57 protein-coding genes, 1 tRNA gene and 1 other RNA gene (1 of these 59 running past the window's edge) are annotated in these 57,671 nt (G+C 34.8%); 11 read left to right on the top strand and 48 right to left on the bottom strand.

What is annotated here, in order from left to right; translation table 11 throughout:
• The 7 genes from fabF to H8718_RS11150 all read right to left on the bottom strand — a co-directional run.
• Positions 1-680 carry the 5' portion of a beta-ketoacyl-ACP synthase II gene (fabF, locus tag H8718_RS11180; protein ID WP_177672046.1) on the bottom strand. Its footprint begins 565 nt before the window's first position, so 680 of the gene's 1,245 nt are visible here — the first part of the coding sequence; the start codon lies at positions 678-680; its stop codon lies beyond the left edge, outside the window.
• 20 nt (positions 681-700) lie between these two features.
• Complete coding sequence (fabG, locus tag H8718_RS11175) at positions 701-1,444, bottom strand: 3-oxoacyl-[acyl-carrier-protein] reductase (protein WP_177672045.1); 744 nt, start codon at positions 1,442-1,444, stop codon at positions 701-703.
• Positions 1,438-2,379 carry an ACP S-malonyltransferase gene (gene fabD, locus H8718_RS11170; RefSeq protein ID WP_249332957.1) on the bottom strand — a complete coding sequence of 314 codons (942 nt, stop codon included), beginning with the start codon at positions 2,377-2,379 and terminating at the stop codon, positions 1,438-1,440. Before fabD ends, fabG begins: the two co-directional genes overlap by 7 nt.
• Before the next feature lie 59 nt (positions 2,380-2,438).
• On the bottom strand, positions 2,439-3,365 hold the full coding sequence (gene fabK, locus H8718_RS11165; RefSeq protein ID WP_249332956.1) for an enoyl-[acyl-carrier-protein] reductase FabK: 927 nt from the start codon (positions 3,363-3,365) through the stop codon (positions 2,439-2,441).
• Between the two features lie 36 nt (positions 3,366-3,401).
• Positions 3,402-3,629, bottom strand: a complete 228-nt coding sequence (acpP, locus tag H8718_RS11160) for an acyl carrier protein (RefSeq protein WP_283246203.1) — start codon at positions 3,627-3,629, stop codon at positions 3,402-3,404.
• 69 nt (positions 3,630-3,698) lie between these two features.
• A complete protein-coding gene (locus H8718_RS11155; protein WP_249332955.1) occupies positions 3,699-4,664 on the bottom strand; it encodes a beta-ketoacyl-ACP synthase III in 966 nt (321 codons plus the stop codon).
• A 17-nt stretch (positions 4,665-4,681) separates the two neighbouring features.
• Positions 4,682-5,134, bottom strand: a complete 453-nt coding sequence (locus H8718_RS11150) for a MarR family winged helix-turn-helix transcriptional regulator (RefSeq protein WP_177672040.1) — start codon at positions 5,132-5,134, stop codon at positions 4,682-4,684.
• A gap of 152 nt (positions 5,135-5,286) precedes the next feature.
• Between H8718_RS11150 and H8718_RS11145 the strand changes: the two genes are divergently transcribed.
• Positions 5,287-5,649 carry a DUF5658 family protein gene (locus H8718_RS11145; RefSeq protein WP_249332954.1) on the top strand — a complete coding sequence of 121 codons (363 nt, stop codon included), beginning with the start codon at positions 5,287-5,289 and terminating at the stop codon, positions 5,647-5,649.
• A gap of 67 nt (positions 5,650-5,716) precedes the next feature.
• Positions 5,717-7,273, top strand: coding sequence for an ABC-F family ATP-binding cassette domain-containing protein (locus H8718_RS11140; protein ID WP_249332953.1), 1,557 nt, complete (start codon positions 5,717-5,719; stop codon positions 7,271-7,273).
• A 49-nt stretch (positions 7,274-7,322) separates the two neighbouring features.
• Here the strand turns inward: H8718_RS11140 and H8718_RS11135 are convergent, their stop codons facing one another.
• The 4 genes from H8718_RS11135 to H8718_RS11120 form a co-directional block, all read right to left on the bottom strand.
• Complete coding sequence (locus H8718_RS11135; protein WP_249332952.1) at positions 7,323-10,010, bottom strand: EAL domain-containing protein; 2,688 nt, start codon at positions 10,008-10,010, stop codon at positions 7,323-7,325.
• A 108-nt stretch (positions 10,011-10,118) separates the two neighbouring features.
• A complete protein-coding gene (locus H8718_RS11130) occupies positions 10,119-11,732 on the bottom strand; it encodes a CTP synthase (protein ID WP_249332951.1) in 1,614 nt (537 codons plus the stop codon).
• Positions 11,733-11,846: 114 nt separating this feature from the next.
• Entirely contained in the window at positions 11,847-12,905 is a 1,059-nt protein-coding gene (locus H8718_RS11125) for an undecaprenyldiphospho-muramoylpentapeptide beta-N-acetylglucosaminyltransferase (protein WP_249332950.1), read from the bottom strand.
• 4 nt (positions 12,906-12,909) lie between these two features.
• A complete protein-coding gene (locus H8718_RS11120; RefSeq protein ID WP_249332949.1) occupies positions 12,910-14,073 on the bottom strand; it encodes an NAD(P)-dependent malic enzyme in 1,164 nt (387 codons plus the stop codon).
• A 243-nt stretch (positions 14,074-14,316) separates the two neighbouring features.
• Here H8718_RS11120 and asnB point away from each other — a divergent pair, with 243 nt between their 5' ends.
• Positions 14,317-16,152: an asparagine synthase (glutamine-hydrolyzing) gene (gene asnB, locus H8718_RS11115; RefSeq protein WP_249332948.1), complete on the top strand. Its 1,836-nt coding sequence runs from the start codon at positions 14,317-14,319 to the stop codon at positions 16,150-16,152.
• A gap of 106 nt (positions 16,153-16,258) precedes the next feature.
• On the opposite strand, the gene H8718_RS11110 is transcribed toward asnB, so the two are convergent.
• The 7 genes from H8718_RS11110 to H8718_RS11080 all read right to left on the bottom strand — a co-directional run bounded on the left by H8718_RS11110 (position 16,259) and on the right by H8718_RS11080 (position 21,580).
• A complete protein-coding gene (locus H8718_RS11110) occupies positions 16,259-16,684 on the bottom strand; it encodes an HIT family protein (RefSeq protein ID WP_177672073.1) in 426 nt (141 codons plus the stop codon).
• Positions 16,685-16,713: 29 nt separating this feature from the next.
• Positions 16,714-17,133 (bottom strand): hypothetical protein, encoded by a 420-nt coding sequence (locus tag H8718_RS11105; protein WP_249332947.1) that lies wholly within the window; start codon positions 17,131-17,133, stop codon positions 16,714-16,716.
• A gap of 246 nt (positions 17,134-17,379) precedes the next feature.
• Positions 17,380-18,069 carry a hypothetical protein gene (locus H8718_RS11100; RefSeq protein WP_177672031.1) on the bottom strand — a complete coding sequence of 230 codons (690 nt, stop codon included), beginning with the start codon at positions 18,067-18,069 and terminating at the stop codon, positions 17,380-17,382.
• 484 nt (positions 18,070-18,553) lie between these two features.
• A complete protein-coding gene (locus tag H8718_RS11095; protein WP_177672030.1) occupies positions 18,554-19,483 on the bottom strand; it encodes a thiamine pyrophosphate-dependent enzyme in 930 nt (309 codons plus the stop codon).
• A gap of 13 nt (positions 19,484-19,496) precedes the next feature.
• Positions 19,497-20,687, bottom strand: coding sequence for a pyruvate ferredoxin oxidoreductase (porA, locus tag H8718_RS11090; protein WP_177672029.1), 1,191 nt, complete (start codon positions 20,685-20,687; stop codon positions 19,497-19,499).
• Between the two features lie 15 nt (positions 20,688-20,702).
• The gene (locus H8718_RS11085) at positions 20,703-21,005 is read right to left on the bottom strand and encodes a 4Fe-4S binding protein (protein WP_177672028.1); all 303 of its coding nucleotides are present in this window, start codon (positions 21,003-21,005) and stop codon (positions 20,703-20,705) included.
• Positions 21,005-21,580: a 2-oxoacid:acceptor oxidoreductase family protein gene (locus H8718_RS11080; RefSeq protein ID WP_177672027.1), complete on the bottom strand. Its 576-nt coding sequence runs from the start codon at positions 21,578-21,580 to the stop codon at positions 21,005-21,007. Before H8718_RS11080 ends, H8718_RS11085 begins: the two co-directional genes overlap by 1 nt.
• Positions 21,581-21,905: 325 nt before the next feature.
• Between H8718_RS11080 and H8718_RS11075 the strand changes: the two genes are divergently transcribed.
• The gene (locus H8718_RS11075) at positions 21,906-22,514 is read left to right on the top strand and encodes a hypothetical protein (protein ID WP_249332946.1); all 609 of its coding nucleotides are present in this window, start codon (positions 21,906-21,908) and stop codon (positions 22,512-22,514) included.
• A 38-nt stretch (positions 22,515-22,552) separates the two neighbouring features.
• Here H8718_RS11075 and H8718_RS11070 read toward each other — a convergent pair whose 3' ends face one another.
• Positions 22,553-22,807, bottom strand: coding sequence for a pro-sigmaK processing inhibitor BofA family protein (locus H8718_RS11070; protein WP_249332945.1), 255 nt, complete (start codon positions 22,805-22,807; stop codon positions 22,553-22,555).
• Positions 22,808-22,872: 65 nt separating this feature from the next.
• Entirely contained in the window at positions 22,873-23,118 is a 246-nt protein-coding gene (locus H8718_RS11065; protein WP_177672024.1) for a DUF2508 family protein, read from the bottom strand.
• A 269-nt stretch (positions 23,119-23,387) separates the two neighbouring features.
• Here H8718_RS11065 and H8718_RS11060 point away from each other — a divergent pair, with 269 nt between their 5' ends.
• On the top strand, positions 23,388-24,677 hold the full coding sequence (locus H8718_RS11060; RefSeq protein ID WP_177672023.1) for an HlyC/CorC family transporter: 1,290 nt from the start codon (positions 23,388-23,390) through the stop codon (positions 24,675-24,677).
• A 58-nt stretch (positions 24,678-24,735) separates the two neighbouring features.
• On the opposite strand, the gene H8718_RS11055 is transcribed toward H8718_RS11060, so the two are convergent.
• From H8718_RS11055 to H8718_RS11045, 3 genes are all read right to left on the bottom strand, one after another.
• Positions 24,736-24,879, bottom strand: coding sequence for a DUF3892 domain-containing protein (locus tag H8718_RS11055; RefSeq protein WP_330597660.1), 144 nt, complete (start codon positions 24,877-24,879; stop codon positions 24,736-24,738).
• Between the two features lie 9 nt (positions 24,880-24,888).
• The gene (locus tag H8718_RS11050) at positions 24,889-25,140 is read right to left on the bottom strand and encodes a hypothetical protein (RefSeq protein ID WP_249332943.1); all 252 of its coding nucleotides are present in this window, start codon (positions 25,138-25,140) and stop codon (positions 24,889-24,891) included.
• A 62-nt stretch (positions 25,141-25,202) separates the two neighbouring features.
• Complete coding sequence (locus tag H8718_RS11045; protein WP_249332942.1) at positions 25,203-26,498, bottom strand: Na+/H+ antiporter NhaC family protein; 1,296 nt, start codon at positions 26,496-26,498, stop codon at positions 25,203-25,205.
• A gap of 530 nt (positions 26,499-27,028) precedes the next feature.
• Between H8718_RS11045 and ahpC the strand changes: the two genes are divergently transcribed.
• The 3 genes from ahpC (at position 27,029) to mprF (ending at position 31,872) form a co-directional block, all read left to right on the top strand.
• On the top strand, positions 27,029-27,592 hold the full coding sequence (gene ahpC / locus H8718_RS11040) for an alkyl hydroperoxide reductase subunit C (protein WP_249332941.1): 564 nt from the start codon (positions 27,029-27,031) through the stop codon (positions 27,590-27,592).
• A 106-nt stretch (positions 27,593-27,698) separates the two neighbouring features.
• Positions 27,699-29,378: an FAD-dependent oxidoreductase gene (locus H8718_RS11035; protein WP_249332940.1), complete on the top strand. Its 1,680-nt coding sequence runs from the start codon at positions 27,699-27,701 to the stop codon at positions 29,376-29,378.
• 121 nt (positions 29,379-29,499) lie between these two features.
• Positions 29,500-31,872, top strand: a complete 2,373-nt coding sequence (gene mprF / locus H8718_RS11030) for a bifunctional lysylphosphatidylglycerol flippase/synthetase MprF (RefSeq protein ID WP_249332939.1) — start codon at positions 29,500-29,502, stop codon at positions 31,870-31,872.
• 66 nt (positions 31,873-31,938) lie between these two features.
• Here the strand turns inward: mprF and H8718_RS11025 are convergent, their stop codons facing one another.
• The 10 genes from H8718_RS11025 to H8718_RS10980 form a co-directional block, all read right to left on the bottom strand.
• A complete protein-coding gene (locus tag H8718_RS11025; protein WP_249332938.1) occupies positions 31,939-32,421 on the bottom strand; it encodes a gamma carbonic anhydrase family protein in 483 nt (160 codons plus the stop codon).
• An 11-nt stretch (positions 32,422-32,432) separates the two neighbouring features.
• Positions 32,433-33,131, bottom strand: a complete 699-nt coding sequence (locus H8718_RS11020) for a response regulator transcription factor (RefSeq protein WP_249332937.1) — start codon at positions 33,129-33,131, stop codon at positions 32,433-32,435.
• Between the two features lie 13 nt (positions 33,132-33,144).
• Positions 33,145-34,974 carry a sensor histidine kinase gene (locus H8718_RS11015; protein ID WP_249332936.1) on the bottom strand — a complete coding sequence of 610 codons (1,830 nt, stop codon included), beginning with the start codon at positions 34,972-34,974 and terminating at the stop codon, positions 33,145-33,147.
• Between the two features lie 16 nt (positions 34,975-34,990).
• A complete protein-coding gene (locus tag H8718_RS11010; protein WP_249332935.1) occupies positions 34,991-36,166 on the bottom strand; it encodes a DUF4097 domain-containing protein in 1,176 nt (391 codons plus the stop codon).
• A 3-nt stretch (positions 36,167-36,169) separates the two neighbouring features.
• Positions 36,170-36,841, bottom strand: coding sequence for a hypothetical protein (locus H8718_RS11005; RefSeq protein WP_249332934.1), 672 nt, complete (start codon positions 36,839-36,841; stop codon positions 36,170-36,172).
• Positions 36,842-37,002: 161 nt separating this feature from the next.
• Positions 37,003-38,796: a MutS-related protein gene (locus tag H8718_RS11000; RefSeq protein ID WP_249332933.1), complete on the bottom strand. Its 1,794-nt coding sequence runs from the start codon at positions 38,794-38,796 to the stop codon at positions 37,003-37,005.
• A 168-nt stretch (positions 38,797-38,964) separates the two neighbouring features.
• Positions 38,965-39,543, bottom strand: coding sequence for a recombination mediator RecR (recR, locus tag H8718_RS10995; RefSeq protein WP_249332982.1), 579 nt, complete (start codon positions 39,541-39,543; stop codon positions 38,965-38,967).
• A 23-nt stretch (positions 39,544-39,566) separates the two neighbouring features.
• Positions 39,567-39,902 carry a YbaB/EbfC family nucleoid-associated protein gene (locus H8718_RS10990; protein WP_177672011.1) on the bottom strand — a complete coding sequence of 112 codons (336 nt, stop codon included), beginning with the start codon at positions 39,900-39,902 and terminating at the stop codon, positions 39,567-39,569.
• A 13-nt stretch (positions 39,903-39,915) separates the two neighbouring features.
• Complete coding sequence (dnaX, locus tag H8718_RS10985) at positions 39,916-41,523, bottom strand: DNA polymerase III subunit gamma/tau (protein ID WP_249332932.1); 1,608 nt, start codon at positions 41,521-41,523, stop codon at positions 39,916-39,918.
• 63 nt (positions 41,524-41,586) lie between these two features.
• On the bottom strand, positions 41,587-41,940 hold the full coding sequence (locus H8718_RS10980; protein ID WP_249332931.1) for an arsenate reductase family protein: 354 nt from the start codon (positions 41,938-41,940) through the stop codon (positions 41,587-41,589).
• A gap of 106 nt (positions 41,941-42,046) precedes the next feature.
• On the opposite strand from H8718_RS10980, the gene H8718_RS10975 reads away from it, so the two are divergent.
• The gene (locus H8718_RS10975) at positions 42,047-42,337 is read left to right on the top strand and encodes a hypothetical protein (protein WP_177672008.1); all 291 of its coding nucleotides are present in this window, start codon (positions 42,047-42,049) and stop codon (positions 42,335-42,337) included.
• 82 nt (positions 42,338-42,419) lie between these two features.
• Here the strand turns inward: H8718_RS10975 and ffs are convergent.
• From ffs to H8718_RS10960, 3 genes are all read right to left on the bottom strand, one after another.
• Positions 42,420-42,684, bottom strand: an RNA gene (ffs, locus tag H8718_RS10970) — signal recognition particle sRNA large type.
• Between the two features lie 69 nt (positions 42,685-42,753).
• A complete protein-coding gene (locus tag H8718_RS10965) occupies positions 42,754-43,191 on the bottom strand; it encodes a hypothetical protein (protein ID WP_249332930.1) in 438 nt (145 codons plus the stop codon).
• A gap of 69 nt (positions 43,192-43,260) precedes the next feature.
• On the bottom strand, positions 43,261-43,698 hold the full coding sequence (locus tag H8718_RS10960; RefSeq protein WP_177672071.1) for a deaminase: 438 nt from the start codon (positions 43,696-43,698) through the stop codon (positions 43,261-43,263).
• A 386-nt stretch (positions 43,699-44,084) separates the two neighbouring features.
• Between H8718_RS10960 and H8718_RS10955 the strand changes: the two genes are divergently transcribed.
• Together H8718_RS10955 and H8718_RS10950 are read left to right on the top strand one after the other, a co-directional pair.
• The gene (locus H8718_RS10955; RefSeq protein ID WP_249332928.1) at positions 44,085-45,512 is read left to right on the top strand and encodes a spore germination protein; all 1,428 of its coding nucleotides are present in this window, start codon (positions 44,085-44,087) and stop codon (positions 45,510-45,512) included.
• 86 nt (positions 45,513-45,598) lie between these two features.
• On the top strand, positions 45,599-46,393 hold the full coding sequence (locus tag H8718_RS10950; protein ID WP_177672004.1) for a protease inhibitor I42 family protein: 795 nt from the start codon (positions 45,599-45,601) through the stop codon (positions 46,391-46,393).
• Positions 46,394-46,465: 72 nt separating this feature from the next.
• Here H8718_RS10950 and H8718_RS10945 read toward each other — a convergent pair whose 3' ends face one another.
• The 12 genes from H8718_RS10945 to H8718_RS21075 all read right to left on the bottom strand — a co-directional run bounded on the left by H8718_RS10945 (position 46,466) and on the right by H8718_RS21075 (position 57,671).
• Positions 46,466-46,858, bottom strand: coding sequence for a hypothetical protein (locus H8718_RS10945; protein WP_249332927.1), 393 nt, complete (start codon positions 46,856-46,858; stop codon positions 46,466-46,468).
• Positions 46,859-46,932: 74 nt separating this feature from the next.
• Complete coding sequence (locus H8718_RS10940; RefSeq protein WP_249332926.1) at positions 46,933-47,511, bottom strand: restriction endonuclease; 579 nt, start codon at positions 47,509-47,511, stop codon at positions 46,933-46,935.
• A gap of 177 nt (positions 47,512-47,688) precedes the next feature.
• Positions 47,689-47,762: transfer RNA gene (locus H8718_RS10935), tRNA-Arg, on the bottom strand.
• A gap of 111 nt (positions 47,763-47,873) precedes the next feature.
• A complete protein-coding gene (locus H8718_RS10930) occupies positions 47,874-48,764 on the bottom strand; it encodes a DUF3881 family protein (RefSeq protein ID WP_177672001.1) in 891 nt (296 codons plus the stop codon).
• A gap of 170 nt (positions 48,765-48,934) precedes the next feature.
• Positions 48,935-49,129 (bottom strand): hypothetical protein, encoded by a 195-nt coding sequence (locus H8718_RS10925; protein ID WP_177672000.1) that lies wholly within the window; start codon positions 49,127-49,129, stop codon positions 48,935-48,937.
• 259 nt (positions 49,130-49,388) lie between these two features.
• The gene (locus H8718_RS10920) at positions 49,389-50,312 is read right to left on the bottom strand and encodes a polysaccharide deacetylase family protein (RefSeq protein ID WP_177671999.1); all 924 of its coding nucleotides are present in this window, start codon (positions 50,310-50,312) and stop codon (positions 49,389-49,391) included.
• 33 nt (positions 50,313-50,345) lie between these two features.
• Positions 50,346-50,648, bottom strand: coding sequence for a hypothetical protein (locus H8718_RS10915; RefSeq protein ID WP_177671998.1), 303 nt, complete (start codon positions 50,646-50,648; stop codon positions 50,346-50,348).
• Positions 50,649-51,574: 926 nt separating this feature from the next.
• On the bottom strand, positions 51,575-51,979 hold the full coding sequence (locus H8718_RS10910) for a ribosomal maturation YjgA family protein (protein WP_177671997.1): 405 nt from the start codon (positions 51,977-51,979) through the stop codon (positions 51,575-51,577).
• 129 nt (positions 51,980-52,108) lie between these two features.
• Positions 52,109-53,896, bottom strand: coding sequence for an ABC transporter ATP-binding protein (locus tag H8718_RS10905; RefSeq protein WP_249332925.1), 1,788 nt, complete (start codon positions 53,894-53,896; stop codon positions 52,109-52,111).
• 2 nt (positions 53,897-53,898) lie between these two features.
• Positions 53,899-55,701, bottom strand: a complete 1,803-nt coding sequence (locus tag H8718_RS10900; RefSeq protein ID WP_249332924.1) for an ABC transporter ATP-binding protein — start codon at positions 55,699-55,701, stop codon at positions 53,899-53,901.
• Between the two features lie 40 nt (positions 55,702-55,741).
• Positions 55,742-57,355, bottom strand: coding sequence for an RNA polymerase sigma factor (locus tag H8718_RS10895; protein ID WP_249332923.1), 1,614 nt, complete (start codon positions 57,353-57,355; stop codon positions 55,742-55,744).
• 238 nt (positions 57,356-57,593) lie between these two features.
• Entirely contained in the window at positions 57,594-57,671 is a 78-nt protein-coding gene (locus H8718_RS21075; RefSeq protein WP_408646572.1) for an IS3 family transposase, read from the bottom strand.

Here is a 57,671-nt window from a genome sequence, read left to right as displayed (position 1 = left end):
TTTCTTTCTTTATCAAATGGGATAGAGGCACGTTTCGGATCCTCTGACTTAGATAATGCAGTAAGTGATTGGAAGGATGCGATACCCATAGGTGTAATAGATGCTTCAGCACCACCTGCTAAAATGACATTATTGGTTCCTTTTTGAAGCGCACGGTATGCTTCCCCAATACAATGGGTACCTGTAGCACATGCTGTCACCATACTTGTGCAAATACCTTTTGCTCCTGTATAAATAGCTACATTACCGGCTCCCATATTAGAAATAACCATAGGAATAAATAACGGAGAAACACGTTTTGGTCCTCTTTCCAAAAGTGTCTTCATTCCTGATTCAATAGTGCCAAGACCACCAATACCTGAACCTACGATAACGCCTACCTTTGTAGCATCTTCTTCTGCCATATCAATGCCTGCATCTTGCAGAGCTTCTTTTGCTGCATAAATAGCATATTGAGAGAAAAGATCTAATCTACGTACTTCTCTTTTTTCTATATATTTACTTGCATCAAAGTCTTTTACCTCAGCCGCAAGTGTAACATCATAACCTTCTGTTAATTCAAATTTGCTAATACGATTAATACCGCATACACCTTCTTTAAGGTTGTTCCAAAACTCCTCTTTTGTGTTACCTAGCGGTGATACAACTCCAATACCTGTAATAACAACTCTATTTTGCATGGTTTTCCTCCTCATTAAAATTACATAGCCATGCCGCCATCAACTTTGATGACTTCGCCTGTTACATAACTTGATAAATCACTTGCTAAGAATAATGCTACATTTGCTACTTCTTGGACATTTCCAAAGCGATTAAGCGGTATACCTTTAAGTGTATTTTCTTTAATTGCTTCTGGAAGTTTATCTGTCATATTAGATACAATGAATCCTGGTGCGATAGCATTTACACGTAGGCTTTTAGACGCAAATTCTTTTGCCGCTGATTTTGTCATACCTACTACACCTGCTTTAGATGCTGAGTAATTACATTGACCAATGTTACCATGAAGTCCTACTACAGAAGACATATTGATAATGCTTCCGCCTTTTTTCATCATGATACGTGTTGCATGTTTCATGCAGTTAAATACACCTTTTAAGTTGATATTGATAACGTTATCAAATTCCTCTTCTGTCATTCTTAGAAGAAGCATATCTCTTGTAATCCCCGCATTGTTTACAAGAATATCTAACGCCCCAAATGTATCTACTGCTATTTTCATAAGCTCTTTTGCTTGTTCAAAGTTTGAAACGTCTGCCATAACAGCTATCGCCTCACCACCATTTGATTTGATTTCTTCTACTACAGCTTCTGCCTCAGCAGCTGATCTTTCAAATGGATAGTTTACTACAACTTTGGCACCATTCTTTGCAAATGTATGTGCAATTTCTTTACCAATCCCGCTACTACTACCTGTAATAACTGCTACTTTATCTTTTAACATTGCTTGCCTCCTAAAAATTCCAATACATTTTGTAATGATGCTTCATCTTCTATATTAAGCACTTTAACATCCGATGAAATTTTGCTTACAAAATTACAAAGTGTTTTCTTAACACCAATCTCAATAAAAGTATCAAACCCTTCTTCAATAAGTTTTTCAATACTTTCTCTAAAACGTACACCTTTTACGATTTGAAGTGGAATATTTTCAATCACTTCATCTTTATTCATATAAGAAGCTGTAACATTACTGATAATAGGTGTTGTAACTTCATTAAAGTTAAAGTGTATAAGTTCTTCTTTTAAGTTCTTTGCTGCTTCCTCCATAAGTGGACTATGGAACGCTCCACTTACATTAAGCGGCATGATGCGCCTTGCACCTCTTTCTTTTAAAAGTGGGGTAGCCTTTTCAATTGCTGTCTTTTCACCTGAGATAACTACTTGACCTGGGCAGTTATCATTTGCTACTACTAGTTCCAATCCTTCATTTTGAATACATTGACATACTTCATCAATCATTTCTTTTTGAAGTCCAATAACAGCTGCCATACCTCCATCTCTTTCTTTGGCACATTCATCCATATAAAAGGCTCTCTTATCTACAAGTTTAAGTGCTTGTTCAAAGTTCAACGCTCCGCTTGCTACTAAAGCGCTGTATTCTCCTAAGCTAAATCCTAGTACCGCTGAAGGCACAATACCTTGTGTCTTTGCAGCATTAAAGGCAGCAATACTTGTGGTAAAAAGTGCAGCTTGCGTATAACGTGTTTGATTAATAAGTGCGTTTTTGTCTTCAAAACATACTTCTTTAATATCCCAATCTAATATGTCTGAAGCACAGTCGAAAGCTTCTTTGCTCTCTGTATAATGTTCGTATAAATTTTTACCCATACCTGCGTACTGCACACCTTGACCTGAAAATAAGAATGCGATTTTCATTTTTACCACCCTACCTCTAGTTTGATTTTCAAAGTTTTAAATTCAAAGTATTTTTTCTATTAACCTATCTGCGCTAATACTCTGTTGCCTTCTGTCATGATTTCTTCAATCATTTCTTTTGCTGTTTGTTCTTGTTTAATCATACCAGCAATTTGACCTGACATAACAGTTCCGTTAATCACGTCACCTTCAACTACAGCAAGTCTTAATCCACCTGCACCTAATGCTTCAAGTTCTTCTACACTTGCACCTTCTTTTTCACGTTTAGCAAACTCTCTTGAAAGCTTGTTTCTAAGTGCTCTTACTGGATGTCCTGTACTTCTTCCTGTTACTACAGTATCAATATCACTTGCTTTAAGTACACGTTGTTTGTAGTTTTCATGTACTGTACATTCTTTAGCTACTAAGAATCTTGTTCCAATTTGAACAGCGTCTGCTCCAAGCATCATAGCTGCTGCAAACCCTCTATGATCTGCAATACCGCCTGCTGCAATAACTGGAATATTTACTGCATCTACAACTTGTGGTGTAAGTACCATAGTTGTAAGTTCACCAATATGCCCACCTGCTTCACAGCCTTCAACTACAACTGCATCTGCACCTTGTTTTTCCATTCTTCTTGCAAGGGCTACTGATGGCACAACTGGAATAACTTTAATACCTGCTTCTTTCCACATATTCATGTATTTACTAGGATCGCCTGCACCTGTAGTAACGATTGTTACACCTTCTTCTACTACAACTTTAGCAACATCTTCAGCATGTGGGCTAAGGAGCATAATATTTACTCCAAATGGTTTGCTTGTAATCTCTTTTAAAGCTCTAATCTCTGCTCTAAGCCAGTCAGCGGGTGCATTACCTGCTGCAATAATCCCTAATCCCCCTGCCTCTGATACAGCAGCTGCTATGGCATGGTCAGCGATCCATGCCATGGCACCTTGGAAAATAGGATATTGAATGTTTAACATATCGCATATCTTGTTCATACTTCAATCTCCTTATTTAATCTGCTTAACAACTCTTTATTGTCTTTCTGTGATGTAGTTAACAGCATCACCTACTGTTTTAATACCTTCAACATCTTCGTTTGAAATAGATACACCAAATTCATCTTCAAGAGCCATAACAACTTCAAATAAGTCTAATGAATCTGCTTCTAAATCTTCTTTGAAACGTGCTGTTTCAACTACTTCTGAAGCGTCTACTCCTAATTTGTCTGCTACGATTTCTTGTAATTTTTCTAATACCATTTTCAAATCCTCCTAAAGTTTAATGTTTAATAATTTATATATCCTTAAAGCCCTAAGGCCTAATAGGAACTAATCCCATGTAAGGAGCATACTGCCCCATGTAAGTCCACCACCAAACCCACTAAGCACAATGGCATCTCCTGAATTTAGCTGCTGTGCCGCATCATAAAGTGCCATTGGAATACTTGCAGATGAAGTATTACCATATTGATTTAAATTCTTAAAGAACTTGTCAGATGGTACACCTAATTTTTTAGCTACACTATCCATAATTCTAGAATTCGCTTGATGTAAAATAAAATAGCGGATATCTTCTAATGCATATGAGGTACCTTCTAATACTTTCTCTATACTTGTTGGTACAACAGTTGTTGCAAACTTATAAACTGCCCTACCATCCATGTACATATAAGGTGAGCGAGGTTCTTCTTGAACTACACAATTTTTAAGACTTGTCCCAGGTAAGGTCAGCACATGGCCGCCCGCACCATTACTCTCAGTATAGATATTAATTATGTGATTTTTATGATGTTTAGAAAAAATTGCAGCACCCGCTCCATCTCCAAACAACACACATGTTCCTCTATCTGTCCAGTCTACAGTCTTACTAAGCACTTCAGCTCCTATAACAAGCACATTAGTTGCTGAACCTGCCTTAATAGCATCTGTTCCAATTTTAGCTCCATATAAAAATCCGCTACACGCAGCTGCTATATCAAAAGCTGTAGCATGTCCAGCCCCTATAGCTGCCTGTACTCTACAAGCTACACTTGGCATAACATAATCAGGTGTAATAGTTGCTACTATAATAAGATCAATATCTGAAGCGTTTATATTGGCTCTTTCAAGAGCTTCTTTTGCTGCAGTGACTGCAAGATCAGTCGTACTTTCGCCCGTTGAAAGATATCTTTGGCTAATGCCTGTTCTAGATGTAATCCATTCATCTGACGTATCTACAACCTTTGACATATCCTCATTAGTCATACAATACTTAGGCACTGCCTTTCCCACTCCTAAAAGTTTTACTCCATACATGGCTGTATCACTCCTTTCTATTTTTTTACAAGGTGATACTTCTCTTTAAAGAAATTAGAAAGCCTTGTCAAAGAAGCGATGAGCACCTCATTATCTTCATTAGATAACCCATCTATCATGTTATTGACCATAACTTGATGGAAGTTCTCGTGTACTCTATATGCAAGCTTTCCTTTATGTGCTAAGGCAATCTCTACATATCTTCTATCATCTTCTGAACGCTGTCTTGTAACATATTCTTTCTTTACTAATCGGTTAATAGATGTAGTTAATGTACCTACTGTAATCCCTAATTGATCTGCAACATCCGTCATAGTTCTTGAGCCCATACCAATGGCCTCAATAACATGCATCTCTGTAATAGATAAGTCCTTAAATGGACTTTCTTGGAGTGCAGCTTTTTCAATGGTTAAAATTTCATTAAATAGTTCTACTAGCAATTCATTGACTACTTTTGCAGTATTCTGCAAATCTCTCGCCTCCACTCTTGTGAATTAATACTTTGTTAATCAAATTATTTTATATTCAAAGTATATGCAACAACATTTCTATTGTCAAGTATTGTTTTTTTGGATTAAAGATTATACCTTGTTGGCAATACTTCCCTTATAGGAGGTATACTATGATTAAACTACTAAAAGATCTATCCATAGATAAACTACGTGACAAGCTCACACTTCTTTATATTCTTAATGCAGTAGATATTGTATTTACCTTTGGGCTCCTTAAGACAGGCCTTTTCAAAGAGATTAATAGCATCATGGTAAGCGTGGTAGATGACCCCTTCCTAAGCATTATAATTAAGCTTATCATTCCTGCGCTCCTTATTATTTATATTCTTGCTAAACTTGAAGAGCTTCCCAATGGTAATCTTAAACTTTGCCATATCTGCGTTAATGTAGTCCTTATTGTTTATACACTTATCACTATAATGCATATAAGTTATTTCTGCTTATTTTTATACACGTTGTCTCTTCCCAATTAATTCATTTTACTTTTTATGACTTTTTTATTATCATAGAAAAGTAAAAATCATTAAAAGGAGACAATATATGAGTGTTTTAACAGTAAAAAATGTAACTCATGGCTTTGGTTCCCGTAGCATTTTAGAAAATGTATCTTTTCGTTTATTAAAAGGGGAACACGTTGCTCTAGTTGGTGCCAATGGTGAAGGAAAATCAACATTCTTAAATATTATTACTAGTAAGCTTATGCCAGATGAAGGTACTGTAGAATGGTCAAACCGTGTAACAGTTGGTTACCTTGATCAGCATTCTGCACTTACTCCTGGTACAACTATTCGTGATAACTTACGTTTAGCATTTGATAATTTATTCACACTTGAACAAGAGATGCTTGGCCATTATGAAAAAATGAGTGACTGCTCTGACGAAGAAATGACTAAACTTATGGAAGATGCAGCAGAAATCCAAAACATCTTAGATACAAGTGGTTTCTATATTATTGATTCAAAGATTGATGAAGTTGCAAGTGGCCTTGGCCTTGGGGAAATTGGTCTTGATAAAAAAGTAGACGAACTAAGTGGTGGTCAACGTACAAAAGTTCTTCTTACTAAACTTCTTCTTCAGAACCCTACTATCCTTATTCTGGATGAGCCTACTAACTACCTTGATGTTAACCATATTGAGTGGCTTAAGCGCTACCTTCAAAACTACGACAATGCCTTTATTCTTGTATCACATGATATTCCATTCCTTAATGATGTATGTAACCTCATCTACCATGTAGAGGATTGTGAACTTACACGTTATGTAGGTAACTATGATGAGTTTTTACGTTTATATGAACTCAAAAAACGTCAACAAGAAAAAGCTTATGAACGTCAACAAAAAGAAATTGATAAACTTGAAGACTTTATTGCACGTAATAAAGCACGTGTTGCTACAACAGGTATGGCAAAAAGCCGTATGAAACAGCTTGATAAAATGGAAATGATTGAAAAACCAAAAGAAAAAATCAAGCCTACTTTCAACTTTAAATTCTCTAAAGCACCTAGCCGTTTCCTTATTGAAGCTCGTGACCTTGTAATCGGTTATGATGAACCACTTACAAAACCACTTAATTTCAACATTGAACGTGGTAAAAAAATTGCTATCTGTGGTGTAAATGGTCTTGGTAAATCTACACTTCTTAAAACACTTCTTGGTATCCTTAAACCAATTAGTGGTGAAGTAGAATTTGGTGAAAATGTTGAGTACGGTTACTTTGCTCAAGAAGACTCTCGTGATAACAACAATACTGCACTTGATGAACTTTGGAATGAGTACCCATCTCTTACAAACCATGAAGCACGTTCTGAACTTGCTAAATGTGGCCTTACAACAGATCATATTACAAGCCCTATGAAAGTTTTATCAGGTGGAGAAAATGCTAAAGTGCGTCTTTGCAAAATTCTTCTTCAGGAACTTAATCTTCTTGTTCTAGACGAACCAACAAATCACTTAGATGTGGATGCTAAAGATGAGCTGGAAAAAGCACTTAAAGAATTTAAAGGTACAGTTGTTCTTGTATGTCATGAACCTTACTTTTATGAAAGCTTTGTAACAGATGTATGGAATGTAGAAGACTGGACAACTAAAATTATTTAATAAAAAAGCTAGAGGCTAAGCCTCTAGCTTTTTTATATATTTTTCCTTCTTAATTTATACTATAATACTCAAAACATTTGTAAAACAACATTTCTTCTACCGGTTGGCTAATATAATAACCTTGGATTTTATCACATTTTATTTCCTTCAATATATCTATGTGTTGACTTACTTCAACACCCTCACATATTACTTCTAGCCCTAATATATGAGCTAATCCTATAAGTGTCCCTATAATCGCTACATTTCTTTCATCTTTTTCTATTCTACTTACAAGTATCTGATCTATTTTCAATATATCTAATGGAAGTACTTTAATATGATTAAAAGAAGAGTACCCTATACCAAAATCATCTAAAGATATTTTTATCCCTAATGCTTTAATCTCATTTAGAACTTTTACAATATACTCTGGATAATCTAACACTTCATCTTCAGTTATCTCTAACCTAATAAACTCAGGATTAATATGATATTTATTGAGAATACCTTTAATAACCTCTACACAATTAGGTCTTTTAAGTGACCTATAAGACATATTCACATATATTTCAAAATCCGTGTATCCATTCATATGCCACTTCTGCCCAAATTCACAAGCCTTATCTAACATTAAATAATCAATCTCTACTATACACCCTATTCGCTTAGCAACTGGTATAAATACCTCTGGAAGCAGTACTTCCCCATTTCTAATCCACCTTGAAAGAACTTCTGCACCTACAATCTTATTCTTATGTATATCAAAAATAGGCTGATAGTATGGGACGATTTCTCCTCTTGCTATCACATCTTTTAAGCTTGCCTCTACTTCTAATTCTTCTGACATCTGATCTGTAAACACTTGGATACTATTGCCACCCTTTTTCTTGCTCTTATACATAGCAATATCACCATATTTAAGCAAGGTATTAATATCAGTCGTTTGATATGGATAAATACTGATCCCTATACTTGCCTTAATAGCAAAATTATAAGAAGCATACTCAAACTTCTTATTAACTCTATTTAAAAGATCCTGTCCAAATTGGGCTATTTCATTAGGTGCAAATTCTCCTTCTCTGATAACAATAAATTCATCTCCACCTAATCTTCCTACAGTTATATCATCATTAGCCAATTCCATGAGTTCCTTTGCAGTAGCACATAGTACCTTGTCTCCCTCAATATGGCCTACTGTATCATTTAAAGTCTTGAAATTATCAAGGTCTATAAAATAAATAACAAAAGATACATTCATTTTCTTCAGGTAATCTAAATGTTCATATAAGCTATGTCTATTCTTAAGGTTTGTTAAAGAATCATATTTGGCAAGATATTTCATCTCTTCTGAGTAATGCTTTAAGATTGTAATATCATTCATAATAATAGCAAAATACCCTTGCTGTATGCTATATAATGTAATAGATACCCACTTATCTCCTTTTAGAGCAACTTGACTTAAGGTATATGTTCTGTCTGTTCGCCATACTTGTCCTAAAATTTCTTGTATGTGCCTATCATCGATACCTGCTAGATGAGATAATTCGTGAATGGTATGATTGATTAATTTTTCTTTAGAAACTCCTAACAAATCACCTAGTGCATCATTGCATTCTTCACAAATAGCATCTTTATACTGTCCTAATTCATCTTTCTTTACCCTATAACATGCAAATCCATTTGTCATAGTGCTTAATACGCTACTATACTTCTTTTCATTTAATAAAATTTGTTCATTAGCTTGTTCTAAAGAAGCAAACATTCTATTGATATCTTCTTGCAATAGTCCTATTTCATCATTTACTTCATCTTTTTCTATACGTTTTGATAAATCCTGTGAGCTATGAATAGTGTTAATCTGTTTATTTATTTTTACAATACGTTTTACTACAAGCTTTTCTACCCAAATCCCCAAGATGCAACTTGTAATAATACATCCTATCATTGAAATACCTGTTAAGGCCTCTATATTCCGCTTCATACTCTGTTTTGCTACTAAAGGTTCTATTAACCTTATATAAAACTTTTCCTCTGCATTAGCAGTACCAACAGGTGTATAACTTTCAATAATAGACTTGTCATAAACAAGCTGAATAGGTAAGCCTATATAGCTTTCCTCTAGATTATGAGCTCTAGATGAATCTAACCTATTTGTTAAATCCACACGTCTTTTCAAATTATCTCCTATATTCTCTATCATCTCTTGGTCTATTGTCTCTACGGCCATAAAGTATCCCTTATGTTCTTTTTCTCCCCCATCTATAAGTGGATATATAGCTACAATATAAGGATGATTATTGGTAGAAATAACGCCTTCAAAACTTTGATCTGTATTATGAATAAGTCTTTTAGCCTCTTTAATAAGGGTATCTACTTCAGTTTTCTCTATTGCTTTTCCTTCTTTATCATAATATGTTTTATAAACTCTAAATTCTGGAGATAAAATGATCTTGCTCTGTATCCCATCATTTTCAAACCACTTATATATACTAAGTTCTTGCATAAAGTCAACATCATGCTCCTCATCTATTCTAATAATATGAGGTATCAATTCTTTATAGTCTTTTGCCCTACTAATAAGCTTATCTTTTTCCCCTTGCAGCCTACTCATAATATCTGATGTAATGCCAGTAATGCGTGTCACCTCCCCTTGATACAAATAGTCCACCATTACATTAGATAACATCAAGTGCAATATAATTGTTATTACAGTCATTGCTACAAAAATACTAGCGATTTTTACTGATAACTTCATAGCAGCCCCCTTTTTAATATACTTATATAAAACCTTTTATCTCTTTATTGACTTTATAATATACAGAAAACTCGAATTAGTAAACTGTTTTCATCCTTTTCACCTATTTTATGACATATTTTTTTCTACAGCTTTCTCTAAAAATTTCATGAATAAAGGATGTGGTCTATTAGGTCTAGATAAAAACTCTGGATGGAATTGTACACCTACGAACCAAGGATGATTGGGTACTTCTACTATTTCTACTAGATGTTCATCTGGAGAGGTTCCTGCTATCCTTAATCCTTGATCTACTAATAAGTCTCTATATTTATTATTAAATTCATAACGATGTCTATGTCTTTCTTCTATTAGACACTCCTTATATGCTTCATAGCTAAATGTATCTTTCTTAAGCACACAAGGATAAACCCCTAATCTCATAGTTCCTCCAAGATCTTCTATATCTTTCTGGTCTGCCATAATGTCAATCACTGGATAAGGTGTTTGTTGCATAATTTCAGAGCTGTTAGCCTCTTCAAGTCCTACTACATGTCTTGCGTACTCAATCACCGCACATTGCATACCTAGGCAAATACCTAGAAAAGGAATCATCTTTGTACGTGCATATTCTATGGCAAGTATTTTTCCTTCAATACCTCTATCCCCAAACCCTCCTGGAACAAGTATACCATCTACCTTTTTTAAGATTTGTTCTGCCTTAGACTTATTATTAATCTTTTCTGCATCTATCCACTCAATCTCTACTTCACTTTCAAGCTGTATACCTGCATGATAAAGAGATTCTACAATAGAAATATAAGCATCATGTAGCTCTACGTATTTTCCTACTAACGCTATTTTAACTTTACGTTTTTTAATTTTTTCTTTCTTTACTAATAGCTCCCATTCTTCAAGATTTAGTTCTTTCACTTCAATGCCTAGCTTCTCACATACAATTTGTGCTAACTGCTCTTTTTCAAACATAAGTGGAACTTCATAAAGAGTCTTTGCATCTAAATTTTGAATAACACACTTAGGATTTACATTACAAAAAAGAGCAATTTTATTTTTCATTTCTTGAGATATAACCTGTTCTGTTCGACATACAATAAGATCTGGTTGTATCCCAATAGAAAGTAATTCCTTTACAGAATGCTGAGTTGGTTTTGTCTTCATTTCACCTGACTTATCTAGGTAAGGAATAAGGGTTACATGAATATAAAGTACATTTTCATGCCCTACATCTGTTGCTACTTGCCTAATAGCCTCTAAGAAAGGTAAGCTTTCAATATCCCCAACTGTTCCCCCTATTTCGGTAATAACAACATCTCTTGCCTCACCTACTTTACCTACTCGATATACACATTCCTTAATCATATTTGTAATATGAGGAATAACTTGTACCGTTGCACCTAAGTAGTCTCCTTTACGCTCTTTGTTAAGTACAGACCAATAAATTTTTCCTGTTGTTACATTACTATACTTATTTAAATCCTCATCAATAAATCTTTCATAATGTCCTAAATCCAAATCTGTTTCAGCACCATCTCGTGTTACAAAAACTTCACCATGCTGATAAGGACTCATAGTCCCCGGATCTATATTGATATATGGGTCGAATTTCTGAATAGTTACTTTAAGTCCCCTCGCTTTTAAAAGTCTACCTAAACTTGCTGCTGTTATGCCTTTACCAAGACCTGATACAACGCCTCCTGTAACAAATATATACTTTGTCGCCATAAACTCACCTCATCTTTTACTTTTATACGTCTCTATTATGAGTCATGAGTGGTAAATTCATACATTTAAAACATATAAAAGCCTTGTTCAGTATTGCACTGAACAAGGCTTTTATTATTTGTATTTACGAATTTGTGTCATAACCTTTTCCGTACCACTTATATCCATAGCACTTCTCATAGCATTTTTATATACATCGCTATTCTCTCTAAGTTCATAGAGTTTCTTAATTAAAGTATCTTTTGTTAAATCCTCTTCTATTAATACAAGTGAATAACCACTTTTCTCCATAGATTTAGCATTTAAAATCTGGTCTCCACGACTTGCATTTTGTGAAAGAGGAATAAGTAGATTCGGAATTTTCAGCGCTGTAATTTCAGCTAATGCATTAGCCCCCGCTCTTGAAAGCATTAAGTCAGTCATAGCAAATAAGTGTGGAAGTTCTTCCCCTGCATATTCAAACTGACAGTACCCTTCTTTATTCCTTAGCGTTTCATCTACATTGCCTTTACCGCATATATGCACAATATTAAAGTCCTCTATTAAAGTGTCTAGGCCCTCCCTAAGGCATGTATTAATTTTCACTGAACCAAGGCTACCACCCATCATAAGAAGTACAGGTTTATGGTTTGTAAACTTACATAAGCTTCTCCCCTTATTAGCATCTCCCTTAAAGAGTTCCTCTCTAATAGGTGTACCTGTTAAAACGCCCTTGCTTCCTACATACTGAAGTGTTTCTGGAAAGTTAACACAAATTTCCTTTGCACCCTTTGATGCAATTTTGTTCGCTAGACCTGGAGTAATATCAGACTCATGAATAATAACCGGAATACCTAGTAATTTAGCTGCTAAAACAACTGGAACAGTTACATAACCACCTTTTGAAAATACAAGGTTGGGCTTAATCTTTCTAAGTAGGCTATACGCATCGAATAGCCCTTTTACTACTTTAAAAGGATCTTTTAGATTTTCAAGAGATACATATCTTCTTAACTTTCCTGACGAGATACCATGATAAGGAATATTCTCTTTTGTGATAAGGTCTTTTTCTATACCTGTTTTACTTCCTATATATTGTATACTCCATCCCTCTTTCTTTAGAAAAGGAATAAGTGCAATATTAGGTGTTACATGTCCTGCTGTTCCACCACCAGTTAATACAATCGTCTTCAAATTTCTATGCCTCCTTATTTGCTACACTTCTTACAGCTTCAGCAACATGGTCCGCCACGCCTTCGGCAAAGGCTGCTGGTAAAATATATTCTTCACTTAATTCACTCTCTGGCACCATTTGTGCAATTGCCTTAGCTGCTGCTAATTTCATGTCTTCTGTAATTTGAGATACTCTTGCTTGTAAAGCACCTTTAAAGATACCTGGGAATACTAGTACATTATTAACTTGGTTAGGGAAGTCTGATCTTCCTGTACCTACTACAAGTGCTCCTGCTGCTTTTGCTACATCCGGCATAATCTCTGGCGTTGGATTTGCCATAGCAAAGATGATAGCATTTTTATTCATGCTTTGTACCATTTCACTTGTTACAATATTTGGTGCTGATACACCAATAAATACATCTGCACCGACTAAAGCCTCTTTTAATGTCCCTATTTGACACTCTTTATTCGTTTCTTCAGCAAGCTCCCTCTGAGCCCAATTCATCCATTCTTGGCCCTTTGCAAGCATACCTAGCTTATCAACTACTATTATATTATTAAAACCTGCTTTTAATAACAGTTTTGTAATAGCAACCCCCGCTGAGCCAGCCCCATTTACAACAACTTTTACATTTTCAACTTGTTTCTTAGCCACCTTTAAGGCATTAAGTACTGCTGCAAGTACAACGATAGCTGTACCATGTTGATCATCATGGAATACCGGAATATTAAGTTCCTTTTTTAATCTCTCTTCAATTTCGAAACAACGTGGTGCTGCAATATCCTCAAGATTGATACCACCAAAAGTTGGTGCAATTTGCTTCACAAATTTAATAATTTCTTCTGTATCCTTTGTATCTATACAAATAGGTACTGCATTAATACCTGCAAATTCTTTAAAAAGAACGGCTTTCCCTTCCATCACAGGCATAGCTGCTTCAGGACCTATATCTCCAAGTCCAAGTACAGCGGTCCCATCTGAAATAACAGCTACAGTATTGCCTTTCATTGTATATTTGTAAACATCTTCTCTATTTTCTTTAATTTTTCTACAAGGTTCTGCTACCCCTGGTGTATAAGCAACGGCTAGGTCTTCTTTACTATTAACTTTTGCTTTTGATACAACCTCTAATTTACCCTGCCATTTTTCATGCATTTCTAATGCTTTTTCATTAATTGTAGTCATATTTTCTCCTCTATCCTAAGCACCCTATAATCGCCTATTTTTATATAATTCATATTTTTATCATACTCTTTTTTGCCATAACCCGTCAACTGATGTCCTTTATCAAATAGATTTTATATAATTTTATGATTTAGCCTGTTTATAATACGCTCTTAAGGCAATACTTTAGTAATGACTTCATTGCTTTTAACTACAATATATGATAAAGTTTTTATGTATATTTTATGAAAGGGGCCCTTACATATGTGTGGTTTTTGTGGCTTTGTAGATACAGAACTTGAAAATAAAAAACCGGTGCTATCCGCTATGATGGATAAGATTATACATCGTGGCCCAGATAGTGACGGGCAATTTATTGATGACTCTGCAGCTTTAGGATTTAGACGCTTAAGTATCATCGATTTAGAAGAAGGCTCTCAGCCTTTATACAATACAGATAAAACTTTAGTTCTTACTTTCAATGGTGAGATTTATAACTATCAGTCTATTCGTGATAACCTTATCCAAAAAGGTTATGTTTTTAAAACACATACTGACTCCGAAGTACTTGTTCATGGTTATGATGAATACGGTACAGACTTACTTTCACATCTTCGTGGTATGTTTGCTTTCGTTATTTGGGATCGTGAGAAACAAACTCTATTTGGAGCACGTGACTTCTTTGGTATTAAACCATTCTACTACTACCAAGATAACAAACGTTTTGTATATGGTTCAGAAATTAAATCTCTTCTTGAACATCCAAATGTACCTAGAGAATTAAATGAAGAAGCACTTGAACATTATTTAACTTTCCAATACTCACCTATGCAAGAAACTTTCTTTAAAGGTATTTTCAAACTGCCACCTGCGCATTTCTTCACCTATAAAGATGGTCAATTAGATATAAAAAGATATTGGGAACCTACATTTAATGAATCTGAAGGTTCACTTGAAGAATATGTAGATCTTATCGACCAAACTATGAAAGAATCTATCAAAACACACAAGATTAGTGATGTAGAAGTCGGTTGTTTCTTATCTAGTGGGGTTGACTCAAGCTATGTAGCAAGTTGCTTTAAAGGGGATAAAACTTTCACTGTAGGGTTTGACAATGAACAATACAACGAAATTAGCTACGCTAAGGAACTTTCAAAGGAAATTGGCATTGAGAACTTCCATAAGGTTATTACACCAGAGGAATACTGGTCCTCTCTTACAAAAGTTCAATACCATATGGATGAACCTCTAGCTGACCCTGCTGCGGTTGCACTTTACTTCGTAAGTCAGCTTGCAAGCGAGCACGTTAAAGTTGTCCTTTCAGGAGAAGGTGCCGATGAGTTATTTGGCGGTTATAATATCTATAAAGAGCCTGTTGATAATGAAAAATATCATAATTTGCCACAAGGCCTTCGCTCTTTCCTTGCTAAACTCGCCAAAGCTATACCATTTGGTTTCAAGGGTAAAAATTTCCTTATCCGCGGTGCTCAAACAATTGAAGAGCGTTTCATTGGAAATGCTTATATGTTCTCTGTTGATGAACGTAAAAAACTTCTTAAAGTTTCTACACCAGCAAAAGCTCCAATTGCGCTTACTAAACCTTTCTATGACAAGGTAAAAGATAAATCGGATGTAACAAAGATGCAGTACTTAGATATGCATATGTGGCTTGCTGGAGATATTCTTCTTAAAGCAGATAAAATGAGTATGGCACACTCTCTTGAACTTCGTGTACCATTCCTCGATAAAGAAGTCTGTCGTCTTGCAACTAAAATTCCACTTCGCTACCGCGTTAATAAAGAAAATACAAAATATGCTATGCGTCTTGCTGCTAAACGCAATATGCCAGCAGCTACTGCAAACAAGAAAAAACTTGGTTTCCCAGTACCTATCCGCGTATGGCTTAAAGAAGATAAATACTATAATATCGTTAAAGAAGCTTTCACTAGTCCAGTCGCTAAAAAGCACTTCAATGAAGATATGCTTATTAAACTTCTTGATGAACACAAAAACGGTCATAAAGATAACAGTCGTAAAATCTGGACTATATTCATGTTCCTAGTATGGTACCATGAATACTTTGATGAAAAAGTAGCTTAATTAAAATGAACGAGCCATGAGTTTTAATTCAAAACTCATGGCTCGTTATTCTTTCATTATTTAATTTTTTTCTCTTTCATATTACTTTTCTATATAACTTAACCTACTAAGCTTCTAACTGCTTTTTGATAAGTTCTGCTACTTCTTCTAAAGCTTCTAATGTTGTATCTGCGTGAGAAGTTTTATTAAGAACAATGCCATCCTCTTTAAATCTTGGTACAAGATGCATATGGAAATGGAATACAGACTGCCCTGCAGACTCTCCATTATTTTGAATAATATTCATGCCATCTGCACCTACAGCATCTTTAATAGCTATAGCTAATTTTCTTGCTAATGGGTAAAGCTTTGCACTTATTTCATCTGGTAATTCAAAAAGGTCTTGGTAGTGTTCCTTTGGCAAGATTAAGACATGTCCACGACTTGCTGGAAATCTATCTAAGATAACTTTAAAGCTCTCATCTTCATATACACAAAAAGATGGAATATCTCCTTTTAAAATCTTACAAAAAATACAACTTTCTTTCATTATAATACCTTCTTTCTTTAGTATGGATTGACTTACTTTTCAGTAAGCATTTTTACAAGTCTAGTCTGATAAATGTATTCATCACTCATCATACTATTAATCATTTTATAAAGTTTAAAATCCTCTATAGGCTGACTAATGTGTGCCATTAATTGAATATTACTTGCTACGCCTTCTAATCTATTGCCTAATTCTTGTACAATAGAATAGTTAGGTATAGTATTATGCTCTATTGCATCTATTTTAATCTCTTCATTTAAATACATATTAGCTATCTCTTGAATCATTCTCTCATGTTTATACTGATCTTGTACACGTTCATACATCCATTTCCGATGTATAGGTCTTGCCATTCCCTGAAATAACCGTTCTTCTATCATACGCTGCCTACGCTTAGTTATAATAAGTTCTTCAAATAAACCATACATTTGGCTATCACTTATTGGTTGCAAAATTATAGCCTCCCCTCTATTTTCCCTATGACATCTATATGAGGAGACTTGTCTATTTATACGTTACATCCGCTTAAAACTTAGTCATTTAATGAGCAGCTCTTATTAGAAGTACACACTATGTATATTAGCAATTGCAATAACTGTTGTATCTTCTTTATATGCTCTGTGCAATTGCCTTACCTTTAAAGCTTACATTTTATTTCTTCTCATTATTATACTCAATCTTAGGGTGAAGTAAAAGTATTAAAGATAACGAGCTGCCTTTTCTGTATAATAAACTTTGAACTGCTCTATTTCCCAATAAACAAAAAAAATCTTTCTTTTTAAAGTGACTTGTAGAATATCGTTTACTTTAAAATGATACATCCAATCTCTTCTCATAAGTACCCTGCAACATTTATGGTTACTTAACTTATTTAATACCAGGTAACCCTCGTCATTAATTTCTTCTATACAAAAAAGCCCCTGCTCATACATAGCCATAGTATCTTTGTGCTGTACCTTTTCCTTATAATCCTTATATCCCTGCAAATCAATAATTGTAGGTTTCATACTAATAACAGGGTCCCCTACCATTTTTCTTACAATTTCATTCACTCTATACAAGCGCATGTATTCTTCTCCATAGTACTCAAGAATAAGTGGCGTATTGTCTTCTCTATCATACTTCTTATGGATGAAAGTAAGTAAATCCTGAGAGGCATAAACAATATTAAAAGCTTCTTCTACTGTTAAGTACTTCTTATGTTTAGGGATCCAAACTGCTAGAAAGTAATCGATCATCTCTATATATCCTCTCTTAGGAGTAGGCCCATCTATCTGCTGCGTAATAAATTTATTTAAAAGATCTATGCCTTGTTTTTGCAAACTGTATATATAAGTGTTTTGTCTTACATAATCGGTATAATCTCTAATTTCATTCAGTAAATTCATGCCTTAACCTCCACATATAAAAGGAATCCCAAAAATGTTTTCTTTTAAGTTTATACATTTAGGACAAGATTTATACATGTTTAAAGGCAAAAAAAGGGCCACTAAAAGAGTGGCCAAAAGTCAGGATTGATTTAAGTGTGTTCGAATTATACACAGAGATGTGAACAATTAATCCACAACCCTATCCACACCTATTATAGCATTGCTCTTCTAAATATGTCAATATTTTCTTTCAATTTACTACATTTAGTATCTCTAATTATCATTTTTTACCCTATCCACAGATTTTGCTCTACTTATACACATTTTGTTGATAATTTTATTTTAGTTTATACACATCTTCCCCACATTATCCCACACCCTACTGCTCCCCCCTATGCAAACCCTTTCCCCTATTCAAGCATCTCAAAAGTTCATCAGGATAAGCAGTTTCACTCTGGAGATTTCCTTAAAAAGAGGCTGCCACAAGGCAGCCTCTCTCTATTTATTTTTCTCCACACATTGCAAGAAGCAAATCCCATCTTCTATCAACTTCTTGTTGGAGTTCCTCTACTTTTTCTGCATCCTTTGCCATATGGCGGAAGCGACCTTGTGCTTCAAGCCAATCTGAAATAGGACGTTTATTTTTTGGTTTATAAGTTAATTTATATACACCATTTTCAACTTCATAAAGTGGCCAGAAGCATGTATCTACTGCTAATTGTGCCATTTCAATAAGTTTTGGTGTATCATAACGCCATCCACGTGGACATGGTGCAAGTACATTAAGGAATGCTGGTCCTTCTGTATAGATTGCTTTCTCAGCTTTTTCATAGATATCTTTAAAGTTACCAATTGGAGCTGTTTGAGCAATATATGGAAGATTATGTGCTACCATAACAGCTGTAAGATCTTTTCTATATTGTTGTTTACCAGGTACAACTTTACCTGCTGGAGATGTGGTTGTATCTGCATATTTTGGTGTTGCAGATGAACGTTGAATACCTGTGTTCATATAAGCACCATTGTCATAACATACATAAACCATGTCATGACCTCTTTCCATAGCACCAGAAAGAGATTGGATACCAATATCATAAGTACCACCATCACCACCAAAAGCGATAAATTTATATGTATCATCTAATTGACCTGTTTTTTTCATGTTCACATAAGCAGCTTCTACTCCCGCACAAGTTACTGCTGAGTTTTCAAATGCTGAGTGAATGAATGAATCTTTCCATGCTGTATAAGGATAAATAAATGTAGAAACCTCTAAACATCCTGTAGCAGATGTAATAACTGCTTTATCCTCTGGTTTAAGTGCGCGAAGTACACTGCGTGCTACGACTGGTGCACCGCAACCAGCACACATACGATGTCCTCCAGTAAGTCTTTCTGGTTTAAGACTTGTCTCTTTTAAATTGTATGCCATCAGTTTCCCCTCCTTAACAATTTGCATCTACTACGCCTAAGTAACGATATGGGTCGTCTACTTTGCCGCTAGCCACAATTTCTGTAAGATCACTAAATACTTTTTCGATATCATCGACACGTACGTCACGTCCACCTAAACCGTAAATATAGTTTACAGCAAGTGGTTTTGTTTCATCGAAATAAAGTGCACTACATACTTCATTAAAAAGTGGCGCCCCTTTGCCGTTGAAGCCATCACATTTATCCATAATAGCAACAGCCTTGCAGTTTGCAAGCGCCTTAGCCACTTCTTCTGCTGGGAACGGACGGAATACCCTTACTTTGATAAGACCTACTTTTTCGCCTTTAGCACGAAGTTCATCTACTACAGCTTTAGCTGTGCCTGCTGTAGAACCGATTACAACTACTACTCTTTCAGCTTCATCCATTTTGTATTCTTCAAATAAGCCATAAGAACGTCCTGTAAGCTTCTCAAATTCTTTAGAAACCTCAAGAATGACGTCTTTAGCTTTTCTCATACCTTCTACTTGATTACGTTTATGTTCAAAGTAATAGTTTGGAAGATCAAGTGGTCCTACTGCAATAGGTTGATTTGGATTAAGCAAATAGTGCTCTGGTTTATAAGCACCTACAAAATTTTTCACTACATCATCTTCAAGTAATTCGATATTTTCAATAGCATGTGAGGTAATGAAACCATCATAGCAGTTCATAACGGGCAGCAGTACATCTTTATGTTCACTAATCTTAACTGCCATAATTTCATTATCATAAGCTTCTTGGTTATTTTCTCCGTAAATTTGAATCCATCCAGAATCTCTAGCACCCATAGAGTCTGCATGATCATTATGTATGTTAATAGGACCTGAAAGGGCACGGTTTACTGTAGCCATTACAATAGGAAGTCTACATGACGCTGCAATATAGAGCATCTCCCACATAAGTGCTAATCCATTTGCAGATGTAGCAGTCATAGCACGCACTCCTGCTGCACTTGCACCGATACAAGCTGACATTGCTGAGTGCTCTGACTCAACAGGTACAAACTCTGTATCCACTTGTCCATTGTTTACAAAACTTGAGAAGTATTGAGGTACTTCTGTTGAAGGTGTAATTGGAAATGCAGCTACAACTCCTGGATTAATTTGACGCATTGCAACGGCAACGGCTTCGTTACCAGATAATTTATCACGAATTGCCATAACTTGTTCTCCCCCTTACGCTTTAACCATGTTGATTGCATGGAATGGACATACATTTGCACATACACCGCAACCTTTACAGTGGTCGTAATCAATACCTATCATTTTTTTATCTTCTGTTAAAATAGAGCTATCAGGACAAACAGGGAAACACATTAAGCATTGTCTGCATTTTTCTGTATCCCACTCTGGTTTATCTGCTCTCCATCCACCTGTCTCATAGTAATGAGCATTTCCTGATGATGTAACAACACCACCTTTAGTAGTTTCTTGCCAAGGTGTAAATGGTTCAACAATACATTTATCTTTATCTGTCATTACCCTCTAACCTCCTCTAATGCTCTTTTTACTGCAGCCATATTAGGTTCAATAACCTGTGGCTTACTTGCAAATTTATGTTTAAATGATTTTTCCATAGATGTAATGAAAGTATTCTCATCCATAATCTTAGCAATTTTAATAATAGCGCCAAGCATTGGCGTGTTAGGGAAGTATTTGCCTAATGTCTCCATAGAGATTTTACGTGCATCAATAGTGCATACGCGGCCTTCATAACCTTTAAGTCTTGGTCTTAACTCTTCTGGTGTTTTTTCTGTATTAATTAAAATAGCACCTTCTTTTTTAAGTCCTGCTGTTACATCCACTACATCAATTAAAGTTTCATCCACTACAATAACATAGTCTGGATCATAGATATTTGAATGAACTGTCACTCTTTCATCACTAATACGGTTATAGGCTGTAATAGGTGCACCCATACGCTCTGGGCCGTATTCAGGGAACCCTTGAATATACTTTCCTGTATCAAATGCAGCTTCAGCTAATAATAAAGAAGCAGTTTTAGCTCCTTGACCGCCGCGACCATGCCAACGAATTTCAACCACGTTGTTCATGCCTTATTCCCTCCTCGCATTACTCTTTAAATTTTTATTAAATTTTAAAATATACAGATTAATTTTAACATTTACAAGTACTAATATCAAATATAATGCGCATTGTATACAATATAATTTAATTTTAGGATAATTTTATGGTGCTATTCACTTTATTTTTTTAGGCTATTTCGTCATTTTATCTGTTTTCTTCCATGATTCTTCTATTTAGCTTATTTTAGACTAGTTAATTTTTTATCGAGTTATTTTATTGCAACTCTAATGAAATGGGATATACTATATGTACTAGAATTTTAAATATGTTTTCACTTAAAGGAGTACAACTATGGCGAAACTCAAAAAATCCTCTTTAGATTTATCCACTTTAGAACTTTTACTAAGCTACAAATATATTGATAATAGCTATAAAATCTTTTGGTTTAAAGGAATTGTTAATAAAGCTATAAAAGGTGAAAAGAAAATCTCCATGCATGATCTTACTGTTGAAATGGTACTCGGTGCATGGGACCTTGTGGCACGCAAGCAAATTACCTTCGGTAGATTAGATAAATTACACCGTACAATTGAAGAAATAGAATCTCTTTACCATGTGTCTGAAGACATCTCAGAATCTGATTTAAGAAAACTTGTAGAAACTATTAACGATAAAGATATCTTAGATCTATATGAAGAACTTTACGAAGATACACCTTACCTCTTCCTTGAACCTATGTATGAACAGAAATTAAAAGGTAAGTCCCATAGTAAAAGAAAACCTATTATTGCAGACCTTGCTGCGGCTGACCCTATTGCACTCTATACAATCGAAGACAATACTATCATTCTTAATAATGATTGGGTAACTTATATCAAACGTAATCAAAAACAAATTGATGGCATTATACGTGATTGCCTTGCATTCTTCTTAGATAGACATGCTATGTCTAAACGTTAAAAAAATCCCCTTGAAGTACTTTAACTTCAAGGAGATTTTCATTTTATACAAATTGAAAACAAATATAAAATCACAATACCCGGTATACCTAATAATGCTGTAAAAAGAACTGTAAATAGACTTATTCCCACCTGCCATGTAATAGGCAAGAATAAGTCACATATATAAATACATACCGCTCCTATAAGAGCATTTTTAAGCCAGCGTAAGAAATACTGGTCAAAAATAACGGCTATGAGCAGAATAAGGCATACCATAAGACATTTTAATATGATAGGATGTACAACTAGCATTCGTATCTCCCCTCTATAGAATTAAGTTTTTTAAGAACTTCTTATTCTATAGATATGGACATCTTTTATATAACATGACTATTAGTTTCATCATAATAGATTTTCTTGAGTTGTCTCATCAAATAGCTATGTTTAAGCTGACTAGCCTTATAATAGTACGTATAGTATTCTAACAGTTCCGGCTCTACTGTATTAGAAAAATTCTGAAGCGTAGCTGCCATCTCTTCATGTAGTGCGTTAATTTCATCTGCTAATACACGCTTTTCTTCTTCTCTTTGCTCATTATATACTCTTTGATCTCTTTTATTCATGGCATGTCCTCCTTTTTTGAGGATTATGCCCTATCCCTAAAAAAACTATACATACAATTGATTTAAACAAGCATAAGAACCCCTATTTTTGTATATATTATTAGCAAACTGCTAAAGGGCGGCTTAGTTGCAAAATAAATTGATTTATTTTATAATGTGTCTAATTAATTTTGCTAATTTTTTATAAATAATTCATCTTAATCTTATATACTTAAGTTGTTAGCAGAATTATACATTATTTTTTATTCATTTAGGAGAGTGATTTTAAATTGGATTCGGTACTGTTGGTACAACTTGTAGTTCTTGTCATTTTACTGATGGGCTCAGCGTTCTTCTCAGCATCTGAGACTGCCCTTATGTCTATTAGTAAAATCGATGCTCGTCACATGGTCGATCAAAATATTAAGAATGCTAAAATTGTAAGCAAACTTGTAGAAGACCCTAATAAACTACTAGGGGCAATCCTAGTGGGAAATAACATTGTAAATATCGGTGCTTCTTCACTTGCAACTGTTGTTGCAACGGGCATTTTGGGAAGTGCTGGTGCTGGTATTGCTACAGGTGTTATGACTCTTTTAGTTCTTATCTTTGGTGAGATTACCCCAAAATCTTTATCTACACAGAAATCACAAGAAGTTGCGTGTTTCGTAGCACGACCTATTTCTCTTGTTGTATTAATCTTCACCCCTGTAGTTAAAGTGCTTATGTTCATCTCTAATCTAATGATTAGATTATTTGGTGGCAAAATCGATACAAGTAAACCATTCATCACTACAGACGAACTTAAAACAATTGTAACTGTCAGTCATGAAGAAGGTGTCCTCGAAGAGGAAGAAAAAGAAATGATTTACAACGTATTCGGTTTTGGTGATTCTTATACAAAGGACGTTATGATTCCCAGAACAGATATGATAGCAGTTGATGTAAATGCTACATATGATGAGATTATCGAACTCTATAAGCAAGAACAATTTTCACGTATGCCTGTTTATCAAGAGTCACATGATAATATCATAGGTGTTATCTATATGAAAGACCTTCTTTTAAAACAGTTTGACCCTAAGGATTTTGTTATCTCAGACTTTTTAAGAGATGTGTACTTTGTCCATGAATTTAAGCGTATTGATGAGCTCTTTAAAGAAATGCGTTCTAAAAAGATTGGTATGGCTATTGTAGTGGATGAATATGGTGGTACATCTGGTATTGTTACCTTGGAGGACCTTATTGAGGAAATCGTGGGAGACATTGATGATGAGTACGACATGACTGAAGATAGTTTTGTAAAAATAGCTGATCAAGAATACCTAGTAGATGGGTCATTTAGAATCAGTGATTTTAATGATGAATTAAACCTTGATATTTCATCTAATGAGTTTGATTCCATTGGTGGCTTTATTATCGGCCTTTTAGACCGTTTCCCTGATGAAGGTGAAGTGGTGGTCTATGATGATATTACCTTTAAAGTAGAAGAAACGATGAATAATCGTATTAATAAACTAAGAATACTTTTATCCGATGATATCAAAAAAGATTCAGAGGATGTTCTAAAAGAAGATTAGAGCCTAAAAAATCATCCCCCTAAGATATTATCTTAGGGGGATGATTTTTTATATATACTTAAATGTTATCTACTACTTCAGATGGAAGATTACTTAAGTTATTAGATTCATCTCCATCGGCTAAAGAACGAATGTAAGGTGTACCCGCCTTAGATGTAGATACACCTACATGTTGAAGTTCATTATTCATAGCCATTTGAATAGCAGCTTCCTATGATACACGAGAACCATCAGAAAGCTCATAACCTACTACTTCTCTACCTTGTTTAAGTAGTTTAGTAATACTCTTTGCACCAGGTCCACCTTCTGATACAACACGATTTGTATTTTCAGCAATAAAATTAGTAAATGATTCACTTTCAGCTTCTGCTGTATGTGGATGTCCTGCTACAACTTGCCCATTAATAATCTGTGTATCATGTTCCCTATTTTGTGAGTTATTATTTTGTGTATTGTAATCCATGCTTATCACCTCAGTGTTAGTATTTTATAACAATACAAAAATTATACTCATTTTATAAAACCCTAGTTTTCCTTAAACTTTGGAAACTCAAAAGCAATGGCTAAAAGTCCACATAGTCCCATAAGCATTGGGTAGAAAATAAATGGTAACAGTTCCATTGGTGATACAGCTGCAAGTCCTGCTGCGGATAAAATCTGTGCACCATATGGAATCATACCTTGCCAACAAGATGAGAAAATATCTAATAAACTTGCTGTACGTTTTGGGGCAATATTAAATTCTTCTGCAATATCCTTTGCAAGAGGTCCTGCCATAACAATGGCAATGGTATTATTAGCAGTACATAAATCTACTACACTGACAAGGGCGGCAATTCCAAACTCTGCACCTTTTTTAGTCTTAATTCTACTTTTGATACTGTTAAGTAAGAAGTCAATCCCACCATTATGTTTAATAAGGGCAAGTGTTCCTCCAATAACGATTGAAAGCATTGCTAAATCTTCCATTCCCATCATACCTTCTCCTGCAGCTTGCATAAAGCCAAAGAAGTCAAAGGAGCCATTCATCATACCAATAATACCTGCAAAAAGTGCTCCTCCACCTAATAATGCAAATACATTGACACCTGCTAACGCACCAATCAGTACTGCTAAATATGGAAGTACCTTTACAATACTATAAGCATAGTCACCTTCTAATGTAGTTTGGTAACCACTTGCAATAACCGTTAAAATAATAATTGTTAAAATAGCTGCTGGCAGTACAATCAGGAAGTTTGTTTTAAACTTATCTTTAAGCTCACACCCCTGTGTTCTAACAGCTGCAATAGTTGTATCAGAAATCATAGAAAGGTTGTCACCAAACATCCCTCCACCAATAATTGCACCAATAATAAGTGCTACAGGCATACCTGTTTTTTGTGCAATACCAATTCCAATTGGTGTAAGTGCTGTAATAGTCCCTACTGAAGTTCCCATTGAAACAGAGATAAAACACGCTATAATAAATAATCCTGCTACAAGTAGATTAGTAGGCAAGATAGATAAACTTAAGTTAACAGTTGATTCTACTGCTCCCATAGATTTAGCTACGTTACTAAATGCTCCTGCTAAAAGGAAAATGATACACATTAGAATAATATTATTCTCTCCTGCACCATTACAGAAAATCTCAAGTTTAGTAGCCATACTCTCTTTACGATTCGGCAAGAAAGCTACTGCTGCTGCAATAAGAAAAGCTACGAGTACTGGCATTCTATAGAAATCCTTTGTCGCTATCCCTGTACCTAAAAATAAAACTAAAAATACGCCTATTGGCAAAAGTGCCAGCGGGTTACCCTTTTTTGGTTCTTTTGTCATCTCTTATCTCCTTTAATGTAAAATAGACTCGCTTCTAATACCTTACTATAGAAGCGAGTCTATTTTCAATATATAATTTTCCTAGAAAATAGGCCAAGTCAAAATAAACATACCAAATACAATAGAAACCATAGCTATTAGCTCCAACCCTAATTTTTTCCCAATGCCTTTAACTTCCTTGTTACCTTCATCCATTTTCAAGATTTTACTCCCCTTGTAAAAGACAAATATTAAAGCTAAAACTGCACCTATGGGTGCTCATATCATTAAATTCATATACCTCTATCCCTCCTATGAATTTAAAACAATATGGATACTTTATTTTATACTTGAAATCTTGAATATATCTATATTTATCTATATTTACCTATATTGATTCTAAATTATCTGTAACTAATAATAATTATTTTTTACTAAATACTATTGACTTTTTATTTAATAAGAATTATTATCAATACATAAGAACGACTCAAATAAAAACTAATATAACTTATAAATAAAAAAATTTAAATTCATAGGAGGACAATTTTATGTCATTAATCGGAAAAAAAATTGAAGATTTTAAAGTTCAAGCTTACCATAACGGAAGTTTTAAAGAAATAACAGCAGCAGATACAAAAGGTCAATGGTCAGTATTCTTCTTCTACCCAGCAGACTTTACATTTGTATGCCCTACAGAACTTGGTGATTTAGCTGATCACTATGAATCATTCAAAGAAATTGGTTGTGAAATCTACTCAGTATCAACAGATACACATTTTGTACACAAAGCATGGGCTGATGCTTCAGAAACAATCGCAAAAATTAATTATCCAATGCTAGCTGACCCAACAGGTACACTTGCTAGATTATTCGAAGTTATGATTGAAGAAGAAGGTCTTGCTCTAAGAGGCACTTTCATTGTTAACCCAGAAGGTGAAATCAAAGCTTATGAAGTACATGACTTAGGTATTGGTAGAAATACTGAAGAGTTATTAAGAAAAGTTCAAGCTGCTCAATTCGTTGCTGAACACGGTGACCAAGTTTGCCCTGCAAAATGGACTCCAGGAGCTGAAACTTTGAGCCCAAGCCTTGACTTAGTAGGAAAACTTTAAGAATCTCCTAAGGTTATCGTAAAACCTCTACCTTAGATACGGTAGACCTCAGGCTTTTACGATAGCCTTTTTTAATTAAAAATACATTGAAAAGGAGGTATAAAAAATGAATAAAATTTATGACTTAATTATTATTGGTGGCGGTAGTGCTGGTCTTTCTGCAAGTATCTACGCAGGGCGTGCAAAACTTAACACCCTTATCATAGAAAAAGATAGTATGGGCGGTCAGATTAAAACAACTTCGGAAATTGTTAACTACCCTGCTATCCGTCATACAAGTGGCCCTGCCCTTATAGAAGAAATGAAACATCAGGCACTAGACTTTGGTGTACAATTTGCTACAGCAGAAGTACTTAGTGTAGACTTTAAAGATAATGTGAAAATACTTGAAACTTCTAATGGCACTTATCAAGCCTATGCAATCATCATTGCAACAGGGGCTTCACCACGTAAACTTGGCTTCCCTGGTGAAGCAGAATTTACTGGACGTGGTGTCGCTTACTGCTCTACTTGTGATGGAGAACTCTTTGAAGGCCTAGATGTATTCGTCATTGGAGCAGGCTTCGCCGCTGCAGAAGAAGCCATCTTCCTAACACGCTTTGCTAAAAATGTTACTGTCATTGCACGTGAGCCAGAATTTACGTGTGCTAAGACTATTGCAGATAAAGTACTTGCTCATCCTAAAATCAAAGTACACTTTAATACGGAAATTCTTGAGGCAAAAGGTCATAACAACCTTCAAGAGGCTCACTTTATTAATAATGTAACGGGTGAGACCTTTACCTATAAAGCAAATGAGAAAGATGGTACTTTTGGTATCTTTATTTTCGTAGGTTATGCCCCTGCAACTTCACTCTTTAAAGGTCATGTTGAAATGGATGCAGCTGGCTATATTCCTACAGATGAAAATATGCAAACTAATATCCCTGGTATCTATGCAGCTGGCGACCTTCGCCCTAAGGCACTTCGCCAAGTAGTTACAGCTGTGGCTGATGGTGCCATTGCTGCTACTGATGCAGAAAAATATATTGCTGCATTAAAAGATAAGCTAGGTATTGAAGTAGCCCCCCCTCTAGCTTCTACTAAGCCTTCTATCCCTAATGCTAATACACAAACTGAAACACCTTCTAACCCAGCTCCCGAGGAAGGTAAAAGCAAACTCTTAACACCTGAACTTAGAGTACAACTTAAACAAATTCTTGCTAAACTTGAAAGACCTGTTACCCTTGCCTCTGTTGTCGATCCGAACAATGGTAAATCTGTTGAACTTAGAGAGCTCATCTTAGATATTGCAGATTTAAGTGAGCATATCTCTACACTTATTACAAGACGTCATGAAAACAAAAACTTAGAAGAAAAAATCCATGCAGACAAATTCCCAGTTGTTGCATTCCTTGATGAACAAGGCAATTATACTGGTGTAAAATTCCATGGTGTCCCTGGTGGTCATGAGCTTAACTCGTTTATTCTTGCACTGTACAACTTAGCTGGCCCTGGACAACCTATTGATTCAAATATCGTAACTCAAATTAAAGCACTTACAAATCCTGTAAATATTAAAGTAGCTGTATCCCTCTCCTGCCACCTTTGTCCCGATGTGGTCGCCCTGGCTCAAAGAATTGCCCTCTTAAATCCAAATGTAGAAACTGAAATGCTCGATATTAGTCTCTTCAAAGAACTAAAAAATGATTTTAAAATTATGAGTGTACCCGCTCTAATCGTGAATGATGAAAATGTATACTTTGGGGCAAAAAAACTAGAAGAAATCCTAACCCTCCTCCCTTAAATAAAAAAGAGCTGCTATTAGCAGCTCTTTTTTATTTGTAAAAATCCTATGCATAAAGATAGAGCTTAGGTATAATGAGAAAGATTAGACTAGACTGATTCTATCTTTTGGAGGAATAAAAGTGTTAAAAAATAAATTTAACCTTACTAAATATATCATTTGGTTTTCTATATTGATGCTAGGACTTCTGGTTCTACATAGACCTATTGCCACACTAGATTTAGCTATGCTTATAGAGACCCTCAGAGATCAAAGTTTTAAGCATATGCTTATTCTTCTTATTAGCGGACTTATGGTAGTATCTCTTTCTACCCTATACGATTTTATCCTATGTAAAGCCTTTAAACTTAAAATAACTCCTAGTGACATCTTTAAAATTTCTTGGATTTCTGATATGGCTTTAAACTTTGCTGAAGATGCTGAGAAACGAAAAGGTAGCTTACGCTACCAGCTTTATAAAAGTGAAGGCGTAGACCCTAAAAAAGCTATGTTTATTGACGCTTTAAAAGATATGATTTTATTTGATGATGGTGGTCAACTACCTGTGACCTTTAAAATTAGCTTTTTAACTAGGCTAAAGCTTATCTTAAGTACTACAATTAAATGGCTTTTGACAAGTTTCTTATTTATGTATGTTTTTACTCTATATGATATTTCATTTAATAGGCTAGACGTACTACTTGTATTTGCCTTTTCTATGTTTATTGCTAATGTGAGCCTTATACCCTATGGCTTTGGCATTTTTGAAGTACTGGCTCTTATCTGCTTTACTTCATTAGGCTATGAGTTTAGCCAGATGCTTTTAGTACTTATTACTTTTAGAGTATTTTACTCTATTATTCCATGGCTACTGACTATGCTGATTTTAGCCTTAGGTCCATCTAAACATAAAAAAAGTAAACTTTCAGAGAGTCAAAGACACCTTGTAAACTGGATGAGCGTTAAATCCTTTGCTGCGCTTACTTTATTTGCCGGCCTTTTACTTATTTTATCTGCCTCCTTGCCCGAGGCATTAGAACGTACCCAGCTGCTTAATCATGTATTTTCCTTAAGCTTTATTAAATTTTCTAAGTTAAGTACTATGGGGATTGGTTTACTTCTAATTATCCTCTCCAAAGGGATATGGGATAAAGTGCAAAAAGCTTATTCTATTACCTTACTCATGTTGACATTGGGTAGTATACTGGCACTTCTTAAAGGGCTAAATATAGAGATAGCTTTTATACTCATTATGATTATGGTGATTTTAGCACCTGCTAAAGAAACCTTTTATCGTATTGGCTCTCCTATAGAGCGTAAGCGCTGTCTATACTACTTTATAATACTTGGCTTTATGAGTAGCCTATATATTAGTCTATATAACTACTTTACACAAGCTACCTTCCATCTTTTAGTTAAAGCAGATTTAACGCTGCAAAGTCTAGATATTATTATATTTATCTTCTTTGTAGCTTTAGGTAGTATACTTCTAAATGCTTTCTCTGTACAGCGTTCGGACTTTAAATACGCTACAGATGAAGACCTTGTAAATCTATCTTTATTTCTAAAGAAATACGAAGGTAACGCCATGACACACCTTCTATTCTTAAAAGACAAATGTTTCTTCTATGCAGTTAACAATACAGTACTTATTGCTTATAGACCTTATAAAGATAAGCTTATGGTATTAGGTGACCCTATTGGAGAAACCAAAAATTTTAAAGAAGCTATTAACGCCTTTAGACTTTTCGCAGACCAATATGATATGGTACCTATTTTCTATGAAATTAATGAATCTATGTTACCTATATACCATGAAAATGGCTTTAAGTTCCTTAAACTTGGCGAAGAAGCAGCTATTGACCTAAATACCTTTACTTTAGCTGGTAAAAAAGGCGCTCCACTTCGTACTATAAAGAACAAAATGAATCGGGGTGAGTTAACCTTTAAACTTCTAACACCTCCTTTTGACCAGGAACTTGTTGAAAGGCTTAAAAAAATTTCAGACTTATGGCTTGAAGGGCGCACTGAAAAATGTTTTTCTCTAGGTTCATTTGATGAATCCTATATAGAACGAGCACCTATAGGTATTATTAAGGTAGAAAATGAAGTAGTAGGTTTTGCAACCATTATGCCTCATTACAGTAAACATACTGTCTCCATTGACCTAATGCGTATTATACCAAACCCACCAAATGGAGCTATGGATGCGCTCTTTATCGGCCTTATTGAATGGGCTATCGAAGAAGGTTATGATTACTTTATCTTAGGAAAAGCCCCACTTTCTAATGTAGGGGTAAATCAATTCTCTACTACTAAAGAAAAAGTAGCTAAGTACATTTACAATTACGGCAACAAAATCTATAGCTTTAAAGGCTTACGTAAGTATAAAGAGAAGTTTTATCCTGAATGGCGAAGTGTCTATCTGGCCTATCCTAAAGGTACACATTTACCAAATGCTCTTATCCAGCTTACTAAGATGATAAGTGGCTCAGATAAAAACTCCATAGGATAGGGGGACATGAAAATAGGCTCCTGCATAATGCTTAAATTATGCAGGAGCCTATCTTTTAATTTTTTCCTAATTATTATTTTGTTTATAAGTTTTGCCCAACTCTACGTAATGGTTTGCTGAATCATATAAACTCTTTATTTGTTCTTCTGTGAGTGGCTTAATTGCTTTAGCTGGAGATCCCAGGACAAGCATACCATCTTCAATAACTGTCCCACCTGTTACTAGAGCACCTGCTCCAATGATGCAGTGCTTGCCTATCTTAGCCCCATCTAAAATAATACTGCCCATTCCTACTAAAGTATAGTCTCCAATTGTCGCACCATGAATAATAGCCCTATGCCCTACCGTTACACCTTTTCCAATAGTTACAGCATGTTCATAGCCTACATGTATCACACTACCATCTTGAATATTACTTTCTGGACCTAGATATACTGGAAGGCCTTCTGCACGGATGACTGCATTATACCAAATACTACAGTCTTCTCCTATAGTAATATCACCTACTATGCGGGCACCTTCTGCTATAAAGACTGTTTCATGTATCATATAAACACTCCTTAGTCTATACCAAATTTGTATCCTACACCCCATACCGTAAACACATACAGAGGGTCTCTAGGATTCTCTTCTATTTTCTCACGTAACTTTCTAATGTGTACCATAACAGTATTATTATTCTCAAAATAAGGCTGTCCCCATACACGCTCATAAATAGTTTCTGTTTTAAAGGTAATGCCTTTATTAACCCAAAGTAACTTGAGGATACCATACTCTGTAGGTGTAAGTGGAATCTCTATCCCGCTTTTATAGACTTTTCCAGCCTCTAGATCCATAGTAAGCTCATCTTCTTCTAATATATTTTCTTTTCCTTTAGAAAAAGCATTAAGCTTAGTAAACCTTCTAAGCTGAGCTTTCACTCTTGCAATAAGTTCAAGTGGATTAAAAGGCTTAGCTAAATAGTCATCTGCCCCTACAGATAAGCCCATAATCTTATCAATATCCTCTGTCTTAGCTGATAACATAATAATAGGTACATTAGAATTTTTGCGTATCTCCATACAAGCATCTATACCATTAACTTCTGGCATCATGACATCCAGTACAATAAGGTCAACTTCCTGTTCACCTATTACTTTAAGTGCTTCAAGTCCTGTACCTGCTAAGATTACTTCATAGCCTTCATTACGCAAATAGATCCCTACTAAATCACGAATTTCTTTTTCATCATCTACTACTAATATTTTTGCTTGTTCCATACCTTCACCTCACTTACGCTTTTTTAAGCTTCACATTAAAACTAATTCTATCCTCATCAAGTTGCGCCCAAATCTTACCTTCATGAATCTCTACAATATTTTTAGCAATGGCAAGACCTAAGCCGCTACCACCTGTCGTACTATTTCTAGAGCTATCGCTTCTATAAAATCTATCAAACAGCTTATGAATATCGTCTTTAGCAATTTCAGTGCATCTATTACGCACTGTTACATACACAAACTCCCTTGTCTCTTGAATGACTACTTGAATAACCTCACCTTCTTGTGAATACTTAATGGCATTCTCAATAAGGTTCTCAAATACTCTTGTCATCTTCATCACATCTACAGTTACACCCGTTTCTTTAGCTGCTACATGGAATGTAATAGTAATATTTTTATCTTCTGCAAGTGGCATAAGCTCTTCAATCAGCTGATTCATAAGTGTTGCAATGGACATATGTTCTTTCTTAAGCTGTACATTACGATTACTAAGCTTGGTGTACTCAAATAAGTCTTCAATAAGTACTTTTAATCTTTCAGATTTATTATAAGCGATTTCTAAGTACTTAGCACCCTCTTCCTCATTTTCATACTTATTCTCCTTTACAAGCCCAATGTATCCAATAACAGACGTTAAAGGTGTTCTTAAATCATGTGCCACATTAGTAATTAGCTCATTCTTAGTCTTCTCTGCTTGAGCACGTTCTTGCATTTGCTGCTTTAGCTTTTCTTCCATCTGTGTCATGGCCTCTGCTACTTGTCCAAGCTCGTCATTCCCCCTCTTTTCAACTACAAAGTCTAAGTCACCCTTTGAGATTTCACCTAAACAAAATGCTAGATATTCAATATACTTCATTTTCTTCTTAGTCCCATATAACAGAACTGTTACAAAGATGATGACCCCACCTAAAAAGCCAAGAATATCTGATGACTCTGTATACATTGAATGGGTGACACCTGTTAGGGTTGTATTATTAATGAGATAGTAAATCTCTCCATTTAAAATAATAGGATAAAGACTTGTCTGTTGTTCTTCCTTACTAGCATCTGAAGAAGTCGAGGCTTTTCTGATCGCCTCTAAAATATCAATACTCTTAATAAAGCTATCTCCATAAATGATGGTTCCTTTACTATCAATTAGAAGATTCTGTGTATCACTTGCATAATCAATTCCATCAAGCCCCTCTAGGATACGTACAATAGCCTTCTGTTTCAATTCTTTATCTGTAAAACCTATCTCTATTAAGAATTTGTTAATCGTACTATTTACTTCCTCTTCATTCCACTTATCTTCTACCTTAAGCTGAATAAGCTCTTTATAAAGCGCATTAATGCGCTCATCCGAAATATCATAAAAATTAGGTTTAACTGCTTCAATAGCTTCTATATGGCGTGTTCCTGTGTATTCTAAGGAAACACTTTCGGAAAGGTAGTCCCTCAGTTCATCTATAAATGCCTCCTCATTACCCATACGCCTTAAAAGGTCATAAAGCTCGTCTATATCTAACCTTACATGAGTTGTGACAGATTCTAGACCATTAATTTCTCTTACTGCAATTGTTAGCCGCCTTTGTAAGTAGGCATTAGCACTTTCATAATCTTGATACTGATAATACCCTATTCCTACTTCATGCGCCAAACCTAAAATAATTAATCCGCCTAAACTTGCTACTATAAACCCTATAAGTACCATCCATAAGATTTGAAGTCTTAAACTCTTGCCAATCTTCTTACCGCAGGTAGCATAAAGGGCGCAGCCCTTTTCTTTAAGCTGCGCTCCTAGTTTTTTCATAGTATTTTTCTTAGGGTTTTTAGGGACTTTATCTTTTTTTCTTCTCATACCCTATACCTCTTTCTTATCGTGTAACGTACACCTCTCCATACACAGAACTGATATACATTTTCATAGCTTCATCACCAAAGTAAATGCGCTTTAGCTGTTCACCCATTGTTTCACTTTTTACTTCAAAGTCTGTATAGAAATTATTCATATCTTCCTCAGCATAACCTTCTGTCTTTCTTTTAATCTCAAATCCAGAAATATCTGCCGGAAGTACTGCATGCACATTAACATCATTACCTAATACTTCTATACGCTTTGGTGTACCTGTTGGGTAAAGTCTTACATTTCCATACTCACTTTCTATAGTAGCTGTTTCAATCATACCTTTCAAGTTTGTATCTACATAATCAGAAGCATTTATTAAAATATTATAGGATGTATTACTATCTACAAATAAATTGCCACCTTGTGTATTCATTGTAATATCTTTTACTTTGCCTTCAATTAATACATCACTATATCGATTATCAACCTTAATTTTAGCTTCTAAGTCACTATTAATATTAATGGTCTTACCATCTGAATTGTAGATATTATTAACATGAACTTGCTGAATTTGTCCTGTAAGGTTAGTATTACATTCACCTTCTATATACATGACTGCCGGTGTATTGGAATGGATTTTAATACTACCATTTCCTGAATTTCTTGAACGAATGTCTACTTGATTGTAGTTCCCTTCTAAATCAAGGTCAATAGCACCTACATTTAGAACTAAATCATTAATATTCGCTTTAGAAGCATATGAGAAAGATTTATGATAGTTTAAAGTATTTGTAACAACTTTCAGTGTGTTCATATCTTTTTCAGGTAAATAGACAGTAAGCTCCTGCCTGATGTTGTTTGTAAAAAGATAAACTTCTGGCCCTTGAACTTCTTTTAAATTAATGTAAGAAGATTTCCCCTCACTTGTCACATCAAGTTTATACTTTGGCTCTGGTATCATAAGTCCATGACCACTTGCTTCAAACTCTACACGTGCTTTACCTTCGGTTGGCATAATACGTACAGGTACATCTGACTCAATATAGACATTTTCAAGTGCAGCTTGATTTAAATCAGCACTTTCACTTGCTTCATATACAGTCTGATTATTCTTATACACTTCACCAAATGTAACACCTGTTCCAACAACACCTATTCCTGCAAGTACTAAACACCCTGCTAATAAAAATTTCAATACCTTCATCGTTTATGCCACCCCTCTTTCTTTTCTTTCCTTAAGGCGTCTATAGCCTCCTACACATAAACGTTTAATCCAAATAAAAATCATAAGTATTAGACAAAGACCAGCTCCGCCTCCTCCAATAGCAAGTAGACTACCAAAGAAGCATAACATACCTATCTGCCCCATGCCTGCTACCACTGTAAAACCAGCAAGTCCTAAACCAAGTACGCCCATGCCTACTGCCATGCCAATACCCAGCACTGCAAAGAAACCTACAAAAGCAGCAATTGGTATCCCTATAAGAATAGCAAGTGCTAAAAGTATACCATTAGCTATAGAAGCGCTAATTTTTTTCTTTTTCTTCCTAAATGCTTGCTTCTGTGCTGTATCAAAAGAAGCATAGGAGGTATCACGCTCACCTGTTTCTGTCTTCTTTTGTTTATCTCCCATATCATAAGACTTATACGTATTACTTTGTTCATAGGTTTGCTCATAAGCAACCTTTACAGGATCTTCCTTCTTCTCTTCTTGTATGTTTTCTACCGTTTCCTCACTGCTATATTCATAAGTCTCATTTTCTTTTATGACTTCATTATAGACTTTCTCTTCCGTTAAAGAATGCGTACTATTTTTTTCTCTTTGAAAATCTTCATCATCCAGTACTGGTAGGAAATCTACATCTACTATCTCTTTCATCTTCCCTCTCTCCTTCATTCATTTAATCTTATAGTTTTATATTAAAGGTAACTTCTTAAAGTCCATGCCCCCTATTACTTAAGATTTCTTAAGAACTTTCTATGCTTTTATTCAGATAAAATAAATGAAAAAGGGGCTACCTTAGCCCCCTAGAGTCTTTCTTACTGTATAAGTTCTATACCTACCATCTTCATCAAATATTTAGCATTTGTTGTAGTAGATGGCCCAGCCTTAATACTATAGTCAAATTGAATTGTGTCTTCTTGATAAGTTTCACTAAAGTGATAATTGGTTACATCTATAGTATCATTTAACTGACAAAGCTCCATATCATGAGTAGTAATGGCTCCAATGGTTCCTAATGAGTCAAGTGCTTTCACTACACTTGTCGCTCCAAGAATACGGTCATTAGAATTAGTACCTCTAAAGATTTCATCTATCAAGAATAGCATTTGCGTATATTCTTTAGCAGCTTCTATAATCTGCTTAATACGTGTAAGTTCTGCATAGAAAGTCGAAATCCCATGTGTCAAGTCATCTCTAATACGCATGGAGGTATAAATCTTCATCATACTGCAAGCAAGTTGGTCCGCTAAAACTGGTGCACCTGCATAAGCCAGTACAAGATTAATCCCGATTGTACGAAGGAAAGTGGTCTTTCCTGACATGTTAGACCCTGTAATAACAAAAATTTCTTGATCCATATTGACATCATTACATACACGTACAGTTTGCTTAATAAGAGGATGCCCCACCTGTTTTCCTGTTATAAACCTACCTTCTGCTGCTACTAATGGAAAACTTACTTTTTCTTCTACATGCCCTAGCACACTAAGGCTAATTAGGCTCTCTATCTCTCCAATAGTCTCTAAGTAATGCTCTACTTGCTGACCATAAGTCTTTCTCCAATCTTCTAAAGCAAAAACTATTTTTAGATCCCATAATAAAATAGCATCAAGTGGAATGGCTACTATAGGTTGAGTGGTTACATTCGCTTTACTACTGATTTTCTCTAACTTTTTAAGTGCATCTAATGCATTAACCTGATCCTTAAAGAGCACATTAGATAGCTCCTTTAAATAAGGACTTATAAATTCTTTTTCTTTCAGTACTTCTAATATATATACATACTCATTAAGCTCATAAATAATAGTCCCCAGCATCCCTTTTACTTCACCAATACGTGGTGCATGGAAAAACTGAAAGCCATAGCTTATAAACATCAGTATGAGCGTTCCAGTAATAAGTAGATGAATATGAGCTACATAGCCTACTGCCCATAAAGCAATAATCACCCAAGGTAAAATGGTAGCTACTCTTCTCCATCCTTTGCCCTTAAGGAAGTCTCCCTCCGCTTTTGCATAATTTAAGAGCTTTTCAGGATTGTTCATGGCCTTTTTACGTTTAGCTGTCGCACCTTCTACCTTTTGACAGAAGTCTAAATCCTGCATAAGTTCTTTTATAGCTTTCTGACGTTCTACTATTGCTTCCTCTGTAAAATCTGGTGCTAGAAGCACACTCGCTAATTTCTTTCTCCCATACCAAGTATGGGTTGTATTAATTTTTTGGAATAAAGATCTTTCCCCTAAAATATCTAGGTCAAGGGCATAAGGATGAACTTCATCTAATAACTCCTCCCCTGTATCAGGGAAACTATGCCACTCTTCATTCATACGTTTTACATACTTCTCATTAATCAGCTTCATACTTTCATAGTAATCCAGCTTCTCTTTGATTTTCTGATGTCTATATACTAAATAAATAAAACTACCATAAAAAACTATAGCAACAGCAAAAACCATAAGATGGCCCTGCATCTTTACAAGTAGATAAGTCATGTATAAACTGGCAAGTAACACGATCAGCCTTAAGTTAGCAATACGACTATAAATCTTATTTTCATATTCCCATAAGACCTTATATTGGTCTATGCGTTCTTTAAACTTTTCCTCCATCTTCTTGCTCCATTCTATTAGATTTACTCTTATTATAACCTAATCATCACAGACATGGGATTTTTTTGCTAAACTTATTAAAATCATTACAGTATTCTAGGTAAGTAGAACTTTTCTAGAATATAAAAAAGGATATTCCTATTTCTAGAAATATCCTATTAAGTATTTTTACATTTCACGTCTACCTTGAAGTGCTCTTGATAATGTAATTTCATCCACATATTCTAGGTCCCCACCTACTGGTACACCATGTGCAATACGTGTTGTTTTAATGCCAAGAGGCTTAAGGAGCTTACTAATATACATAGCAGTTGCTTCCCCTTCAATATTAGGGTTAGTAGCTACAATAACTTCTTTGATATTTTCTTTTTGAATACGTTCAAGTAATTCTTTAATCTTAATATCACTTGGACCTACTCCCATCATTGGTGAAATAGCTCCATGAAGTATGTGGTAAAGCCCTTTGAATTCTTTAGTGCGTTCATATGCAGCCATATCTCTTGAATCTTCTACTACCATGATTTGCTCTTGGTTACGTGTATCATCTTTGCAAATTGGGCAAAGCTTATCATCTGTAATGGTACAACATCTTTCACAATAACTAATATGTTCTCTAGCATCCATAATGGTATCTGCTAAATGTTTTACTTTATCTTTTGGTAAGCTAATGATATGGAAAGCAAGTCTTTGCGCAGATTTTGAACCGATTCCAGGTAATCTTGATAACTCTTCAATAAGAGAGATCATTTTATTGCCATAGTAGCCATTCACTAGAATAGGCCTCCTGTTGGCATACCACCTGTTAATTTGCCCATTTCTTTTTGACTAAGTTCGTCAGCTTGACGGATTGCTTCATTTACTGCTGCAAGTACTAAATCTTCTAATGTTTCAATATCATCTGGGTCTACAACGTCTGGTTTGATTGTAATAGATTTAATTTCTTTATTACCTGTAGCGACAACTTCAACCATACCGCCACCTACTGTTGCAGTTACTTCTGCTTCACCAATTTTAGCTTGTGCTTCTTCCATTTGTTTTTGCATTTTTTGTGCTTGTTTCATAAGTTGTTGCATGTTAGGCATGCCGCCGAATCCTGGTCTAGCCATTGTTCTAATCCTCCTAATTAATGGTTTCTATTTTATAATTTATTTTTGAATAAATATCCCTAAGTGTACCACTGATTGAATCAGTTACATCATTTTGCTGCATCTTCGTGCCATGAACTTCTTTTGTTTTCATCTCATAGTTGTTGATGGCAATTGGCACAACCTTAACCTCTTTTTGCATGGTTTTATTAATAAGAGCCCTTGCCTCTTCTATGTGAGAGTTAATGCTTGGTTCCATATTAACACCATGTACAATGTAAAATATATCCCCTTCAATAAGACCTGCTGAAGTAGACTTAAACACAAGCCTTGCTGCTGTACCTAACTGATTTTTAATAGTATCCCATTTCCCTACCAGCTCTTTAATATCTTCTGGAACAGCTTCTGGAAGTCTAGTTGGTACAATTTCCTTCTCAGGCTCTTTAGCACTTACTTCTCTTACTACCTGCATAGGTTCTCTGGCTTCTAACTTTTCAAGCTTAGCTTGAAGTGCTAGAAGTTTATCTTCAATCCCACTACTCGCTGCATCTGTTACAGCTTCACTCAGTTTAAGCACTGTAACTTCTAGTAGAATACGTTGGTTAGAAGCTACTTTAATCTCACTGTCTAGTTCAGAAAACACTTTAATATAGTGCATTAAAGTACCCACCTCAGTGCGACTTGCTTGTTCTTCTAACTTGGCGATATATTCCTTGCTATAGTCTAACACACTCGCCTGACCCTGTGTAGTCTTTACGACTAACAAATTACGTACATGTACAAGTAGATCTACTGCAAATTGCCTGATACTGCGGCCCTGTATATTAACCTGATCACATACTTCAAGTGCTTTCGTACTATTATACGCTATAAGTGCATCAATCATATCAAATAAATAGTGTGTATCGACTGCACCTACTAAATAAAGTACTTTATCTACTGTAATATGCTCATCGAAGTAGAAAGAAATACACTGCTCTAAAATACTTAAAGCATCTCTCATCCCACCATCTGCTAGACGTGCAATATAATCTAAAGCTTCATCTTCTATATCAATATGTTCTTCATTCATATACCCATGGAGTGTATGACTAATCTGACTAGCAGGTATACGCTTAAAGTCAAAACGCTGGCATCTTGAAAGAATAGTAACAGGAATTTTCTGCGGGTCAGTAGTTGCTAAAATAAAAATGACATGAGCAGGTGGCTCTTCTAATGTTTTTAAAAGAGCATTAAAGGCACCTGTAGAAAGCATATGCACCTCATCAATGATATACACTTTATACTTACCTACTGCTGGGCTATATTTAACTTCTTCATTAATCTCACGAATATTATCGACCCCGTTGTGAGATGCTGCATCCAGCTCAATAATGTTAATGCTTCCCCCATCTTCAATTTGCTTACAAGCTTCACACTCCATACAAGCCGAACCATTTGCCGGATTCGTACAGTTAACAGCACGTGCAAAAATCTTGGCAATAGTTGTTTTCCCTGTTCCTCTACTTCCTGTAAAAAGGTAAGCATGAGAAATGCGCTCTGTTTTAATTTGGTTTTGAAGCGTTCTGACAATATGCTCTTGGCCTACAACTTCATCAAAGGTTCTTGGCCTATATTTTCGATATAGCGCTAAATAACTCATGGCTCATTCCTTTCTCATTCTTGGTATGATTTCTCCTTATATTATACCACAAAACAAGCTTTCTTACAGCACTTCATCATAAGCCTCAGCTTTAAAACCAACTACTACAGCATCATCTGTAATAAGAAGTGGTCTTTTAACAAGCATACCATTTGTAGCAAGTAATGCTGTAGCTTCTTCTAAAGTCATATTTTTTACTTTATCTTTAAGTTCCATTTCTTTGTAGAGTTTACCTGATGTATTAAAGAATTTTTTAAATTCTAATCCACTTTTCTCAATCCACATTTTAAGTTCTTCTTGCGTAGGTGCATTTTCTACAATATGTCTATCCTCAAACTCTACACCTTTTTCTTTAATATAATTAAGCGCTTTCTTACATGTTGTACATTTTGGATATTGTATAAATAAAGTTTTCATTTTGTCTCCTCTTTCTATTATGATTCTGTGTCCAATTATTCACTGCTTGTATATACTACTATATAAAGTTTTTAAGCTCTCTTTTACATGAAAGGATCTGTTATAAATGAATAAAGTGCTCTCTTCCTCCAGCAAAACTTTCGCTAAAATAACCGATGTACTTGAGCTTGCTCTAGAAGAATCTCCTAATCTTAATGCAGAATGGAAATTAGATCTTCCACCTTCTTTTAAAACCCTTAAAAACAGCTGTACACCTTATGCTTCTACTCGTTTACGTGTATGGCTTCTTACTCCATCTACTCCAGGAGAATATGTCATTACCTGTAAACTTCGTAAACGTTGCTGTGGCAGACGTATTATCTCAACCAAGACTTTTACTGTTATTGTTGACAAGTAGTCAAATTTTAAACAAATGGCCCCTGAAAGATTAAAAAATCTATCAGGGGCCTATCTCATTATGTTTATATACTTTATTAAATCCGTGCACTCAGCTTCGACAGCAGCCCATAAGCGTTACCCTAGTAGTTAACTCCGACTAGGCACTCTCACGGCACATAGAGCGGGCTCGCTTAGTGCTGCTTCCTTCCGGACCTGACACGGTTCACGAGTGCCTATTGCGTAAGACCTAATCATCAACATCACTTGCTAGGGGCAGACCCTACAGAATACTGCCTCGGCTAGAGCATCACCCCTGCTACAGCGGGTTGCAGGTACAGGGCGCCGCTACCTCCCCGGCTAGCACGGAAATTGGTTGACATATGAAAATGTCACGTTATTAGTATAACCACTTTAGTTCACTCTGTCAATGCCCGCTTAACCAATAACTTTTAAGAAACGATCATAATGATTGTTTGTAATCACTTTAAATAATTCTAAGATACATCTAAGTGTAGAAGCTGGATCAAAGTTCTTCTCATGAGCATGGAACACCATAGAAGTCATAACTTGTCCAGTTGGTGTAAGGACATATTTTACAGTTGGGTACTCAAGATGAATTGTATTAATTAATTTAAGCATTTCATCTCTTTTTTCTTCTGGCACTTCTGGTACAATAAGTGCTTGCATTGTTACATAAACTGTATCATCTATAATGAGCATAAATTGCTTTTTATCATCTTCTCTAACAGGGTATAAACTTCTAAAAAGAATTGCATTTTCTTTTTCTTCTTCCTTAAACATGTTGATACCGTTTGTTTCAATAAGAAAGTCTCTAAAAATTCTAGCTTTTTTATGTTTTGCTGTTACGTTCATTTATAATTCCCCCATTTCTTTTATTAAAACCATTTCCTACATTATACCATTGTTCAGACTACTCTCCAATTACTTTTTTTGTCGCATTTTCTTAAAATAATCTTTAAGAAGTACCGCACTTTCTTCTTCACATATACCTCTTATAACATCGCATCTATGATTAAGAGAACCCATCTCTAAAATATTAATAACTGAGCCACCAAAACCAGCCTTAGGACTACTTGCACCATATACTACCTTTGGAATTCTGGCCTGTACAATAGCTCCTGCGCACATTGGACAAGGCTCAAGGGTAATATAAATTGTACACTCCTCTAATCTCCAATCTCCTATATACTTGCAAGCCTCATCAATTGCCATAACTTCCGCATGAGCCAAGCTGTTCTTATCCGTGTTTCTCCTATTACATGCCTTTGCAATAACTTCTCCATTATGCACAATAATAGCTCCTATTGGCGTCTCATCCAGCTCATAAGCCTTTCTTGCCTCTTCTAAAGCCATCTCCATATATTTCTTATGTTCTTGTAATAAAAGTTCCTCTTCCACACTTATGCCGCCTTTCTTAAATCTATGAACCAACCTTTACCTTTGTATACTAAGTTATAAATATCAAATAATCTAATATAAGAGAATTTCCATATCCCATTAAAGGAACTGGAAATTTCCCAATTAAAGTAGACAATAAAACAAAGTTCTAATACAAACCCATACATACTGACACTCATCTAAAGTTTCCCGGTGGAACCAGTAGAAAAGGTATAGGTAAGCCCTAGGTATCCCCTACTGACTACTAGGTCAACTATTTCAATCACCCCTCTATTCTATTTAAAAATGTATATTTTGTATAGACCTGCACACACTAAGTACAATATTTCCAGAAACAGGTGATTAACATGAAGCTTACATCTAATCTACAAGATAACATACATGCTCTAAAAGCTATTCTACCTATAGGTAAAAGCTTTGATCTCCTTGAAAAAACACTTAAAATCCACGGACGTAATTTTCACCTTTATTTCTTAGATGGTTTTGCAAAAGATACTAATCTTGAGTATGTCCGTAGAGATATATTTACTCTCCCTAAAGAAACTCTAGATCAAATCCATACTGCCGAAGAGCTTATTGAATATGCTATCAGTTCTATAGAGGTCTCTACAGAAACGGATTTAGATAAACTGGTTACAGCTCTTCTAGCTGGTCAGACCATCCTCTTTTTTGATGGATCCCCCTCTGCGGCAGTTATAGACCTTCGCACCTATCCTACCCGTGGTATTAGCGAACCAGAAAAAGAAAAGACTATTCGTGGTGCTCGTGATGGCTTCGTGGAAACTATTGTCTTTAATACAGCACTTATCAGACGACGTGTGCGTGACCCACATCTTATATTTGAGATGATGCAAATTGGTTCTTTGTCTCATACTGATGTCGCTATTGGCTATATTAGTAATAAGGTGAATAAAAAAGCATTAAAAAAGGTAAAACAGCTTCTTAATGACTTACAAATTAACTCCCTTACTATGGGCGACCAAACTTTAGTTGAAGCTGTGCATTCAGATTCCTGGATTAATCCTTTTCCTAAAGCACGCTATACAGAACGCCCTGATGTAGCTGCAGCACAAGTATCCGAAGGTAAAATAGTTATCTTAGTTGATAACTCTCCTACTGCTATTATTGTTCCAACAGGTATTTTTGACTTTACTCAGGATGTAGATGACTATTATGTACCCGTACTGACAGGGAATTATTTACGTTTTATACGCTATGCCATACTGATCTTTAATCTCTTTTTAACCCCTGTATATGTCCTTATTGTTAAAAATGATCAGTATCTTCCCTCATCTTTGAGCTTTTTATTGCCTGATGAACCATTAAATGTTGCCCTCTTCATTCAGTTTTTGGCACTTGAAATTGCTGTAGATGGCCTGAAGATTGCTTCCTTAAATACTCCAAGCTCTCTTGGCACATCTCTATCTGTCATTGGTGGGCTTATTCTAGGTGAATATGCAGTCAAAACCGGATGGCTTATTCCACATACCATCTTTTACATGGCTATTGTTGCACTTTCTAGCTTTACTCAGCCCAGTATTGAACTTTCATATGCGATCAAATTTATGCGTATGTTACTTCTACTAGGAGCAGGATTATTCAATATATGGGGCTTTGTCATTGCCCTTATTATAGACATTATTTTCATTGCACGTACTAAATCCTTCAGCGGTGAATCCTATCTCTATCCCCTTATTCCATTTAACTGGACAGCCCTTAGGACACTTTTGTTCCGAACTAAAGTAAAAAGTAAACAGCATGTAAGAAATAATTAATCACAACTTAATGCAAAATTTGTACCTCTACACTCCTTAAAATGATATACTTAAATTAAATATCATTATTTTAAGGAGTGTATTTTATGAAAAGGTCTAAGTTTATATTTCCTATATTACTTACTCTTATAAGTTGTAACAGTCTGATATATGCCTCTGAACTCCCTACTAATATAAACAACACACAGGTAGTACCTGCTGCTACATATGAGGATAACACTTTCTTCCCTGTTAGAATACTTAACGATTTATTAGGTCATAAACTCTCTTGGGACCCGGCTACTAAATCTACAGTTTTACAAAGTGCCGATTTAACTGTTTCTCTTTCTGTTAATAATACTGAAATCCTTGTTAATCAAGTTCCAGTAACTCTTTCAAAGGCACCAAAACTCATCGATAATGTCCTTTATGCACCTGCTGAATTTTGGAGTAAAGCCTTTAACCTACATGTCTCTTTACAGGATAATGAATTTATCCTGATACCTACAGAAGAACCTACAATACCTCCTAACAAAACCGAAACACCTAAACAAGAAGAAACAGAAAAAACCGTTCAACAAACCATCCTTCCTCTCTTTGAAGGTTCCAATACTTACTATACAGGCCAACAACTTATTATACGTTTGGACGAAAATCCTTCTACAGGATATGTATGGCAAGTTACCTTTCCTGAAGGCCTCCAAGTTATTAGTGATCACTTTGTACCTAATAAGCCTGAAGTTGCCGACTCTCCTGGTGAACACTCTTGGGTTATTAAAGCTACAAAAGATGGTACCTATACTATGGAATTTAAAAAACTTCGTCCATCAACCCCTGATTCTGTCATTGACACCAAGACTTTCAAGCTTAAAGCAAAACCTACCACAGCCCTTCAAAATTAAATATATAAAAAGAGGTGGGACAAAACCAATGTTGTTTTGTCCCACCTCTTTTTTATTCCTGATGCTGACCTTTTACATTCCTTCACCCATCTGCATTTCCATCCTACCCATATCATTAGTAGGTGCCATGCTCGTAGTTCCTAATAAGCTAATGGCTACAACTGCTATTACAGTAATACCGCAAGCAACCCATGCCCACCATTTTCTATACCAGGCATTTCCACCTTTAATAACAACAAATAAAAGCACAGGTAAAGTACTTAAACCAATTACCGCTCCTTTTATAATCTCACCTTTTGCACTCATTATACCTTGCCAAAGTTCTGGCATAGTCATAAATAAGGTAATTAAAATAGGAATAGCAATAAGCATAATACCTATAACCATAGTACCTATTTTGATTTTAGGCTTCTTTGCAGAAAGTTGCATATCATATGCTTGTTCCTTGCTTGTTTCTAGTTCCATACTAAATCCCCCTTTTAAACATAAGTATAAGATTATACTAACACAAATTTGATCTATTTAGTATTACATTCTAATTACGCTTCCTGCGTATTGGGTGCAGACATTTCACTGTCTTTATTTCCTATAGCTTTGGTAATTAATTTAATCAGTTCCATTTGGTCTACTAATATCATATGATTGGCCCTAGCAAACTGCTTGGCCTTGTCTGTGTAGCCATTCGGCGTAATCACCAAACTCTTGTTGGCCCTATATAAATTCTTACTACCATAGGCTGCCTGGAGTGGCTCTAAATTAACCTCTGCTTCTTCACTTATGCACTTAATGCAGATGACATCACGATTTTTCCTTACAATTAAATCACACCCTAAATCCTTGTCCTTCTTAATAGGGTCTATATAGTAACCTAATTTCTTATAAAGCTGTGCCACATACTCCATAAACTCACTGTTCTTCATATTCTTTAGCCTAGTTATATCAGAATGGATTAAAAACACTTTTTCTCTATCTCTTCTAATAGCTTCCATACCTAATAACAATAAAGCTACTATCATAATTTTAGTCACTGCTATAACAATATTATCAGATTTTAATATAAATAAAAAATACATGCCTAATGCTATAGTAAATAAAATAACTCTTATAAATTTATCCATTTTTCTCACCTCTTGTTAAGGAGTATGGGATGATTTTCATAATTTTATTCACCATCTAAATTTTTTAACCACCTTGTGATATTAAAGAAAATCTCTTATATCTTTATCCATATAGAAAAAAACTGGATGATAACCAGCTTTAGCCAGTTATCATCCAGTTTTTCTTATGATATAGAACGTTCCCGACTGGAATCGAACCAGCGGCCTACCGCTTAGGAGGCGGTCGCTCTATCCTACTGAGCTACGGAAACGTATAATCTCTTTTATATTACGCCTTTACTTCTCATTCGTCAAGTAGGTTAATTAAACTTAAGTGTAATTATATTTCATATAAAAAAGCTGCCAAAAGGCAGCTCCTATTCTTAACTCATAATCACTTTGCCTTGTATCCAGCAAGTACCCATAAAGCGCATACCTACACTTGGCATACCTATAAGTTCCCTCTGGCTGATAACAACTTCCAAGTTAAGATCATTTACATCTAGTGAAAAGATATACATCTTCTCATCTGTTTGACTATTTATACGTTCTTTAATCTCTAAGATTTCACCAAGCACTGCATAAGTTGCTTCATCTATTGTCTCTGGAATAAAATAACCGCTCATTACACTTAAAAAGTCTTCTTCTCTTAAACGTTCTTTAAGCTGGTCATCTAACTCCTTCTCTTCTTTTTCAAGCATTTCCTTAGCTTCTTCATCACCATTTTTCATCTGTTGAAGAATAAGGCGCAGTTTCTCACGTTCTTCCTTTTCAATCTGCTCTTCTTCTTCATCTTTTTCTATCGGCAATACAATTGTACCTTCTGAAGCAATCCCTACTATATTAACCTGTGAACATGTTAAGTTTTTCTTGCGTGCCTCTAAATATTCCACTACATTTTGAAGCCAGAAAACAATCTGCATAGCTGTCTCTCGCTCTTCACAAACTACATAATAGCTTTGGTCTCCGCCGTCTCCATCATCAAATCCCTCTACCTCTACATCCTCTACATCAAGAGCAGTATTCGCTTCAACATAAGCATCACAGCTAAACACTTGAATCTTAGGTTCCTTCGAAGATTTGTTAACGCAAACACGTGCCATAACATATGTATTTTCTGCTATCTCTTTCATGTACTCTGCTAATATCTGTTTAGCGCTAAGCTGAATAGCTTCTTGTTTTGTAGGATTACTTAAAATTTCCTCTAAAATGTCTTCCATCATTTCTTTTTCATTTACTTGGGTAAACCCTATTGCTTTTAGTGGAGATTCCATAACCAGCCTCCTCTCCATATGTTATTATTTCATTATACATGAGCACATCTTACAAGTGCAAGTAAATGGCTTGATACATTGTATGAAATTTTTCTATATTTCATACTTACTATAGCATAAGTCATAAAAAAGAACTACCTAGAAAATAAAGGTAGCTCTTCTACTATCTATTAATGTTTTACCCATCTGCCTACCTGTCCGCAGTTAGGACATCTTACTGAATTATTGAACTGACTATTATAAAGCCCTACTACATCCATAAAAGTATTATCTACGCCTGGATAGAAGGTAGAGTTCATAGTATTAGTAAGGTGTTCAATGCCTGTCATGTCATACCCACAATTCTTACATTCAAACTGCCTCATAACAACACACTCCTTCTTATTCTTCTAGCAATCTTAGTTTAGACAAATTTATTAAATTTATTCATAACCTTTATAAGTAATCTTTTAATCTAAATAGTCAAAAAAATACAATATAATACTTTTAATATCGAAACGAAAAGAGTCTTGCACTGATCCTAAATCTATATTATAATTTATAACCTATGCATTTTATGCATTCTATACATTTACATTATAAATAACGGAATCAAAAAATCGCCCTTAATTTAAGGGCGATTTTTTATTTAAATTTAACTGGTTCTGATTCAGTTGTTAAAGCATCAAATACAAAGCCTTGTTCTTTAAGTCCTTCTACAATAGCAGGGAGTGCTTCTACAGTAGTTGTTTTTGCTGCAGCATCATGCATTAAGATTACTGCATTATTGTTGTGTTTAGCTTGGCTAAGTACTGAGTCTACGATAACTTGAGTATCTTGTAAACCTTTAGCAGCATCTTGAGAATCTACGTTCCAATCATAGTATACATAGCCCGCTTCTTCTACAGTAGGGATGATTTTTGTCATAATGTCACTCCCGCCATAACGATGACTTACACGGTTATTAGATCCGCCTGGGAAACGTAAAATTTTAGTTTCTACCCCAGTTAAGTCTTTAATATGGTCAGATAAACTTTTTACATCCGCCATGAAAGCATCCACATTTTTATAAATCTCTGCATAATCATGTGTACTAGAGTGAATAGCAATAGCATGACCTTCATCTACAATACGTTTATATAAATCATCATATCCTTGCTTCTCTAATACAAAGAATGTCGCTTTAATATTATTAGCCTTTAAGAAGTCTAAGATTTTAATTGTATTAGCACTTGGACCATCATCAAATGTTAAATAGGCTATTTTTTTATTTTCTTCTTCAACAAGTAAATCTGAAAGGTTCATGCCACTTGTTTCTAAATCTTTAATTTCTAGATTAAGTTCTTCAATCTGTTTTGCTAGTTGATCATTTTTAGTATTAAGCTCTTGTAATTGAAGCTCTAAATTAGCTTTAGCAGCCTCTGCAGTTTGAAGTTCTTCCTGTACGTCTTTCAGAACTTCTTTTTGCCCCTTACCTTTTGTCATTAACCATCCTGTACTACCTAAGAGGCCAATAGATAATACTACAAACAAGATCACAATCCCTATCCCATTATTTCTTCTTGCCATTTCTCTCTCACCTAATCTTTCTCATCACATTTATTATTTCATACTATCTGGAATTACAATCGGCTCGAAACGCCATAAGATTGATTCTAACTTCTCTGACTCTTTCTCTAAACCTTCAATTTGGCCACCTAGTGCTTCTATCTCTTCTTGTAATTTGATTGTCTCTTCTTCGACACGGGTTAAAGCTTCTTTAGTATCATTAACTTTTTTATTCATAAAGTAGGTCTTTCCTCCTACAATAACGAAAGCTATTACAGCTACTCCAAATATTATAGCAGCTATTTTTTTACCATTATTCTTCTTGTGTACTCTTCTTGAATAACCATATGTACTCATAGTCTAAATCCTTCCTTTTCCGCTCTGCTAAACTCACTAAGTCCTTGTCCTATTACTATTTATTAATAGCTTTTTTATTATATCATATTTATGATAAAAGAAGACATATTTCCCCATAGAAAGTTTTGTAAATTATACCTCGAAGAGATGTTCTTACAGGATAAAAATATGCCCCCTAGTTCTTTCACACTCTCGATTGCCCACCTGCATTAATATGACTTGAAAAGGACGTCAGAGAAGGTTATGTATTATATAAAATCTGTTGTAAAACTGCTATTTACACTTGTTTTAACCGTAGCTACTACCTCAATAGAAATTCTAGCCTTATAAGTACCTACTTCGGTATTATCTTTATCTCACCTTCTCATGCTGTAGACGTACAACAGGTCACCCAACTAGTTTTTTAAGCACAAAAAACTCAGCAAATACAGTTCCCCCTTAAAATAACTGTATTTACTGAGCTTTTATGGTGGCAAATAAGCTTGGCTTTTTAAGCTCATTAGATTCACCTATTAAGAAGTGAAAGGTTTCTCTATAGGTAGCGTATAGGCACTAAGTGGGTCTTGTCCGTCCCTATTGGTGAAAGGGATGCCACTGCATGTATCACGTCAAGGCGAGGAGGTAGCACGTAGAACATATACCCCTACTGCAAGATGGACCGTAGCTTCTTTATTAGGAGCATCTTTATAAACTCTTATAAGCACTTTGCTTTTGGGCACTGCACCTTTAGAGCATTACTGCCACTGTAAAGCTCCAAGGTTTTGCAAGATGGTAGACTTGAATTTAGAAGGGGGGCTAAATCTCTATCTACCTCTTGCATTATTGTAAGCATTCAAACGACCTAGGATATGTTTTACTGCTTACATATACTATATAGTCTTATGTAGGCATTTTTCTTCAATTTTTTTATAAAAATTTTATACTTTCTATTTTTTGCTCCTAATCATACCTATGCCACAGTCTAATAAACTCCCTAAAATAACACCTACTGTATAGCATGCTAAATCACTCCATAAGAAGCCATAACCCAGTATTAATCCCCCTAATGTCGTAGCTCTTATTGCATCAATCCAGGGAGCATGATATAACTGACTTACTTCAATGCCAAAAGAGAAAATAAGTGCACCTAATGCTACCCATACTGTAGACTTTCGTTTAAATAGAAAGGCTAACCCTAAGACAACCATCATAGCCCATAAGGTATCTCCTGCATAGGCTCCTATCAATATTGGTAGGCCCTCTACTTTTCTTGATAAAATCCCCAGTACCATAACCATTGCAACTAATACCATATACAATAGCCTATTTCTATCAACTTGCTTCCATTTCATACCTTTCCCCCACTCTATTAATCTAAAATATCAGCTTATTATAAAGCATATACTTTCAATTATATAGAGATTTATTCTATTCATAAACATAGTTTAATTTTGAACTAAAAAGATTTTTTCTTAGTCTCTTTATACGTAATACTGTGCTTGTGCTTTCCACATCTGAGCATACTTACCATCTTGTTCTTTTAACTCTGTATGTGTACCTTGTTCGATTAGTCTTCCATTATCAAATACAGCTATCTTGTCACAAAATCTGCAACTTGATAATCTATGAGAAATATAAATAGCTGTTTTATTTTTTACTAGTTCGTTGAACTTAGCATAGATTTCATACTCTGCATAAGGATCTAACGCCGCTGTTGGTTCATCTAATACTACAATTGGTGCATTTTTATAAATAGCCCTTGCTATAGCTAATTTCTGCATTTCTCCACCCGAAAGCTCGGTGCCTTCTTTATCAAAATTTTTATAAAGCGAAGTCTCTACTCCTTTATCTAGACTTGCCACTTTATCTCTTACTCCAGATTTTTGGAGGGCTATCTCCAGTTCTTCTTGATTACAAGCTTGATTGAAAGACATATTTTCTTGGATTGTGAATGAAAAAAGTTTATAGTCTTGGAATACAACTGATAATAATTTTGTATAATCATCAAAAGCATACTCCTTCACATTGACTCCATTTATTAAAATTTCTCCTCTTTCAGGCTCATAAAGCCTACAAAGTAATTTGATAAAAGTAGTTTTTCCTGCTCCATTTTGTCCAACAATAGACATTTTTTCTCCACTATTTAAAGTTAATGAAACATCTTTTAAGGTATAATCTTCAGCTTGGGGATATTTAAACCATACATTTTTGAATTCAATGTTTACGCTACTCAATACTCCTATTTCTTTACTACCTTTCTGTACCTTAATTGGCAAGGCCTCAAATTGTAAATAAAGGTCAAGATATCTACACATTTGCCTGATTTCAATAAACTGAGTTAAAAGTTGTGATACTTGCGTTGAAAAATTATTAGTAGCTGAAATATACATAGCAAAATCTCCTACGCTTATAGCTCCTTTAAAGACTTTCCACACCATATAGGTGTATACAATAATCATCTGAAACTGTAAGTTGATATTTGATATTCCCTCATATTTACCCTGCATTCCAAATACTTTTTTGAAACCGTCTAAACTTTTTTCGTTAAACTCATCTATCTTGCTTAAAATGTAAGGAGGCATATTATAAATTCTCACATCTTTTCCCATAGAAAAATCTGAGGCTAAGGAGGCATAGTAACTAAATCCTCTATTTAAAGGAATAAGTTCTTGATTAAATTTAAACTGAAGAGCCTGTAGTCTTTTAAAAATGAAAGAGTTAATAAGTACAATCCCTATAATAATACCTACTAATCCTACATTGATTGTAGATATAAGAGCTACTAACCCTATAAGCGTTAATATAATTTGTAATAGGTTAATGAATCCCCCTATCATTCTCCAGAGGACTCCTTGATTCGTAATAGGGAATAAAGCCCGATCCTTAAGATTTAAAATCTTAGGATTTTCTAAGCTCTCGAAATCCATACTCATAATATGCCTTCCTAAGTGCAACTCAAATCCATTCACTAATTTTGAATTAGCAATATCTACTTTAGTTGCAAAAAAACTATTGATCAAATTAAATACACCGTTTCCAATAACTACTCCCCCTACCAAAAGAGCAAATATGTGTATTCTTTGTTGTCCCATTAACTCATCTAGGATAAATTTAGGCATTACAATATTAATAAAAGGTGCTATAGCTTTAAAGAAAGCTGCAATGACTATAAGCGGTATATAACTTGGCAAAATAGTGTTTACAAGCTTTAAAAAATAGCTGATTATCCTAATATCCCCTTTAAGTCCTTTCATATCCCACTTCTTCATCCTCACGCACCCTCCTCTTGATAATATTTAGCTTGAACAGCAAACATATCTGCGTATTTTTCATTAAGCTCCATTAATTCATCATGTGTACCATATTCTACAAGCTTACCTTGTTCAAACATGGCTATTCGATCACAGAACTGTGTAGAAGCTAGTCGGTGTGAGATATAAATAGCGATTTTATTCTGTACCATTTGATTAAAATTCATATAAATCTCATGTTCTGCTAATGCATCTAATGCTGCAGTTGGCTCATCAAGAATCATAATTTCTCCATTTTTATAGAGTGCTCTAGCGATAGCAATCTTTTGATTCTCTCCTCCTGATAATTCAATCCCTTCATCATCTAAAATCTTTTGGATAGCCGTATGTACACCTCTTTTGAGACTTTCTATTTTTTTACTCATTCCAGCTTCTTCTAATACCTGAGCAACTTTGGCATAATTAATATGCTCCTTTTCTTGCAACGCAACATTTTCTGCTACTGAAAATGCTAGTGTCTTAATCTCTTGGAATACTACAGAGAACTTTTTATAATACTCTTGTTTATCAAAACACTTAATATTTATGCCATTTAATAAAATTTCTCCATCTGTTACATCATAAAGCCTACATAACAATTTAACGAAAGTTGTTTTTCCAGCCCCATTATGTCCCACTATAGCTAATTTTTCTCCGGAGTGAATGATTAAGTTTAAATGCTTATAAACATACTTTTCACTATTAGGATATTTAAAAGATACATCTCTAAATTCAAAGGTATAAGGTCCTTCTGGCACAGACATTTTATGTGTTTGCTCTACCTCTTCTTCTTTCTCAATAAAACTTCTGTAATCACAGATATTAAGATTTTGTGCTCTCATATAGGCTAAATCTTTCATCATCATCGTCATCCATCCAGCAAACCCTGCTACCGTTGTAAAATACATTGTAAAATCCGGAATAGAAATTTGCTTATTCATTACTAAATAAATCAAGTAACTGTAGATTACGACTTCTCTAATAACTAATAAACTAATATCTACTAATCCTACATTAAAATACTTCCATTTAATCTTCTTATGTATGGTTAATCTCCTATTTTTGTACTCCACAAATCTTTCAGCAATCCAGTCTCTAATACCTAGCAACCTTAGTTCTTTACCATATGAAAAATCATACATAACATGGTACAAATAATTAGACCTTCTATCATTTTCAGAAATAATATCTTTCTGGTCATGTTCATATTTTTTAACTCTAAAGGTAATAAAATAGGAGATAATTACATTAACAACAAGGTAAAGGAGTACCCATATGTTTAGTGTAGCTATAATAGTGACATAACCACCTAAAGCAATTAAATTTCCTACTAATGCAAATAACTTATGAAGCATGCCTTCTATACCTATATCATTACTTCCTAAACATCTAAAAGCAGTTTCCATATCATTTAGGAAGTCTGCATCCTCAGTATTTTTAAAATTGGTCATCATACACTTCTCTTGATGCTTCCTAATAAACTCAAATCGAATCTTTATCATGTGGGGGAAATAAAGGCTTCTTAACCATGTTGTAAAAAAACCTACTACAGCTGCAACTAAAAAGAATGAAACAAGTAACGCTACTAATTGCTCTAGCCTTTTAGCACCTAATAACTCTTCTAAAATCCATTTTGGAAAGAAGATAAGTATGAAGGGTTGAATAGACGCTAAGAAAGTATATACTCCGAAATAACCAAATACCTTCTTATCATATTTCCAGGCTCCTTGAATAACATAAACTACATTTTGCCAAGTTGTATACTTAGACACTTCTCTTTTCATAAAATCTCCTTTTATCATTTATTATCTCTTCCTTAAAGTATCATCCTAAAAATAAAATAGTTGATATACCCTTCCTCTGCTTTTCCGTTGGCAATCTTAAAACACCTTGTTGAAGCATTTCTTCTAATACATAAGGAATTAGGTTTCTTATTATTGATTCTTGCGTTAAACTTCTTAATGCCTTATGCACATGTGAAGGATAGCCCCTTCTCTTTATTTCATAAATCTGCTGCCCATATTCTAAACTTAATTGTCTAACCTCATCTGAGGGTCTAGGTAAAATGCTTTCTAATTTTTCAACTTGACTTTTATTTTCAAAGTATACGATATTAACTTTGTATCCATGATCTTCCTGTATTAAATACTCCTTTTCTATTAAACGGCTATAAACTTCTTCCGTTACTTCATTTTCAACAAGTTTACCTTTTATGAAATACATCATACTTACATAATCACTATATTTGTTATCTCTCCATCCTCCATTCCTTCCACTCCAAAAAGTCCATACTTGCCATCCTTGTACTTCCTTTTCATCTTCACTCCCTCTCCCCATATACATACTTATATATTTTTGTTCATCATAATTTACTTGTAAAGCTTTATCAATCCTTGCTATAGCAATATATTTACCTCCATCTTTTCTATATATAAGTACGTCCTCATCTTTAATCCTTTCATCCTCTTTAAAATTCAAAAATTGTGCAACATAAGGAATAAGTGTCCATAATAAACAATTATAGTCCTGATCAGGGTAGTAAAACCCAATTTTATTAATTTTATCTTCTAAACTCAGAAGCTCTTTGTAATACTTCTCATAAAAAATCTTTGCATATTTTTTGTTTAATTCATGTATTGCTTCTTTTTCACTTAATAAAGGCTCTTCAATAACGATTTGCGTTCTGTATTTCCCCCCGGGAAGTCGTTCCATAAATCCATATTCTTCAAGTGTATGGATTTCATCTTCTATAAATACAGGGGATACCCCTAATTCTTCCGCAATTTCTTTAATACTTCGTGGCTCATGATACGCTGCATAAGCTATATTTTGTGTGATGACTTTACTTAAAAAATCACTTGTATCTCCTCTTTCGCCTGGTATTCCGCTATGCCCCATAGACGCAAATCTAATAGGATTAATTCCTAAACTTCCCACCGTTCGTATTGCTCTCATTCCCACCTTCAACTCCTTCTTTATATCAAAAAGATTCCACTTTATTGTACCTTCAGATAAATCCATTCCACTTGCAATCTCTTTTATTGACTTTCTTTTATAGTAATAATCAACAATTATATTTCTTTGCTGCCTAGATAGATATGCAATCTCTCGTCTTAATAGACCTTTCGTCTCCTCATCTATCATTTTCTTGTATATCTCTTCTGCACAGTTATTCATTAATGGGTCTTCTAACGTAGTCTCACATTTTTTCTTTGTTTTTTCTTTTAAATATCTTACCCAAACATTGTGTGCAATTTTAGATACATAGTTGTTTATATCAATAAAATCTTCCTTATAACACAGTACTTGATAAATCTCTAAAATAATTTGTGCTGCTAACTCCTCTGCTTCTGCTAGATTTCCCATCTTTTTAAGTGCAAAACCGTACATAGGTCTCATATAATATTCAATGATAGAATCTGCCTGCATTTTCTCCATTCTTCTTCTCCTTAATAATTCGTTACATATATATAGTGTACTACCCATGCAAAAGGTTTGAAAAAACTTTGCTTTATATAGGAAAATATTTAAGTATCTTATAAATATATTTTTTATCTGTAAAATAAACAAAAAAAAGGTAAGCACTGTATCTTGAACTGCTACCCGTCAAGTAGACAACTAAAAAAATAAAAACTTGGAGTTGTCAATAAAAAGTAGACACAAAGTTAAGTTGATTTTATGAATTTAATTCTTCAAATTGTGCAGGTGAAATATACCCAAGAGCAGAATGAATTCGCTTTGTGTTATAATACAT

This window comes from Zhenhengia yiwuensis (assembly GCF_014384995.1).
GTDB lineage: Bacteria > Bacillota > Clostridia > Lachnospirales > Cellulosilyticaceae > Zhenhengia > Zhenhengia yiwuensis.
The sequence above is the reverse complement of the archived record's forward strand: the minus strand, read 5'-3'. Positions and strand labels throughout refer to the sequence as shown.

Excerpts from the sequence above, each read along its gene's own strand:
- fabG (WP_177672045.1), bottom strand. The coding sequence starts at position 1,444 with ATGTTAAAAGATAAAGTAGCAGTTATTACAGGTAGTAGTAGCGGGATT.
- fabD (WP_249332957.1), bottom strand. The coding sequence starts at position 2,379 with ATGAAAATCGCATTCTTATTTTCAGGTCAAGGTGTGCAGTACGCAGGT.
- fabK (WP_249332956.1), bottom strand. The coding sequence starts at position 3,365 with ATGAACAAGATATGCGATATGTTAAACATTCAATATCCTATTTTCCAA.
- acpP (WP_283246203.1), bottom strand. The coding sequence starts at position 3,629 with ATGGTATTAGAAAAATTACAAGAAATCGTAGCAGACAAATTAGGAGTA.
- H8718_RS11155 (WP_249332955.1), bottom strand. The coding sequence starts at position 4,664 with ATGTATGGAGTAAAACTTTTAGGAGTGGGAAAGGCAGTGCCTAAGTAT.
- H8718_RS11145 (WP_249332954.1), top strand. The coding sequence starts at position 5,287 with ATGATTAAACTACTAAAAGATCTATCCATAGATAAACTACGTGACAAG.
- H8718_RS11140 (WP_249332953.1), top strand. The coding sequence starts at position 5,717 with ATGAGTGTTTTAACAGTAAAAAATGTAACTCATGGCTTTGGTTCCCGT.
- H8718_RS11135 (WP_249332952.1), bottom strand. The coding sequence starts at position 10,010 with ATGAAGTTATCAGTAAAAATCGCTAGTATTTTTGTAGCAATGACTGTA.
- H8718_RS11130 (WP_249332951.1), bottom strand. The coding sequence starts at position 11,732 with ATGGCGACAAAGTATATATTTGTTACAGGAGGCGTTGTATCAGGTCTT.
- H8718_RS11120 (WP_249332949.1), bottom strand. The coding sequence starts at position 14,073 with ATGACTACAATTAATGAAAAAGCATTAGAAATGCATGAAAAATGGCAG.
- asnB (WP_249332948.1), top strand. The coding sequence starts at position 14,317 with ATGTGTGGTTTTTGTGGCTTTGTAGATACAGAACTTGAAAATAAAAAA.
- H8718_RS11100 (WP_177672031.1), bottom strand. The coding sequence starts at position 18,069 with ATGAATTTACTGAATGAAATTAGAGATTATACCGATTATGTAAGACAA.
- H8718_RS11095 (WP_177672030.1), bottom strand. The coding sequence starts at position 19,483 with ATGGCATACAATTTAAAAGAGACAAGTCTTAAACCAGAAAGACTTACT.
- porA (WP_177672029.1), bottom strand. The coding sequence starts at position 20,687 with ATGGCAATTCGTGATAAATTATCTGGTAACGAAGCCGTTGCCGTTGCA.
- H8718_RS11085 (WP_177672028.1), bottom strand. The coding sequence starts at position 21,005 with ATGACAGATAAAGATAAATGTATTGTTGAACCATTTACACCTTGGCAA.
- H8718_RS11080 (WP_177672027.1), bottom strand. The coding sequence starts at position 21,580 with ATGAACAACGTGGTTGAAATTCGTTGGCATGGTCGCGGCGGTCAAGGA.
- H8718_RS11075 (WP_249332946.1), top strand. The coding sequence starts at position 21,906 with ATGGCGAAACTCAAAAAATCCTCTTTAGATTTATCCACTTTAGAACTT.
- H8718_RS11070 (WP_249332945.1), bottom strand. The coding sequence starts at position 22,807 with ATGCTAGTTGTACATCCTATCATATTAAAATGTCTTATGGTATGCCTT.
- H8718_RS11065 (WP_177672024.1), bottom strand. The coding sequence starts at position 23,118 with ATGAATAAAAGAGATCAAAGAGTATATAATGAGCAAAGAGAAGAAGAA.
- H8718_RS11050 (WP_249332943.1), bottom strand. The coding sequence starts at position 25,140 with ATGGATTACAATACACAAAATAATAACTCACAAAATAGGGAACATGAT.
- H8718_RS11045 (WP_249332942.1), bottom strand. The coding sequence starts at position 26,498 with ATGACAAAAGAACCAAAAAAGGGTAACCCGCTGGCACTTTTGCCAATA.
- ahpC (WP_249332941.1), top strand. The coding sequence starts at position 27,029 with ATGTCATTAATCGGAAAAAAAATTGAAGATTTTAAAGTTCAAGCTTAC.
- H8718_RS11035 (WP_249332940.1), top strand. The coding sequence starts at position 27,699 with ATGAATAAAATTTATGACTTAATTATTATTGGTGGCGGTAGTGCTGGT.
- H8718_RS11025 (WP_249332938.1), bottom strand. The coding sequence starts at position 32,421 with ATGATACATGAAACAGTCTTTATAGCAGAAGGTGCCCGCATAGTAGGT.
- H8718_RS11020 (WP_249332937.1), bottom strand. The coding sequence starts at position 33,131 with ATGGAACAAGCAAAAATATTAGTAGTAGATGATGAAAAAGAAATTCGT.
- H8718_RS11015 (WP_249332936.1), bottom strand. The coding sequence starts at position 34,974 with ATGAGAAGAAAAAAAGATAAAGTCCCTAAAAACCCTAAGAAAAATACT.
- H8718_RS11010 (WP_249332935.1), bottom strand. The coding sequence starts at position 36,166 with ATGAAGGTATTGAAATTTTTATTAGCAGGGTGTTTAGTACTTGCAGGA.
- H8718_RS11005 (WP_249332934.1), bottom strand. The coding sequence starts at position 36,841 with ATGAAAGAGATAGTAGATGTAGATTTCCTACCAGTACTGGATGATGAA.
- H8718_RS11000 (WP_249332933.1), bottom strand. The coding sequence starts at position 38,796 with ATGGAGGAAAAGTTTAAAGAACGCATAGACCAATATAAGGTCTTATGG.
- recR (WP_249332982.1), bottom strand. The coding sequence starts at position 39,543 with ATGATCTCTCTTATTGAAGAGTTATCAAGATTACCTGGAATCGGTTCA.
- H8718_RS10990 (WP_177672011.1), bottom strand. The coding sequence starts at position 39,902 with ATGGCTAGACCAGGATTCGGCGGCATGCCTAACATGCAACAACTTATG.
- dnaX (WP_249332932.1), bottom strand. The coding sequence starts at position 41,523 with ATGAGTTATTTAGCGCTATATCGAAAATATAGGCCAAGAACCTTTGAT.
- H8718_RS10980 (WP_249332931.1), bottom strand. The coding sequence starts at position 41,940 with ATGAAAACTTTATTTATACAATATCCAAAATGTACAACATGTAAGAAA.
- H8718_RS10975 (WP_177672008.1), top strand. The coding sequence starts at position 42,047 with ATGAATAAAGTGCTCTCTTCCTCCAGCAAAACTTTCGCTAAAATAACC.
- H8718_RS10965 (WP_249332930.1), bottom strand. The coding sequence starts at position 43,191 with ATGAACGTAACAGCAAAACATAAAAAAGCTAGAATTTTTAGAGACTTT.
- H8718_RS10960 (WP_177672071.1), bottom strand. The coding sequence starts at position 43,698 with ATGGAGATGGCTTTAGAAGAGGCAAGAAAGGCTTATGAGCTGGATGAG.
- H8718_RS10955 (WP_249332928.1), top strand. The coding sequence starts at position 44,085 with ATGAAGCTTACATCTAATCTACAAGATAACATACATGCTCTAAAAGCT.
- H8718_RS10950 (WP_177672004.1), top strand. The coding sequence starts at position 45,599 with ATGAAAAGGTCTAAGTTTATATTTCCTATATTACTTACTCTTATAAGT.
- H8718_RS10945 (WP_249332927.1), bottom strand. The coding sequence starts at position 46,858 with ATGGAACTAGAAACAAGCAAGGAACAAGCATATGATATGCAACTTTCT.
- H8718_RS10940 (WP_249332926.1), bottom strand. The coding sequence starts at position 47,511 with ATGGATAAATTTATAAGAGTTATTTTATTTACTATAGCATTAGGCATG.
- H8718_RS10930 (WP_177672001.1), bottom strand. The coding sequence starts at position 48,764 with ATGGAATCTCCACTAAAAGCAATAGGGTTTACCCAAGTAAATGAAAAA.
- H8718_RS10925 (WP_177672000.1), bottom strand. The coding sequence starts at position 49,129 with ATGAGGCAGTTTGAATGTAAGAATTGTGGGTATGACATGACAGGCATT.
- H8718_RS10920 (WP_177671999.1), bottom strand. The coding sequence starts at position 50,312 with ATGGCAAGAAGAAATAATGGGATAGGGATTGTGATCTTGTTTGTAGTA.
- H8718_RS10915 (WP_177671998.1), bottom strand. The coding sequence starts at position 50,648 with ATGAGTACATATGGTTATTCAAGAAGAGTACACAAGAAGAATAATGGT.
- H8718_RS10910 (WP_177671997.1), bottom strand. The coding sequence starts at position 51,979 with ATGAAATGGAAGCAAGTTGATAGAAATAGGCTATTGTATATGGTATTA.
- H8718_RS10905 (WP_249332925.1), bottom strand. The coding sequence starts at position 53,896 with ATGAAGAAGTGGGATATGAAAGGACTTAAAGGGGATATTAGGATAATC.
- H8718_RS10900 (WP_249332924.1), bottom strand. The coding sequence starts at position 55,701 with ATGAAAAGAGAAGTGTCTAAGTATACAACTTGGCAAAATGTAGTTTAT.
- H8718_RS10895 (WP_249332923.1), bottom strand. The coding sequence starts at position 57,355 with ATGGAGAAAATGCAGGCAGATTCTATCATTGAATATTATATGAGACCT.
- H8718_RS21075 (WP_408646572.1), bottom strand. The coding sequence starts at position 57,671 with ATGTATTATAACACAAAGCGAATTCATTCTGCTCTTGGGTATATTTCA.